Below are 57671 nucleotides of genomic sequence, written 5' to 3'. Positions count from 1 at the left end.
CATCCTCGACGAGGCCCACCACGTCGCTCCCTCGGCGCCCAAGCAGCTGTACCCCGTCGACTCACAGCAGACCAAGCTGATCCGGCGTCTCGCCCCGTACTTCGAGCACCGGCTCTTCCTCTCCGCCACCCCGCACAACGGCTACCAGGAGTCGTACACCGCCCTCCTGGAGATCATCGACAGCCAGCGCTTCGCCCGCGGCGTCGAACCCGACCCCGAGGCCGTCAAGGACACGGTCGTCCGGCGTCTCAAGACCGACATCCGCGACCCGGAGACCGGCGAGCGCCGCTTCCTGGAACGCCGGACCCGGGCCCTGCCCGTCGAGTACACGGAGGACGAGCGGCGCATCCACCAGCTCCTGAAGGAGTACGCGGCGCTCCGCCGCGAGAAGCTGGGCACCCGCTACAAGGGCGGCCGCAAGGCCGCCGACCTCGTCACCCTGCTCCTCAAGAAGCGTCTCTTCTCCTCCCCGGACGCCTTCGCCCGCACCATCGAGGTCTACCTGGAGACCCTGCGCACCAAGAAGCAGGAGGCGGCCGAGGAGATCCAGGACTGGCAGGAGACCTTCTTCGAGGACTACGCCGACTACGACGACGAGCCGCTGGCGGAGGCCGAGGACGACGCCCTCGCCCGTGCGACCACCCTCCAGCCCGGCACCGACAGCGACGAGGCCGGTCTCCTGGAGCAGATGCGCGCGTGGGCCATCCGCCATCAGGCCCAGGCCGACTCCAAGGCCCGCGAACTGATCGACTACCTCAAGGCGGAATGCCTGACCGCCGACGGGGCCCACTGGCTCAACGAGCGCGTCGTCGTCTTCACCGAGTACCGTGACACCCAGATCTGGCTCCAGAACCTGCTCCGCGACCACGGCCTCGGCGGCGATCGCGTCGCCCTCCTCCACGGCGGCATGAACGCGGACGAGCGCGAGCAGCTGCGTCTCGCCTTCCAGGCCGACCCGACCGAGAACGACGTCCGCATCCTGCTGGCCACCGACGCCGCGAGTGAGGGCATCGACCTCCAGCGCCACTGCCACCGCCTGGTCAACTACGACATCCCCTTCAACCCCAACAAGCTGGAGCAGCGGATCGGCCGCGTCGACCGCTACGGCCAGACCACCGCCCCGCAGATCGTCCACTTCGTCGGCAGCGGCTACGACAAGGCCCCCGACACCTACGACGCCGACCTCGAATTCCTCTCCCGCGTCGCCATCAAGGTCGCCCGCATGGAAGAGGACCTCGGCAAGGTCAACGCCGTCCTCGCCGAAGCCGTCCAACGGCGTATGACCGGCGACCTCGGTGCCGACTTCGACGTCGCCCGCGCCGAGATGTACGCCAACAGGAAGGCCCGGCGCGGCGGCAACGTGGCCTCCGAACGCGACGCCCAGACCCAGGCCCAGCGCCTGAAGGAACAGGTCGAGGCCACCGTCAGCACCCTCGGCATCACCCCGGACCGGGTGGCCCGGGTCGTCTCCACCGCCCTCCCACTGGCCCGCCAGCAGGACATCCGCCCCGTCATCGACGAGCGGGAGCTCGCCGAGGGCTTCTACGAGGTCCCCACGCTCACCGGCTCATGGGAGCGCGCCACCCACGGCCTCGCCGACAAGCTCCGCCCCGAGATCCAGCGCCCGATCACCTTCGACGCCGCCTCGGCGAAGGGCCGCGACGACGTCGTCCTCGCCCACCTCGGCCACCCGCTCGTCTCGATGTCCACCCGCCTGCTGCGCGCCGCCGTCTGGAACAAGAACCAGACCGGTCTCGCCCGCGTCGCCGCCGTGGTCAGCGACCACCCGGAGCTGGAGACCACCCTCGTCGGTGCCTTCGCCCGCTTCGTCCTCGTCGGAGCGGACGGCGTCCGCCTCCACGAGGAGGTCCTCCAGGCCGGCGGCTGGCTCCGCGAGGAACCCGGTACCGCGGCCCGTTTCAGCCGCCTGGAGAAGGTCACCACGGTGCGGGAGATCCTCGACGACGCCCTCACCGGCTCCACCCAGGCCTCCCCGCTCCTGCGCGACCGTCTCGTCAGCGCCTGGCCCCAGGTGCGCGAGGGTCTGGTCTCCTCGCTGGAATGGCGCGCCCGCAACCGTCAGATCGCGCTGGAAAGCCGCCTGGAGAACCGCCGCCGCGAGGAGGCGGACCGGATCTCCGCCCAGATCGACCGCTTCCGCGACTCCCTGCGCGCCGCCATCGGCAAGACGGACACCGAGGAAGGCCAGCTGGAGCTGGAGTTCGAGGAGGCCGAGCAGCAGCGCCGCGACCGCGAGAACTGGGAGCGGCGCGAAAAGGCCCTGGAGAGCGAGAAGGAACGCGAACTCGCCTCCATCGCGGCCCGCTACGCCGACCCCAAGCCGCTGCTGTTCCCCGTCGCCGTCGTCTTCGTCGTTCCCCGCCGGGAGGCCGTCAAGTGAGCACCAACCGTACGACCGGCAGCGGGGGCGGCAGCACCGGCGGCCGGGGGCGTGCCCGGAGCGGGGCCTTCCGCCCCGCCGCCCCCGACGGCAAGCAGCAGCACCTCGACTGGCTCAGCCTCGTCGACGTCTCCGGTCCCTTCCTCACCCTGCCCGTCCTGCTCAAGGCGTGGCCGCAGCTCGACGCGGTCGACAAGCCGCTGCGGACGAGGCTGCGGTACGAGCACGGTGTCTGGCTCTCGGACCCGGCGGCCGGACAGCGGGCCTGGACCGACTTCGTCCTGGGCGAGCTCCTGGAGTGGGGCGACGCCTGGCGGGACGACGCCAAGCTGTCCGACGCCCTGGCCGTGGACGTCCCCGAGCACGACGAGCAGGTCGCTCCGAGCTTCGCCCTGCTGGAGCCCGGCAGTGAGGCAGGCCGTGAACCCGGCAGCGAGGCCGCCGACACCGCCGGGCTGGTCGCCGACTGCGCGATCCTCGGCCTGACCGTCCCGCCCGGCCGGCACCCCGCCAAGCGCATGCCCGGCTCGACCTGGTCCGCCACCCCCATCGACCGCATGGCCCACCTCTGCCGCCACCACGGCGTCGAGCTCGGCCTCGTCACCGACGGCCGCTGGTGGGCCCTGGTCTGGGCCCCGCGCGGCGGAGTCACCACCTCCGCCGTCTTCGACACCGTCGACTGGCCCTCTCCGGCCGAACGCGTCGTCGTCCGGGCCTTCCGCTCGCTCCTCAGCCGCCGCCGCTTCTTCGGCGTCGAGGACGACGAGACGCTGCTCCCGCTCCTCCGCGAGTCGCTGGACAGCCAGGAGGACGTGACGGACGCCCTCGGCGTCCAGGTCCGCCAGGCCGTCGAACTCCTCGTCGAGGCCATCGGCCGCGCCGACATCAACGAACGCGCCAAGGGCAACCGCGGCCTCGCCGACGTCCCCGCCCACGACGTCTACCGCGGCGCCGTCGCCATCATGATGCGCGTCGTGTTCCTCCTCTTCGCGGAGGAGCGCGGCCTGCTGCCCAGCGACAACGAGCTGTACGTGCAGGCGTACTCGGCGAGCAGGCTGTGCGCCGAACTGGAGGACCGGGCCACCACGACCTCCGAGGAGGACCTGGAGCTGACCTGGGCCGGCTGGCACCGGCTCATCGCCCTCTTCAACGCGGTGTACGGCGGAGTCGACCACCCGCTGCTGTCCATGCACGCCTACGACGGCTCCATCTTCGACCCCAACGCCTTCCCGTGGCTGGAGGGCCGTGGCACCGGCGAGGACGACCCGACCGACCCGCTCCCGATCGACGACCGGACCGTCCTCCACATGCTCCAGTCCGTCCAGTACGTCTGGATCGGCACCGGCAGGAAGCGCGAGCGACGGCGCCTCACATTCCGCACGCTGGACGTCGAGCAGATCGGTTACGTGTACGAGGGCCTGCTCTCGTACCAGGGCCGGCGCGCCGAGGACACGATCGTCGGCCTGGTCGGCAAGCCCGGCCTGGAGGCGAAAGTCCTCCTCAGCCGCCTGGAGGCGATGGCCCGCACGCACGGGGACGGCCTGGGCGCGGCCCTCGCCGACGAGTACAACAAGACGACGGGCCTCGGCTCGGCGGCCAAGGTGACGAAGGCGCTGGCCCCGCTGGACGAGGCGGCGCGAGGGGACGCCCGGCGGAAGCTGCTGGCGGCGACGGGCGGTGACGCGGAGCTCGCGGAGCGGCTGCTTCCGTTCTACGGCGTCATCCGGTCCGACCTGCGCGGCCTGCCGGTCGTGATCCGCCCGGGCGCCCTGTACGTGACGGAGTCGTCCCTCAGGAAGAACACGGGCACCCACTACACCCCGAAGGCCCTCGCCCAGCAGGTCGCGGACGGCGCCCTGGAGCCGCTGATCTACGAGTACGGCCCGCTCCAGACGGCGGACCGGAGCCAGTGGCGCCCGAAGTCCTCGGAGGAGCTGCTGAAGCTGAAGGTCGCGGACATCGCGATGGGCTCGGCGGCGTTCCTGGTGGCGGCGTGCCGGTACCTGGCACAGGCGTTGGTGGAGGCGTGGAGCAGGGAGGGCAACGAGCGGGCCAGGGCTTACCTGGAGGCGGCGGAGTCGCTGTCGGCGTCGGCGGTGGACGCGGAGGCGGACCCGGTGATGGTGGAGGCCCGCCGGCAGGTCATAGAGCACTGCCTGTACGGCGTCGACATCAACCCGATGGCCGTGGAGATGGCGAAGCTGTCGCTGTGGCTGGTGTCGATGGACCGGGAGCGGCCGTTCACGTTCCTGGACGACCGTTTGGTGGCCGGTGACTCCTTGCTGGGGATCACGTCGGTGGAGCAACTGGAGGCGATGCACCTGGACCCGGTGCGGGGCCGGGACCTGCACAAGGACACGCTCGACTTCACGGGCGGTGTACGACGGATCGTGGCCGAGGTCGCGGAGCAGCGGCGCGAGTTGGCGAAGATCCCGGGCACGGGTCTGGAGCAGCTGGAGCAGAAGCGCGAAATCCTGGCCTCGGTGCGGGAGAAGACGCGCCAGGCGGCTGTCTACGCGGACCTGGTGGTCGGGGCGGCGCTCGCGAGTGCGGGGCGCGGCGATAAGGAGCAGGACCGGCTGTCGTTCGAGGCGGTGACGGCCGCGCACAACGTCGCCGACGCACCGGACGGCGAGTCGGAGGCGGAGGAGCTGCGGGCGGCGGAGCGGCTGGCTCGGGGCTGGCTGGCGACGGGCCAGCCGGAGGGGGCTTTCGACAGGGAGCCGGTGCACCTGCCGTTGGTCTTCCCGGAGGTGTGGGAGGAACGGGGCGGATTTGATGCGGTGGTGGGGAACCCGCCGTTCCTGGGCGGCAAGAAGCTCACCGGAACCTTTGGCCTTGACTACAGGGAATACCTGGTTGGTGAATTGGGGAGGGACGCGCGAGGGAACGCCGACCTGGTGGCTTACTTCCTGTTGCGGGCCCATGAAACGCTGAATGACGGTGGGCAGACCGGACTGATCGCAACGAACACCCTGGCGCAAGGCGACACGCGGGAGGTAGGGCTTGATCAGTTGGTGGCAGACGGGATTGAGATCCGGCAGGCCGTGAAGAGTGCCCCGTGGCCGTCGCGGAGTGCGGTTTTGGAGTACTGCGCGGTCTGGACTACCAAGGCATCCATGGCTGAGGGGAGACTGCGGATCGCCGACGGAGTTCAGGTCGCGGGGATTACCCCCTCTTTGGAGGTGGCATCGCGTGCTACGGGGACACCTGAACGGTTGGTAGAGAACCGGGCTGTCTGCTTCCAAGGGGCTGTGATCCTCGGAGTTGGGTTCACCATGCAACCTCAGTCGGCCAGAGCGCTCATCGCCGAGGATTCGCGATATGAGAGGGTTCTGTTTCCGTACCTCAACGGGCAAGACCTCAACTCAAGACCAGACAGCTCGGCGAGCCGCTGGGTGATCGACTTTCATGATTGGTCGGAAGATGAGGCCAAGCACTTCGCAGTGGCGTATGAACAGGTTCGCCGCTTGGTGAAGCCAGATCGGGACCGTAGCAATCGGAAGGTGTATCGCGACCGCTGGTGGCAGTTTGCTGAGCGTGGCCCCGCGCGCTTGGAAGCCACCAAGGGCCTTAGACGAGTTCTCGCGATCGCTCTTGTGAGCAAGGCTGTTATGCCGGTGATGTTGCCGACAGGGCAGGTGTTCTCTCACATGCTGGGCGTTTTTGCGTCAGAGGATCTGGCCCTGCTTGCACTACTGAGCAGTGCGCCGCACTACTGGTGGACGATAGAGCGTGCCTCAACGCTTGAAACACGCATCCGCTACACCCCGTCCGATGTCTTCGAGACGTTCGCACGTCCGAACCTCACCCCCACCCTCCGCGAGCTCGGCGACCGTCTCGACACCCGCCGCTGCGACATCATGCTCGAGCGCGGCGGCCTCACCGCCACCTACAACCTCGTCCACGACGAGACCTGCACCGACCCCGACATCACCGAACTCCGCGAAATCCACCGCGCCATCGACGAGGAAGTCGCCCGCGCCTACGGCTGGGACGACCTCCTCACCCAGCCCGGCGGCCTCGACCACGGTTTCCACGACACCCGCCAGGGCCCCCGCTACACCGTCGGCCCCGTCGTCCGCCAGGAGATCCTGGACCGGCTCCTCGAAGAGAACCAGCGCCGCTACGCCGCCGAGGTGGCCGCCGGCCTGCACGAGAAGAAGGGCGCCAAGAAGCAGGCGGCCGCACCGGCGAAGCGGAAGCCGAAGCCGCCCGCTGAGGAGCCTCCGAGTCTGTTCTGACGCGGCAGGGGAGCGGCGGTGTCACCGGAACCGGATGCGAACCGGTACCGCCGCTCCCACCTCACCCCGCACACCCCCGCAACACCGACGCCAACTGCCGTGCCACATCCGGCCGGCACCGCCCGAGGTCCACGAGCGGGGTCACGTACGGACTCGCCAAGGACACCGTGTCGAGCCCCAGCGAAGGCAACAGGATGTTGACGTCCAGCAGCGCCGCCCGCAGTTCGTCCCGCGCTGCCTTCGCGTCCCAAATGGCCTCAACCGACGCTTCACGCCTCGCCGCTTCCATGCTTTGCGCACCTCTCCTCGTCGTTGGTGACTTTCACCGATGAGCATGGATGCGTACGGCTACGATCACTAGGGGTAACGGGTTTCGGAGTCACGGAACGAAAACGGGGGTCTCCAGTGCCCGCACCGAAGCAGCTCGACCCGTCGGCCTCACTCCCCGCTCTGTACGGGGCGAAGCTGCGCAAACTCCGCGCCGCTGCGGGGCTCACGCAACGCCAGTTGGGCGCGAAGGTCCCCATCGCCCACAGCCGGATCGCCCAGTTCGAACTGGGGAAGGAGATCCCGCCGGAGGACGTGGACGCGAAGCTGGACAAGTTCCTGGGCGCCGACGGTGATCTGACCGACCTGTGGGGCCACATCCAGCGGACGCCGTTCCCGGACTGGGCCGGCAGGTTCATGGAGTACGAGAGCAAGGCCGTCGCGATGCACAAGTACGTGGCGGCGAGCGTGCCTGGCCTGCTTCAGACGCCTGAGTACGCGCGCGAAGTGCTGCGGCAGGGTCAGCCTTGGTGCACTCCAGAGGAGATCGAGACGAAGGTCGTCGCGCGCATGAAGCGGCAGTCGTTGCTCCGGAGGCGGCGGCCACCGCTGCTGTGGGTCGTCATGGACGAGGCGGTGATCCGGCACTCGGTCGGTGGGTCAGCGGTCATGCGTGAGCAACTGAACTTGGTCGCAGAAGCTGCGAAGGCTCCGTTCATCGAGATTCAGGTGCTGCCGTTCTCGGTGGGAGCGCACCCGGCGATGGGCGGCTCGCTCACCGTGCTTTCCTTCGAGAACCGGGCTGATGTGGCCTATCTGGAGGCCGGGCACTCCGGCGAACTGGTCGAGGACAAGGCCATGGTCGCTCGACACTCCTATCGATACGATCTTGTGCATGCCCAAGCGCTCTCGCCCGAAGCGTCAACGGCCCTGATCCAGCAGGCGATGGAGGAGCTCGGACCATGATTGACACCCGAATCGACCTGGCGGCCGGATCGTGGCGCAAGAGCTCGTTCAGTGACGGGGGCGGCGGCGACTGCGTCGAAATCGCTGACGGCATCCCCCACACCGTCCCCGTCCGCGACAGCAAGAACCCCGCCGGCCCCGCCCTCCTCATCCCCGCCCCCGCCTGGTCCGCCTTTGTCGACCACATCAAGCGCGTCTGACGTCCGACCGACCGACCGCCCACCCGCCCACTCACCGGGGCGCGCATCCACGCGCCCCGGCCACGCACGCCACCCAAAGAAAAGCCCTGGGGAAAGAACCTCCCCAACCGAAACCCGGCCCGCAAGCTCCGCGCTCACACGTTCGGGTGATGAGCCGTCCGAAACCCGGACGCCTGCGGTACGGTCGGCCCCGACAACCCCATAAACGCATTCGGCCCCCGGCAGGACGGCAATCCTGACGAGGGCCTGACCGATCAGGAAGAGAAGACCTTCCCGATGGCTGACCCGCAGTCTAACGCGGCCCTGTCCGCGTACCCCCCGATCCCCGCCGACGCACCACCCGCCGGGGTGATCCACATCCGGCACCGCCACACCGAGCGCTTCACGGTCGTCGGCAACCACCTCGCCCAGCACACCGAGCTCTCCGCCGCGGCGATCGGCATCGCCGTGTACATCCAGTCGCTGCCGGACGGCGTCTCCGTGACCGCGAAGGCCCTCACCCTCCGCTTCCGCGAGGGTGAGACGACCGTCCGCCGGGCCCTCAACGAGCTGGAGCGGGCCGGGTACATCGCCCGCCCCCGCATCCCGCTAGGCGGCGGCAAGTTCGCGACCCGCACCTTCTCGTACGACAAGCCCGGCTGCGTCCCGGCCACGGCACCGGCCCCCGTACCCCCACCCCCACCCGTACCGAAGCCACAGGCGCAGAAGCCCCGGCCCGAGACTCAGCCGCAAGCCGAGGAACACCCCATCGGCCCCGCCGCCGACATCCTCGCCCGCCTCCGCCTCTCCGACCCGCGCCTGGTCCTCTCCCTCGCCGACGTCCAGCGCCTCGCCCCCGCCGTCGAGACCTGGCTCGCCCGCTCAGCGACGCCCGCCCAGATCACCCGCACCCTCACCGCGGGCCTGCCGCCCGAGCCCGTCCCCATCCACCACCCGGCCCGGTTCGTGGAGTACCGGCTCACGCACCTCCTGCCACCCCCGCTCCCAGCGAAGGCGCAAGCACCCGCCCCCGCGCCCCTCGTCACCTGCGACGGCTGCGAGCGCGCGTTCCGCAGTCACGCACCGGACGCGCGCTGCGCCGACTGCAGAGCCGACGCCGACGCCCAGGCGGACGCCGCCTGACTCAGGCCCCGCTCACCACGGACAGGTGGTGTCGGAGCTCCTCCGCCACCCGCTCCACCCCACCGTCGGCAGGCAGCCGCCAGTCCGTCTCGATGCCGCGTTCCACGGCCGGCTCGCTGCTGAAGCGGATGAGATCAGGGGCGGGCAGGTAGCGGTCCCGCAGCCAGACCAGGAATGAGGCCGCCGCGCCCGCCGTGACGTCGGCCAGCATCACGCAGTCACGTCCGTGGACCGTGGCCGTGCCTTCGTACTCGGTGCCGTCCTCCATGGCGGCCCAGAAGGAGAGGTACGGCTCGCCCTGATGCGTACGGTCCTGGCGGACCCGGTAGCGGACCTCGGGGAACGCCTCCCTCAGGGCCTCTCCGAGACCGGCCAGGTCCAGCCCCCAGGCGTGGGGCTGCCGCTCCGGTGCGTAGAACAGGAAGGTGGTCGGGTCGTCTTCATCGTGCGTCATGCTGATGCTTTCCTCCTCGGCGCGCGGGGTCACTTCACGTACCGGGCGGAGCCGGAAACACCCTGGAGCGCCATCAGCGTCTGCCAGTACGCCGCGGCCTCTTTGTCGTTGGTGACGATCTCCAGGCCCCGGATCTCCTTGTGTTCGATCATCGCCTGCCGGTATTTCTCGAGTTCGGCCTCGTCCCGACCGATCAGGATGTCCTTCTTGTTCCACTTCTTGGTGCCGTCCGGCTTGAACTCGTCCTCGATCTCGAACGTGGACGGCCGGCGCCACGTGGTTTTCCTGCAGTCGTCATCCGCGTCCGCGACGTACTTGGCGTCCACCATCATCCCGTCCGCCGGACGCATGCCGTCGGCACCTATCGCGGGCTTCTCGAAGTCCTTGGGCAACGGGATGACCCGCTCCGGGTAGCCGGCGATCCGCAGCTGGTAGATGTTCTCGGGATGGCTCGCGGGCTTGAGGTTGCCGAAATTGGACGGCTGCAGCGTATTCACCCACGTCACGAACTCCCTGCGCTCTGCCGGCGTCAGGAGGCGCGGAGGAGGAACCGCGGCCGGAGGGATGGGGTCGCGGTAGGCGATGCCGGGATCGGGGTCCGTATAGGCCGTCGGCAGGACCCCCGGCATCCCGCCGGTGTACGAGGCGAGGACGAGCGGTACGGGCGCCGGCACCGGCACCGGAACCGGGATCAGCGGAGGAAGGAACGGGAAGCCAGGGGCGCTCGGCCCGCCGCCGCCCTCAGGGAGCCTCACCCGCTTCTCGGCCGAGTCCAGGGCGTGGCCCACCTCTCCGAGGCGGCGGATCCAGGCATCGCCCAGGACCGCGTCCAGGAGGCCGCCGTCGTAGCCGTTGCCGCCGAACAGCGGACTGTCCCAGGGCATGTCCACGGCGAACAGGTCCAGCTTGTGCTGCTGAATGGCTTGCTGGGCGGCCTCGACGTGCTCGGCGTACCGGTCACAGGCCTTCGCGATCTCGTTGCAGGCCGCCACGAGGTTGGCGACGAGGGGTTCGTCCTCCTGGACCTGGCTGGGCGGGCAGGTCATGCCCACCGAGGTCCTGAAGTACGTACGGAACGCGTCGGCCGCCTCCCCGGAGTGCGCCTTGTCCGCCGTCATGGCGGACGCCTGGGCGTCTTCCAGGAAACGCAGCATCAGCTTGCCGCCACGCCGCCAGCAGTTCGCCACCTCGCGCAGCTTCTCGGGCGCCCCGCGGAAGCGATCGGTGCCACCCGGCGCGTACTGCTCGTACCAGGCGGTCTCCCCGATCACCTCGGGGAGTTCCCTGCCCAGGCCGAGGTAGTTCTCGGGGCAGCCCGCCCCCGGGTCGCCCATGCCGGCGGTCAGGTCCGCCTGCTTGCCGAGGAGCGCGGCGATCGCATTGTCCTGGGCCATGAACTCGCGCGCGTTCCGCATGAGTCCCCGGCTGGTCTCCCCTAGCACGTACGCGCTGAAGCCGATCTTGTCCAGCGTGGCGGCCGCGGCCGACCGGTACACCTTCGCGAACGCTCGCCCCGCCTCGTCGTCCCCGGCCATCCCACGCTGCCGGTCCAGCTCGTGGTAGAGGGCGATGGCGGTGTCTCGAGCCCCCCGCATCGTTTCGGTCAGGCCCATCGCGCCTTGGATCATTCCTTGCGCGATGAACTTGAGGTGTGGTGCCAGTCCGCTCATTGCGTCGCCCCTCCCGTACCCCGCATCGCGGGTGCGAACAATGGATCGTACGACGACTGTTCTACCTCGCGACGCCGACAAGCGGGGCCGATCGCGGGGCGCTGGGGTAACTTGGCCGATGTGACTGCCCTGGCCATCGAAGAGGTCCGCCTCACCGCGTTCAAGAGCTTCCGCGACGAGCGGTTTCCCTTGGCGCCGCTCACCGTGCTCATCGGGCGCAACAGCAGTGGCAAGTCCAATGCCCTGGACGGCCTGGAGGTCCTGTCGAGGCTGGCGCGGGGCGAGGACATCATCGAGGCCCTGGAGAGCCGGCGCAGTTCCTCCGGGCCGGTGCGTGGCGGCCTGACGGGATGTGTGCCGCACGGTTCCGACCGCTTCTCGCTCGGCTGCACCGTACGGACGGAGGACGGGCCCATCGACCTGGACGTGACGATCCAGGTGGAACCCGAGGTGCAGATCATCGAGGAACGGCTGACCGGACCCACGGCGAACGGGCAGCGGAAGATCCTCGTCAGCGGCGAGCCGAGCCCGCACTACGGTGACATCCAGGCGTCCTGGCACAACGGCAAGCCCGGAAAGAACCCCAGCGGTCCGTTCCGGAGCTCCCGTCTGCTCACCTCGCAGCTCCCGGGGCGCGTGTCGGGCAAGACCGAAGGGGAGTGGGAGAGCGTCTGGTGCGCCGAGGCGATGCTGACCGCGCTCGTCGGCGTCTTCCACCTCGATCCCGTACCGCATCTGATGCGGCAGTACGTCCAGTCCCGCGACAGCAGTCTCCGCCGCACCGCCGAGAACCTCTCGGCCGCGGTCGGAGGCATTCAGCGCACCCAGCCCGAACTGTTCGAGTCGCTGGTGCACCGGCTGCGGGACCTCGCCGACCACGACATCGAACGGCTCGCGGTGACCCGCTCCGAGCTCGGGGACGTCATGCTGGCCCTCGACGAAGGGCCGCTCGGGCTGACGCCGGCCCGTGAGATGAGCGACGGCATGCTCCGCTTCCTCGCGGTGACCACCGCCCTGCTCACCGGTGGCGGCGGGCTCGACCTCGGCTCCTCGTCGTCGACCAGCTTCAAGGAAGGGCCGTTCCTCATGCTGGTCGTGGAGGAGCTGGAGAACGGACTGCACCCGACGCAGGCATCCCAGGTGCTTCAGCTCGTACGCGACGCCAGCGCCGAGAACGGCACGCAGGTGCTCATCACCACCCACAGCCCAGCCCTCCTCACCGCCCTGGACAACACCGATCACGAGGGGGTCGTGGTCTGCTCGCGCGATCCCGGGACGGGCACGAGCCGGCTCACCCGGCTCACGGAACTGGACGGGTATCCGACGGCCATGGCTGCCGGGTCCCTGGGCGAGGCCGTCACGCAGGGGAAGATCGATACCCGGGACCGGGGCGAGCGTGACTACACCGAGTTCGACCGTCTTCTCGGGATCGGGTGACGCGTGGCCCGTCGAGTGGAATTCGTGGACACGTCCGTCCTGTGCAACCTCCTGGGCGTGCCCGGCAAGAGCCAGGACCGCGAGAAGGTGCTGGCCGAGCTGAAGCAGAAGCGGCAGGCCCGTGACTGCGACCTCCTGCTGCCCGTCACCGCTGTCATCGAGACGGGCAATCACATCGCCCAGTTGGCGGACGGCTATCACCGGCGTGTCTACGCGGAGAAGTTCGCGGACACGCTGCGCATGGTGGTCGACGGCAAGGCGCCCTGGGCCCTCAACGAGGTCGAATGGAACGCCGCCCACCTCAACGCCCTCGTGGAGGGAGGGAGCACGGGAGCGAGCCTGGTCGACCACGCGGCCAACAAGGTGGGGTGCGGGGACCTGAACATCCTTATCGAGCGCGACCGTTATCTCGCCCGTACGTCCGGGATCGAGGCCACGGTGTGGACCCTCGACCACGGGCTGGCCGCCCACACCTGACGAACAGGGGTTCCGGCCCTGGTCGGAGGTGCCCGCGGCAGGGGATCATGAGGTGTTGTCAGTGGGGGCATCTAGGGTCGTCGACGGCAGGTCATCCCTTCGTACGACCATCGTCCGCGGCTCGGCGCCGACCTGCTCGTCAGGTCGCTCGCGTCATGGGCCCGCGCCGGCCCCGCACGAAGGACGAAAGAGGGTAGACCGCGGATGCCGTCCACGAAGCACGCCGGCCCGACGCCGGGGACGCTGGAGCAGGATCTGCTCCAGCGGGTCCACGAGGTGTCGCAGTCCTTCACACCCGCCTCGTCCTACGCGATCAGGGACAACCTGGGCGCGCTCATCAGCCGTGACCTCCTCGGGCCGTGGGACGGGGACGACGAGGAGTTCGACCACCGCGCGGCCGGCCCACGGGACCGCTATCTGGTGGGCCTGATCGGCCCCAAGCGGGCGTTGTCCTCCTCGGCCACGGGCGCCGACGTGCAGACACTCGACGACTCCGACGGCGAGGGGGACGGCACGGACCAGGGCCTCCCCGAGCGTCTGACCACCCAGAACGCCGGCCGTATGTGGGCCTCCTCGATGGGGCTGATGTTCGCCGTGCCGGCGGACGAAGGATTGGACGCCGTTGCGGTCAGGGCCCGTTGGGGCCGGTACCACCGCTCGCAGGTACTGAACGACGAGGGCGTCCCCCGCTCCACCTGGACCCGGGAACAGGTGGAGAAGATCCGCGAGGTCCGGCTCGACGGGCCCGCCCGCCAGGTCCTGCCCCTCACGGCGGACGGGCCGGAGGCCCCCGGTGTGCGTCTGGTCGCCGAAGTGCGCCACCGTTCCGGGCCTGCCGGCCCCACGCGTGTCGTGGAGCTGTCCCTCGTCAACGCCCAGGAGGAGCCCTCCCAGGCGAAGGACACCGCCTGGCTGTTCCAGACCGAACTGCGGGTCACCGCTCCCGACGGATCCGCGGCCGTCTTCCTCCCCATCTCCGATCCGCTCGACGAGGCCACGGAAGCCGAGGGCGCGTGGGCCCTGGACGACCCGGAGGAGCAGCATCTCACCCTGCTCTACCGGAACGAGCTCAAGCACGCGGCCGGCCGTAACGTCGCCGTGAAGGTGGGGATCGAGAAGGGCGTTCGCCGAGCCCACGAGCTCACCACGACCTGGCTCCCGACCCATGACGTACCGGCCACGGTCGCTCCCTCGGGCGAGCAGGCACCGCACCTGGCCGGTCTCGAACTCTCCATGGACGAACTGGCGCAGCTGCCGCCCGCCGCACTGCGAGAGGCGCTCGCACCACTCGCGGACGGCTACAGCGCCTGGCTCGACGAGCGCGAGGCCCAGGCCGAGGCCCTGCCCGGACATCTGCGGGACAGCGCCCTGCGGGCGGTGGGACAGGCACGGGACGCGGTCGTCCGCATCACGCTCGGCGTGGACCTCCTCTCGCACGCCGACCGCCCCGACGTCCTGGAAGCCTTCCGCTTCGCCAACCGTGCCATGGCCCTGCAGCGGCGGCACACAGCCATCGCCGCACTGCGCGAGCGCGAGGGGATCGGCTTCGAGGCGGCCCGCGAGAAGATCTACGCGAAGGGAGCCGAAGGCGCTTCCTGGCGCCCCTTCCAGCTGGCGTTCGTCCTGCTCAACCTGCGGGCGCTCGCCAACCCCGCCGCACCGGACCGGCAAGCCGGCCCCGATGCCACGGTGGACCTGCTGTTCTTCCCGACCGGCGGCGGAAAGACCGAGGCATATCTGGGGCTCGCGGCCTTCACCTTCGCCATCCGCCGGCTCCAGGGCACCATCGGCACGGGCGAGGACGCCCGGAGCGGCGAGGCGGGCGTGGCCGTCCTCATGCGGTACACCCTGCGTCTGCTCACCGCGCAGCAGTTCCAGCGGGCGGCGGCCCTCGTCTGCGCGGCGGAGGTGCTGCGCCGTGAGGCGTACGACGGCGGAGACTACCGCTGGGGCGACACCCCCTTCCGTATCGGCCTGTGGGTGGGCGGCGCGGTCTCCCCCAACCGGTACGAGGAGGCGGCCCAGCAGATCGCCGAGGCCAAGGACGCCGGGGCCGGGCGGGGCGCCAAGGTCCTCCAGACCCTCGTCTGCCCCTGGTGCGGTACGGCGCTGAGCGCGCAGCGCGACCTCCACCCCCACGACGACCTCCGCCGGATCCTCCTCTACTGCCCCAACGGGGAGGGCAAGAACGCCTGCCCGTTCTCACAGCGCCGCTCGCCCCGCGAAGGACTGCCCATCCTCACCGTCGACGAGGAGATCTACCGCCTGGCGCCCAGCCTGCTGATCGCCACCGTCGACAAGCTCGCCCAGCTCCCCTGGCGCGGCCAGGCCGGCATGCTCTTCGGCCGGGTCACCGACCTCTGTCCCCGGCACGGATACCGGCACGCCGATCTCGACGGACGAACCAAGTGCGGGGAGAAGCACCTGGCCAAGGACAAACTGGAGGCGGTCAAGAGCCGGGCGGTGACCCGGCTGCGCCCTCCGGACCTGATCATCCAGGACGAACTCCACCTGATCTCGGGCGCCCTGGGCACGACCGTCGGGCTCTTCGAGGCCGCTGTCGACGAACTGTGCACGTGGCGAGCGCCGGGTGCCGACGGCTCACCCAGGCTCGTGGGCCCCAAGATCGTCGCGTCGACGGCCACGACGAAGCGGGCGGCGGAGCAGATCATGGGTGTCTTCGCCCGTAAGGCCGCGATCTTCCCGCCTCAGGTCATCGACGTCGGAGACACCTTCTTCTCCCAGCAGGTGGAGCTGTCGGAGGAGGCACCGGGCCGTCGCTACCTCGGCATCTGCGCCCATGGCGTGAGGATGAAGCAGGCGGAGATCAGGGTGGCCGAGATCCTTCTCCTGGCCGGACAGACCCTCTTCGACCGGCACGGCGCACCCGCCGACCCGTACATGACGCTCGTCGGCTACTTCAACGCCACCCGCGAGCTCGCGGGCATGCGACGTTTCCTGGACGACGACATCGCGACCCGCGTCCGCGTCCACGGCACCCGCAAGGGCCTGTCGAACCGGCTGCTCCGCCGCACGGACATGCTGTCCGTGCAGGAGCTCACCTCCCGCGTCTCCTCGGGTGAGATCACCGACGTCCTGGCCCGGCTCGACCTCGGGTTCGACGAGGAGATGGACACCACGATCCGCCGGCAGGCCGTCATCGAGGAGCTGAAGGCCGCGGGCCAGCACAAGCAGCGACTCGATGTCGCCAAACTCGGGCTGCGCAACGAGGCGTCGGGCGCCGTGGACGCGGTGCTCGCCACCTCCATGCTCCAGGTGGGCGTGGACGTCTCCCGATTCGGCCTGATGCTGGTGGTCGGTCAGCCCAAGAACACCGCCGAGTACATCCAGGCTTCCTCCCGGGTCGGCCGTGACCCCGGGCGGCCCGGTCTCGTCGTCACGCTCTACAACTGGACCCGGCCCCGGGACCTGGCCCACTTCGAGAACTTCGGCCACTACCACGCCACCTTCTACCGGCAGGTCGAAGCCCTGTCCGTCACGCCCTTCGCGCGCCGCTCCCTGGACCGTACGACGGCTGCGGCCTGGATCGCCGCCGTACGCAACGCGACCGTCTCCCACTCGCGCAATCAGGACGCCTACGACGTGGACCTCGACGGCCCGGCGGCGCAGAGCGTCACCGAGCGCTTCCTGTCCCGGGCAGAGGTCGTCGGCGGCCCGCGCGCCCGCGGCTACCTCGCCGAGCGGATCGAATTCCTCAAGGACGCCTGGGCCCGCAAGAAGGAAGGCAGTGCCCGCCTCGGCTACGAAGAGGCCAAATGGCAGGGTCAGCAGCTCAGCGGTCTGCTGAACCGGGCCACTGGGGCCGGCTGGGACGAGCTCACGGTCGCCCAGTCCATGCGCGAGACGGAGAACGAGATCAATCTGCTGCTGCCGGGCAACGGCCTGTTCGACGTGGTCGGCGGAGCTCCGGCGTGGCACCACACCGACGCCTCGGCCGGGGACGACGCCCCGAACGAGGAAGCGCCCGAAGGGGACGAGACGGGCGCCGTCCTGGGCGCCAGGGCCGGCGGGGCCGGACACGGAGAGAAGGCGCAGGCATGACCGAGAAGCCCCAGTACCGCCGGCGAGTCGGCACCGTGCGGCCCAGCCACCTGATGTTCACCGCCGGAGTCGGCGCGCTCGTCGATCTGCCCAACTTCGCGGTGCTCGTACGCGGGATCGACGACTGGAACTACGACGCCGTCGACTGGACCGATCTGAAGGAGCCCCGCCTGCTCCGGGCGGTCAACGGCCTCCTGGGCACCCAGCATGGAGCGCAGGTCACCCAGTTGAGGCCAGCTCCCTGGATGGACGGCACCGACTCCGATCCGAACGGCCCGGCTGCCAGGGTCGGCGTGCCGGTGCTGCCCTTCCCACAGTGGCTGCGCTGCACCGCGTGCAACGCGCTGGGCGGGCTCGACTCGAAGATCTTCAAGTTCGAGAACACGAGGCCGCGCCAGCCCGATCAGGCCCGCTTCTTCCACGACAACTGCACGGCCAAGCGCAAGGGGAAGCGTCCGCTGGCCGTTGCCGCACGTTTCATCCTGACCTGCTCCGACGGCCACCTGGACGACTTCCCGTACGCGTGGTTCGTCCACCGGGGAGCCGAGTGCGACAAGGCAAGCCACCCCCGCCTCGAAATGCTCGACCACGGTGGCAACCAGGCAGCCAACGTCAAGGTCCGCTGCGTGAACTGCGACATGGAGCGGAACATCCGCGATGCGATGGGACAGCGCGGGGAGTCCACCCTGCCGCGCTGTCGCGGGCGACACCCGCATCTGGCGACCTTCGCCCCCGGCGGATGCCGCCGCGCGCCCAAGCCGCTGGTCATCGGCGCTTCCAACCAGTGGTTCGCCCAGACCCTCAGCGTGCTGGCCGTCCCGCCCACCAGCGGAAGCGCGCTCCAGGGGAAGATCGAACAGCTATGGGCGGAGCTGCAGGCCGCTACGTCTCCCGAGATCCTGAACGCCTTCTGGGGCCTCCAGCAGTTCCGCCCCCTGCACCAGTGGAGCCAGGCCGAGGTCTGGGAGGCGATCGAGGCACACCGAGGCGGCGTACAGGACGCGCCGGCCACGCAGCCCCTCTCGTATCCCGACCTGCTCACCCCGGAGTGGGAGATCTTCACCAGCCCGACGCTCCCCGACCCGACGGAGGACTTCGCCCTCCGGGACGTCGCGGTCCCACCCGCCCTGAGCGGGGTCTTCTCCCATATCGTCCAGGCCGAGCGGCTCAGGGAGGTCCGCGCTCTGATCGGCTTCACCCGGCTCGACGCGCCCGATCCAGAGGATCCCCACCTGGTCGAGCTGGCTCCGTTGTCCCGCAGCGCCGTTCCCACCTGGGTGCCGGCGAGCGAAGTCCGCGGCGAGGGCATCTTCCTCCGCGTCTCGGACCCCCTGGTCGAGGACTGGGAACAGCGCGTCGCCGGATCCGCTGCGATTGCCGCGCATCGGGACGCCTACGTCGAATTCCGTCGAAACCGGTACTCGGGCCGGGTGCAGGAGGCCGACGACCCGCTGCGCGGCTGGCCCGGAGCCCGATACATCGCCTTGCACACCCTCTCGCACCTGCTGATCCGCGCGATTTCACTGGAGTGCGGCTATTCCTCGGCGAGTCTGTCCGAACGGATCTACGCAGGGCGCGACGACGACCGGCGTACCGGCATCCTCATCTACACCGCCGTCCCGGACGCAGAGGGGACACTGGGCGGCCTGGTGTCGCTCGCCGAACCGGAGAGGCTCGCGCAGATCGTCCAACGCGCGCTCAGGGACGCAGAGCGTTGCTCCTCCGATCCCCTGTGCGCGGACCGGCTGCCACGGCCCCCGCACGAGGACTTCCTGCACGGTGCGGCCTGCCATGTCTGCCTCTTTGTCTCCGAGACGACGTGCGAAAGGGGCAACCGCTTCCTGGACAGACGGTTCGTCGTCCCCGTCGGCGACCCGGACCTCGTTCTCCTTCAGGGCCTCAAGTGACCTCGCCGGTTCTGGAGAAGGCCGCCGCACAGGCATTGCGGTCGATAGGGCCCGACGCACTGCGGGCACTGGCGGACGGGCTGTCCCTCGGCCGCTCCCGCGCCGAACTGCTGACAACCCGGACGTCCCCGGGCTTCGCGGGTTTCGTCGCTCCGGTCCTCGACGCCGTCGCCGCCCACTCCGTCTCCGCGTCCGCGGCCGCCGCCTATCTTCAGGGCCTCGCCTCCGGATACGGGATCAGGGCCGGCGAACAGGATGTCGCCCTCGTGTGGAGCGGGCCATCCTCCCATCGCGTACCCGTCCGATCGACCTCACGCATCCTGCTGCGGCTCGTCACGGAGTCCCGGTCCGAGCTGATCATGATGACCTACTCCGCCAGGCGTTATGCCCCGTTGGCCGCAGCCCTGCAGGAGGCTGCTGCCCGCGGCGTCGTGATCGACGTCGTCGTCGAGACGCTACAAGGCGCGGGGAGCGCCCTTGCCGAGGTCGAACCCGCGTCGGCGTTCTCCGGCGTGCCCGGACTCCGGATCTGGCATTGGCCCCTCGCCAACAGGACGGAGCGGGGGGCCAAGACACACGCCAAATTGGCGGTGGCCGACCGACGTGTGCTGCTGACGACCAGCGCCAATTTCACGCAGTCGGGAGTGGATCGCAATATCGAGGCCGGAGTGCTCGTGACGGGTGGCTCGGCGCCCACCCGGGCCGCCGAGCACATCCAGGAGCTCCAGCGCCAGGGGATCCTCCAGCGCTACCGGTGAACCGTCACAGGCACGCCCTCGCAGCCGTTGCCGAGACGAGTCAGGCGTCGAAGTGCACGACCCCGTGCTCGTCCATCGTCGGGTGCATCTTCATGGGCTCGTACTCGTCGATGTCCGAAGGCCGGGGCGGCTCGGGGCCGTCCGGGCCGAAGCGGACCATGCGCTCGATGCGGCAGATCCGGAACCGGCGTCCGTCGACCTCCAGCTCGTCGGCCCGCCCGGCCGCGCGGAACCTCTCGGCGGCCCGCGCGTACCGCTCCCGCTTCACCTCGTCGAACTTGTACATCAGCGGCCAGAGTTCGATCAGTGACTGGTAGAGGAACAGCCGGGCGTCGTGGGGGGACGGAAGGAGCGAACCCTGCGGCCGCCACGTCGCACCGCGCTGTTCGACGATCCCGAACGTGGTGGGGAGCAGGGCGACGTCCGGATGCCGCGTGACCGCCCGCCGCGAGTCCTCGCGTACGTCGGCGGGATAGCGGTTTCCCGCGTAGTCGAAGGACCGCAGGCTTAGCCGTAGGGCCTCCGACACCACGCTCGTCTCCCGCAGCGGATCCAGCACGAATCCGACATCGGGCGGGTCGGAGGCACGACGTTTTTCCCAGGACCGGTCGAACGGTTCCACATCGGTCGGGCGCGGCGGTTCGAGCCCGTCAGGGCCGGACCGCGCCAGCTCGTCGCCCCGCACCACGCGGTAGCGCTCGTCGAGCACCTCCACCTCGTCGACGGGCTCCCGCTCGAGGAGGGAAACGGCCGCGAGCAACTCCCGTCGCACAGCGGGATCGTCGGTGTCGTCCTTGGCCCTGAACCACAGCAGAGAGTTCAGGCTGTCCCTCGCCCCCTGGGGCATCCCGTCCTGTAGCGGAACCACCATCCGCCACGCCCCCTCCCGGCCTCCACCCGCGTCCCGCTGCTGCACGCACACCCCGAAGAGCGCCCCCCGGACGGCCAGCGACGGGTACCGCAACCAAGCCTCGGCCGCATCGGTCTCACTCACCCATGCGACCGGGTCACCCCCGAGCTCCAGCTCTCGCCGCATCGCGTCGAGTCGTTGCCTCCAGTCATCGTCCATGTGCACATTGTGAGGAGCTCGGGGCGTCGCTGTCTTCCCTGTCAGCCCAACTCCTCACTTTGTGGGATTCGGCCGCAGGGAGCACCGTGAGGAGGAGTGGTGGCTGAGCCGCCGCCACCTAGGACGCCTGGGCCGCTTCCGGGTACCGAAGTGCAAAGGGTGTGCGGCGCCTGATGGCGGTGCATGCCGCCAGACGCCGGGCCCGTGCACCTGACCGTCGATCTCCTCGAGGACGATAGCGACGCGGTCAGGCGGCGGGAACGTCGCGGGCAAGCGGCCTGCGTTCGTTGACGGGGCGGCGTTTCGATCAGCAGCCAGCTAGCCCGTTGCACATCCGGGCGACGGGACGGCCACGCCTATCCGCCTGGAGGCTGACGCCTATGTCGCTCGTTTTGTCGGCCGGGGCCGGCGAGGCTCGCTATCAGGCTCCTGCTCGCCGACCGGGAGGGCAGCAGTGAACCCGTCGGCTCGGTGGACAAGTCCATGGTGGAGCGAAACTGCCGAATCGTCGGCGAGGCCGGTCCGCCGTGCCCTAGAGTGCGAGCGCGGCCGAGACCTAAGCGTGAGCTGGAGGCCGAGCGTCGTACGAACCTCGGGGCGCGGGTCTTCGGAAGTGGGGGAGAAAGAGCCGATGGACGAGGAGCAGAAGAAAGACGCCGAGCCGCCCCCCTTGCTCTCCCGGTTTGTGGACGCCGCGGAGTGGGTCAGGGCGAATAGTGACCTTGTCTGGGAAAGACAAGCCGATGGAAGGTTCCGCGCGGGGCTGGTTCTCAAGTTCTCCGCGTCCCATTCGGTCATGCTGAAGATCGAGAAGAATCCTGGCAGCCGTCTCGACTGGCAGTTCGGTCCCGCCAAACCCCTCCCGAAGCTGCGCAAGAAGCCTCTACGCTGATACGCAAGCCCGCCTCCGTCCCGGGTTGGGTGGCCTACCGCGCACCATCGTCGACGCCCGATGTGCTGTAACTCACCTCGGACGGTAGCCAGGTCGTCCCTCCTGTCGGCAGTCGGTGCCGATTCCATGCGGGGACGGCCCGCACGGCGGACGCGGCGGTGCACGCAGCCGCCGGTGCGACACCGATCATGTCGCCGGTGACGTGCGCGTGCTGACGGTTCGGCGCCGGCATGCCGGTACGTACGCCGACGGCACCCCTCCCGTCCACGCCTCGTCTGCGGGCCTCGACATACGGCTGCGCATACGACAAGACCCCGTCCTCAGCGTTTCCGCTGATCACGGGGTCTTTTGGCACTTCCTGCGAAGTGCCCCCGGCAGGATTCGAACCTGCGCACACGGCTCCGGAGGCCGTTGCTCTATCCCCTGAGCTACGGGGGCGTTGCCGCGTTCGGCGGCGACGGGTAGAACACTACCAGCTCCCGGAGGGTGCCTGTGAACAGGTATTTCCGTCGCGTGACGGGAGGGGCGTTCCCTCGCACGGGTCAGAAGTGGGCAAAAGCCGGACGCGGTCCCTCCTCGCGACCTACTCTCGACGTGTGTCAGGGGTGTCCGGGCGGGTGTTGGTTGTGGATGACAACCGGGTGATCCGCCAGTTGATCAGGGTCAATCTCGAGCTCGAGGGGTTCGAGGTGGTGACCGCGGCCGATGGTGCCGAGTGTCTGGATGTCGTACATGAGGTGCGTCCTGATGTCGTCACCCTCGATGTCGTCATGCCCCGGCTGGACGGGCTGAAGACCGCCGCCCGGTTGCGGGAGGACCCGCGGACGAGTCATCTGCCCGTGGCGATCATCAGCGCCTGCACCGAGTACGCGGCGGACGGCGGGGGAGCGCACGGGATCGACGCGTTCCTTGCCAAGCCCTTCGAGCCGACCGAGCTCGTGCGGGTCGTGCGGCAGCTCATGCACCGGGAGCGGCGGGGGGATCACGGGGATCACGGCGGCGGGGGTGACGCCGGGCAGGAGGCCGGTGAGGAGCCGCCCGCAGTGCCGCCGCCCGCAGTGCCGTCGCCCGGAGTGCCTCCCGCAGTGTCGCCTCCCGCAGTGCCCGTCGCGGAGGAGGCGGCAGGGAGCCGCCCGGAGCGCCAAGGGTAGAGGTCCGTGCACCGGCCACTAGGGGGAATCCCGTAGCGGGACGGCTTCCCGCCCCTCCCTCCCTCTCTCCCACCCCCACCGCCCACATGCCGAAACCGGTTCGCGTTCCGACCCCCCTCCTCGCCTAGGCTGGTCCCGTGACCCCCGCGGACCTCTCCCTCACCGTGCTGCAGGCCGTGCGCCGTGCGGTCGACGAGGGTGCGTTGCGGGTGGACGTGCCCGCGCGGGTGAAGGTCGAGCGGCCGCGGGCCGGTGGGGTCGGTGACTACGCCAGCAGCGTCGCCCTCGGGCTCGCGCGGCCCGCCGGGATCGATGCGCGTGATGTCGCCGCCGTCCTCAAGGAGCGGCTCGACGACCGGCCCGGGATCGCCCGGGTCGACATCACCGGACCCGGCTTCCTCAACTTCACCCTGGAACGCGACGCCGACGGCGAGCTCATCCGCCGGATCCGCGCCGCGGGACCGTCCTACGGGCACTCCGACGCCCTCGCCGGCACCCGCGTCCGGTTCCGTACCGCCACCGAACCCCGCGCCGCCCTCCTCACCGACACCGTCGTCCGGCTGCTGCACGCACAAGGCGCCGACGCCGGGACGGCAGAGGACGGGGAGCCGATTCACGTCCTGCCCGGCGCCTACGAGCCCCTCGCCCTCGGCACCGACGCCGCCCGCTGGGCCCTCCTCCGGCCCGCCGCCCACGACCAGGCCCTGCCCGGCGCGCCCCTCCTCGTCCAGCACGAGCGCAACCCCCTCTTCCGCGTGCGCTACGCCCACGCCCGGGCCACGACCCTGAGCCGTAACGCCGGCCAGTTGGGCTTCGGCCCCGCGTACGACCACCCCGACCACCCCGTCGACGAATCCCGGCTGCTCACCCTCCTCGGGGATCACCCCGCCGTCCTCCTCTCCGCCGCCCGCCACCGCGCCCCCGACCGGGTCGCACGGCATCTCGAGGCCGTCGCCGACGCGCTCCTCGCGTTCCAGCACACCGTTCTGCCCCTCGGCGACGAGAAACCCTCGGCCGCCCACCGTTCCCGGCTCGCGCTCGCCGAAGCCGCCGGGACGGTGCTCGCCGGTGGCCTCTCCCTGCTCGGCATCAGCGCACCCGACCAGATCTGAAAGACGCAGACCATGAGCCGTTCCGCACACCCCGCCGGGCCCCGCCACGCCGACGTCCTGCCCGAGGGGCACTACACCGCGCCGCCGGCCGACCTCAACCGCCTCGACCCCAAGGTGTGGTCGCGGACCGTACGGCGCAACGAACAGGGGCAGGTCACCGTCGGCGGCCTGAGCGTCACCGAGCTCGCCGAGGAGTTCGGGACGCCCGCCTATTTCCTCGACGAGGACGACTTCCGCACCCGCTGCCGCGCCTGGGCCGACGCCTTCGGCCAGGACGCGGACGTGTTCTACGCCGGCAAGGCGTTCCTCTCCCGCGCCGTCGTGCGCTGGCTCACGGAGGAGGGGCTCAACCTCGACGTCTGCTCCGGGGGCGAGCTCACCACCGCCCTGTCCGCCGGCATGCCGGCCGAGCGGATCGCCTTCCACGGGAACAACAAGTCCACGGAGGAGATCCACAAGGCCGTGAGCGCCGGAGTCGGGCGGATCGTGCTCGACTCCTTCCAGGAGATCGTCCGCGTCGCCCACATCGCCCAGTCCCTCGGCAAGCGGCAGCGCGTACAGATCCGCGTCACCGTCGGCGTCGAGGCGCACACGCACGAGTTCATCGCCACCGCGCACGAGGACCAGAAGTTCGGCATCGCCCTGGCCGGCGGGCAGGCCGCGGAGGCCGTCCGCCGGGCGCTCTCCCTCGACGGGCTCGAGCTCATCGGGATCCACTCCCACATCGGTTCGCAGATCTTCGACATGGCCGGCTTCGAGGTGTCCGCGCGGCGCGTCGTCCAACTGCTCGCCGAGGTCCGCGACGAGCACGGCGTCGAGCTGCCCGAGATCGACCTCGGCGGCGGTCTCGGCATCGCGTACACCTCCGAGGACGATCCGCGCGAGCCGCACCACATCGCCAAGGCGCTGACCGAGATCGTGACGCGGGAGTGCGAGGCCGCCGGGCTGCGCACGCCGCGCATCTCCGTCGAGCCCGGGCGCGCCATCGTCGGCCCGACCGCCTTCACGCTCTACGAGGTGGGCACGGTCAAGCCGCTGGAGGGGCTGCGGACGTACGTCTCGGTCGACGGCGGAATGTCGGACAATATCCGTACCGCCCTGTACGACGCCGAGTACAGCGTCGCCCTGGTCTCCCGGACCAGCGACGCCGAACCGATGCTCTCGCGGGTGGTCGGCAAGCACTGCGAGAGCGGTGACATCGTCGTACGGGACGCCTTCCTGCCCGCCGACGTGGCGCCGGGCGACCTGATCGCGGTGCCGGCCACCGGGGCGTACTGCCGCTCCATGGCCAGCAACTACAACCACGCGCTGCGGCCGCCGGTCGTCGCCGTCCGGGACGGCGAGGCGCGGGTCATCGTGCGACGCGAGACGGAGGAGGATCTCCTGCGTCTGGACGTCGGATGACGAAATAGTCCGGCGGGGGGAGAGCCCCCCGCCGGAATAGTCGAGTAATGGAATTCATGTCTCATCATCCGGACTGAGGCCGGAAACGGCCGTCCGGTGAGTGAGACTGGTTCCACCGTAAGGAAACGACCGTAGAGATACGGATCAGAAGGTCATGAGAAACGAGGTCGGATGATGCGTACGCGTCCGCTGAAGGTGGCGCTGCTGGGCTGTGGAGTGGTCGGCTCAGAGGTGGCGCGCATCATGACGACGCACGCCGACGACCTCGCCGCGCGCATCGGCGCCCCGGTCGAGCTCGCCGGCGTGGCCGTCCGCCGGCCCGACAAGGTCCGCGGGGGAGTCCCCGCCGAGCTGATCACCACCGACGCCACCGCCCTCGTCAAACGCGGGGACATCGACGTCGTCGTCGAGGTCATCGGCGGCATCGAGCCGGCCCGCACCCTCATCACCACCGCCTTCGAGCACGGCGCCTCCGTCGTCTCCGCCAACAAGGCGCTGCTCGCCCAGGACGGCGCGACCCTCTACGCCGCCGCCGAGCAGCACGGCCAGGACCTCTACTACGAGGCCGCGGTCGCGGGCGCCATCCCGCTCATCCGGCCGCTGCGCGAGTCCCTCGCCGGCGACAAGATCAACCGGGTGATGGGCATCGTCAACGGCACGACGAACTTCATCCTCGACAAGATGGACACCTCCGGGGCGGGCTACAGCGAGGCCCTGGACGAGGCCACCGCCCTCGGATACGCGGAGGCCGACCCGACCGCCGACGTCGAGGGCTTCGACGCCGCCGCCAAGGCCGCCATCCTGGCCGGGATCGCCTTCCACACGCGCGTGCGTCTCGACGACGTCTACCGCGAGGGCATGACCGAGGTCACCGCGGCCGACTTCGCCTCCGCCAAGCAGATGGGCTGCACCATCAAGCTGCTCGCGATCTGCGAGCGGGCCGCCGACGGCGAGTCCGTCACCGCGCGCGTGCACCCCGCGATGATCCCGCTCAGCCACCCGCTCGCCTCCGTCCGCGCGGCGTACAACGCCGTCTTCGTCGAGGCCGAGGCGGCCGGGCGGCTCATGTTCTACGGACCGGGCGCCGGCGGCTCGCCGACCGCGTCCGCCGTACTCGGCGACCTCGTCGCCGTCTGCCGCAACCGTCTCAACGAGGCGACGGGCCCCGGCGAGTCCGCGTACACCCGACTGCCCGTGAGCCCCATGGGCGAGGTCGTCACGCGGTACCACATCAGCCTCGACGTGGCCGACAAGCCGGGCGTCCTCGCCCAGGTCGCGACGGTCTTCGCCGAGCACGGCGTGTCGATCGACACCGTCCGTCAGACGGGCAAGGACGGCGAGGCATCCCTCGTCGTCGTCACCCACCGCGCGCCCGACGCCGCCCTCTCCGGGACCGTCGAAGCGCTGCGCAAGCTCGACACCGTGCGCGGTGTCGCCAGCATCATGCGTGTTGAAGGGGAGTAAGGACCCATGACCTACCAGGGCACCCACCAGTGGCGCGGCATCATCGAGGAGTACCGGGACCGCCTTCCGGTCACCGATACGACGCCGGTCGTCACGCTCCGCGAGGGCGGCACGCCGCTCGTCCCCGCCCAGGTCCTCTCCGAGCGCACGGGCTGCGAGGTGCACCTCAAGGTCGAGGGCGCCAACCCCACCGGCTCCTTCAAGGACCGGGGCATGACCATGGCCATCTCCAAGGCCAAGGAGGAGGGCGCGCAGGCCGTCATCTGCGCCTCCACCGGCAACACCTCCGCCTCCGCCGCCGCCTACGCGGTGCGCGCCGGGATGGTCTCCGCCGTCCTCGTGCCGCAGGGCAAGATCGCCCTCGGCAAGATGGGCCAGGCCCTCGTGCACGGCGCGAAGATCCTCCAGGTCGACGGCAACTTCGACGACTGCCTCACCCTGGCCCGCGGCCTCTCCGAGAACTACCCGGTGGCGCTGGTCAATTCGGTCAACCCGGTCCGCATCGAGGGCCAGAAGACCGCCGCGTTCGAGATCGTCGACATGCTCGGCGACGCCCCCGACATCCACGTCCTGCCGGTCGGCAACGCCGGCAACATCACGGCGTACTGGAAGGGGTACGGCGAGTACGCCGCGGACGGCGTCTCCTCGAGGAAGCCGCGCATGTGGGGCTTCCAGGCATCCGGCTCCGCGCCGCTCGTGCGCGGCGAGGTGGTCAAGGACCCGTCGACCATCGCCACCGCGATCCGGATCGGCAACCCGGCCTCCTGGCAGTACGCGCTCGCCGCGCGCGACGAGTCGGGCGGCTTCATCGACGAGGTGACGGACCGTGAGATCCTGCAGGCGTACCGCCTGTTGGCCGCTCAGGAGGGCGTCTTCGTCGAGCCGGCCTCGGCCGCGTCCGTGGCGGGTCTGCTGAAGGCCGCCGCGCAGGGCAAGGTCGACCCGGGCCAGACCATCGTCTGCACGGTCACCGGCAACGGCCTCAAGGACCCCGACTGGGCCGTCGCCGGCGCCCCGCAGCCGGTCACCGTCCCGGTCGACGCCGCCGCTGCCGCCGAGCGCCTCGGCCTCGCCTGAGAATGGCCTGAAGTAGCCGTTCGTCGCTTTCTGACCTGGTGTCATACCCGATCAGGAACCGACATAGGCGCACAGGTTGGCGCGCGACACGCATCGTGCGCCTCCTGTGCGCCCTATGTCGCCGCAGAACCTTCCTTCGATAGGCTGTACCGAACCCACCCCGTCGCATATGCGCGGTGGTGTTGCCGTTGTCGCGCCACAGGCGCGACCGGCCCCCGGGTTCCCGCGTACGTCCCCTGTCCCTCCGCAGAATCCCCGCAAGTCAAGGAGAGTCATCGAGCGATGGCCGGTCCCGCGTTCCGCGCCGCCGCCGTACGGGTGCGCGTTCCCGCCACCAGCGCCAACCTCGGCCCGGGCTTCGACGCCTTCGGCCTGTCGCTGGGGCTCTACGACGACGTCGTCGTCCGGGTCGCCGACTCCGGGCTGCACATCGACATCGCCGGAGAGGGCGCCGACACCCTGCCGCGCGACGAGAGCCACCTGCTCGTCCGCTCGATGCGCACGGCCTTCGACCTGCTCGGCGGGCAGCCGCGCGGCCTCGAGGTCGTCTGCGCCAACCGCATCCCGCACGGCCGCGGCCTCGGCTCCTCCTCCGCCGCCATCTGCGCCGGCATCGTCGCCGCCCGCGCCGTGACCATAGGCGGCGACGCCCGGCTCGACGAGACGGCCCTGCTCGAGCTGGCCACCGAGATCGAGGGCCACCCCGACAACGTCGCCGCCTGTCTGCTCGGCGGCTTCACGCTCGCCTGGACCGAGGGCGGCGCCGCCCGGGCGATCAGGATGGACCCCTCGGATTCCATCGTTCCGGTGGTTTTCGTCCCCGGAAAGCCCGTGCTCACCGAGACCGCCCGCGGACTGCTCCCGCGCACCGTCCCGCACGTGGACGCCGCCGCCAACGCCGGCCGCGCCGCCCTCCTCGTCGAGGCCCTGACCCGCCGCCCCGAGCTGCTGCTCGCGGCCACCGAGGACCGGCTGCACCAGGAGTACCGGGCGCCCGCGATGCCCGAGAGCATCGCTCTTGTGAACCGGCTGCGGGCGGACGGAGTGCCCGCGGTCATCTCCGGCGCGGGCCCCACGGTCCTCGCGCTGGCGGACCACGCGACCGCCGACAAGGTCGCACTGCTCGCGGGCGAGGGGTGGGCCGCGAACCGGCTCGACCTCGACGGCCCCGGCGCGAGCGTGCTGCCGCTCGCGCCCTGACGGGCGGCCGCGCGGTCCCCGGGCAGGGACCGCGCGGACACGAGATTGCCGGTGACGGAGAGGGGGAATGTTTGTTGGAGCCGGTAGTGTTAACCTCAAGTCTGCACCCGACGTCTTTGTGGCGCGGTGCTGAGTGTCCCCATCAGGGACCACCCATTCTTCCGGGAGCCTCCTCCACTGCCTGAGCAGCCTGCCTGAGCAGTTTCGAGCACGCTCCGGAACCGGCACGACACCCCTCGCTCCTCTCCAGGTGAGGGCCGAGCAGGGGGCGCTCGGGCCGGACCCACAGCACGTTTTCTCTCTTCCGCCGTACCCGGCGGGACCACCGCCCCGACACGGTCCACCAAAGACAGGACCGCTGCCGGACAGCACAACCGGTCGCCGAGCCAGATGGCCGACGTCCGCTCCAGGGAAGGACCCTTCGTGAGCGACACCACCGATCTGATGGGCGTGACTGCCGACAACAGCGTCGACACCGCCGCGCCCGCCGCAGGTGCTGCCACTGGCACCACCGCACGGCGCCGCCGCTCCGGCACCGGCCTCGAGGGCATGGTCCTGGCCGAGCTGCAGCAGGTCGCGTCCGGCCTCGGCATCAGGGGCACCGCGCGCATGCGCAAGAGCCAACTGATCGAGGTCATCAAGGAGGCGCAGGCCGGCGGAGGATCCGCCGCGCCCGCCCCGTCGGCCGACGCCGCCGAGACCAAGCCGAAGCGTCGCGCCACCTCCAAGGCCCGTACGGGCGAGACCGCCGCCGAGGCAGCGCCGAAGGCCGAGAAGGCCGAGAAGGCCGAGCCGGTCGCCCAGCAGCAGATCGAGATCCCGGGTCAGCCGGCCTCCGACGACGCCCCGGCCGGCGAGCGCCGCCGCCGTCGCGCCACCGCCCCCGCCGGTTCGCCGGAGGGCGAGGCCAAGGCCGAGGCCGCCACGGTCGTCAAGACCGAGGCCCGCCCCGAGACCCGTACCGAGACCAGGACCGACACGCAGGCCGACGCCAGGGCCGAGGCCGCCGCCGACACCGCCGAGGGCCGTGGCCGTCGCGACCGCGGTGAGCGGGGCGAGCGCGGTGACCGCGGCGAGCGCCGCGACCGCCGGGACCGCCAGCGCGACCGCGGCAAGGGCGACGACCAGCAGGGCGGTGGCCAGGGCGGCCAGCGCAAGGAGCGCCAGGGCCAGGGCCAGGGTCAGGGTCAGCCGCAGGGCCAGCAGGCCGGTCCGCAGGACGACTACGACGACGAGGCGGGCGGCCGTCGCGGCCGGCGCGGGCGCTACCGCGACCGCCGTGGCCGTCGCGGCCGTGACGACTTCGCCGCCGGCGAGCCGCAGGTCTCCGAGGACGACGTCCTGATCCCGGTCGCGGGCATCCTCGACATCCTCGACAACTACGCGTTCATCCGGACCTCCGGCTACCTGCCCGGCCCGAACGACGTGTACGTCTCCCTCGCCCAGGTCCGCAAGAGCGGCCTGCGCAAGGGCGACCACGTCACCGGTGCCGTGCGCCAGCCGAAGGACGGCGAGCGCCGCGAGAAGTTCAACGCGCTGGTGCGCCTCGACTCGGTCAACGGCATGGCGCCGGAGTCCGGCCGCGGCCGCCCCGAGTTCAACAAGCTCACCCCGCTCTACCCGCAGGACCGGCTCCGTCTGGAGACCGACCCGGGCGTGCTGACCACGCGGATCATCGACCTCGTGTCGCCGATCGGCAAGGGCCAGCGCGGTCTGATCGTGGCCCCGCCGAAGACCGGCAAGACCATGATCATGCAGGCGATCGCCAACGCGATCACCCACAACAACCCCGAGTGCCACCTGATGGTCGTCCTGGTCGACGAGCGTCCGGAAGAGGTCACCGACATGCAGCGGTCGGTCAAGGGCGAGGTCATCTCCTCGACCTTCGACCGCCCGGCCGAGGACCACACCACCGTCGCCGAGCTGGCCATCGAGCGCGCCAAGCGCCTCGTGGAGCTGGGTCACGACGTGGTCGTCCTGCTCGACTCCATCACCCGTCTGGGCCGCGCGTACAACCTCGCGGCGCCCGCCTCCGGCCGCATCCTGTCCGGTGGTGTCGACTCGACCGCGCTCTACCCGCCGAAGCGCTTCTTCGGTGCCGCGCGCAACATCGAGGACGGCGGCTCGCTGACCATCCTGGCCACCGCGCTGGTCGACACCGGCTCGCGCATGGACGAGGTGATCTTCGAGGAGTTCAAGGGCACCGGCAACATGGAGCTCAAGCTCGACCGGAAGCTCGCCGACAAGCGCATCTTCCCGGCCGTCGACGTCGACGCCTCGGGTACGCGCAAGGAGGAGATCCTGCTCGGCAGCGACGAGCTCTCCATCACCTGGAAGCTGCGCCGTGTGCTGCACGCGCTCGACCAGCAGCAGGCGATCGAGCTGCTCCTCGACAAGATGAAGCAGACGAAGTCGAACGCCGAGTTCCTGCTCCAGATCCAGAAGACGACGCCCGGCGCCAACAACGACTGACGTCGACGTCGCCGCGTAGGAGCACCCCGCGCCCACCGTGTCCGCACGGTGGGCGCGGTCTTTTTATGAGTCGTTGCTCACCGAAACCTCACAGGCTCATATGCAACCCTTTCGGGTGGTTCGCCGTCACACAAGGTGAACCACAGGCCCGAGGGGAAGACGATGAGCGAGCAGAACAAGAGCGGCCGCATAGCCGGTCCCGGCCCCGGCCGCCGGCGCAAGGCGCCCGCCAGGGGCCGCCGCGCGGCGACCGTCACCGCCTGGGGCGCCGCCGTGCTCGTCCTCGCCGGAGGCTCCGCACTCGGCTACGTCTACCACCGCCTCGACGGCAACCTCCAGGGCGTCGACATCAACGGCCAGCTCGGCAAGGACCGCCCCGCGGACACCGACAACGGCTCCATGGACATCCTCGTCCTCGGCTCCGACTCCCGCTCCGGCGCCAACGGCGCCTACGGCAGGGACGAGGGCACCGCCCGCTCCGACACCGCGATGGTGGTCCACGTCCACGAGGGCCACAAGAAGGCATCCGTGGTCTCCATACCGCGCGACACCCTCGTCGAACGCCCGCGGTGCACCGACGGCAAGGGCGCCACCGTGCCCGCCGCGCACCGGGCCATGTTCAACACGGCGTACGAGGTCGGCGGCCCCGCCTGCGCCGTGAAGACCGTCGAGGCCATGTCCGGCATCCGCATGGACCACTACATCGAGGTCGACTTCACCGGCTTCACCAAGCTCGTCGACGAGCTCGGCGGCGTCCGCATCACCACCACCCGGGCCATCGAGGACTCCAAGAGCCACCTCGACCTCGCCCCGGGCACCCACACCCTCGACGGCGAGCAGGCCCTCGGCCTGGTCCGCACCCGCAAGGGCGTCGGCGACGGCAGCGACCTCGGCCGCATCCAGCTCCAGCAGGCATTCATGAGGGCCTTCATCGACCAGGTGAAGAGCGTCGGCGTCCTCTCGAACCCCAAGACCCTGCTCGACCTCGCCGACACCGCCACCAAGGCCATCACGCCCGACTCCGAGCTGGACGGCGTCAAGGAGCTCATGGGCTTCGCCAAGGGCCTGTCCGCACTCGGCGCCGACGACGTCCACATGATCACGCTGCCGGTCGAGTACGACCCCCTCGACCCCAACCGGGTCGTGCCCCTCCAGGCCCAGGGCCGGCAGGTCTGGAAGGCCCTCAAGGCCGACAAGCCGATCCCGGCGACGGCCACCAAGGACGCGGCCACCGGCAAGGCCGACGGCGTCGTCCGGTAGCCCCGGACCGCCTGACAGCGGTCAGGAATAGTTCCGGCCCGACCCCGGTTTTGGGAGATGCGGCCGGTCCTGGCAGACTGGTACGTCGGCCCCGGTTCACGCAGGTGCATCCCGCACGGGCGACCCGGAGCCCTCCCGAAACTAGGAGACACCTTGAAGCGCGAGATCCACCCCGAGTACGTCGAGACCCAGGTGAGCTGCACCTGCGGCGCGTCGTTCACCACCCGTAGCACCCTGACCGAGGGCACCATCCGTGCCGAGGTCTGCTCCGAGTGCCACCCGTTCTACACGGGCAAGCAGAAGATCCTCGACACCGGTGGCCGCGTGGCCCGCTTCGAGGCCCGCTTCGGCAAGGCTGCCGGCTCCGCCCAGAAGTAGCGAGCCACTGCGCCGGTCTTCGGCTGCCCCTGCGCGGGGCGGCCGGGACCGGCGCTTTGCCGTCCCGTAGCAACTTACGAAACACCAGGAGCCCCCGATGTTCGAGGCGGTCGAGGAACTGGTCGGCGAACACGCCGACCTCGAGAAGAAGCTCGCCGATCCTTCGGTTCACGCCGACCAGGCCAACGCGCGCAAGCTGAACAAGCGGTACGCCGAGCTGACCCCGATCGTCGCCACCTACCGCTCCTGGAAGCAGACCGGTGACGACATCGAGACCGCCCGCGAGCTGGCGCACGACGACCCGGACTTCGCCGCCGAGGTGAAGGAGCTGGAGAAGCAGCGCGAGGAGCTGACCGACAAGCTGCGGCTGCTGCTCGTCCCGCGCGACCCCAGCGACGACAAGGACGTCATCCTGGAGATCAAGGCCGGCGCCGGCGGCGACGAGTCCGCCCTCTTCGCCGGCGACCTGCTGCGGATGTATCTCCGCTACGCCGAGCGCGTCGGCTGGAAGACCGAGATCATCGACGCCACCGAGTCCGAGCTCGGCGGCTACAAGGACGTCCAGGTCGCCGTCAAGACCAAGGGCGGCAACGGGGCCACCGAGCCCGGCCAGGGCGTCTGGGCGCGACTGAAGTACGAGGGCGGCGTGCACCGCGTGCAGCGCGTGCCCGCCACCGAGTCGCAGGGCCGCATCCACACCTCCGCGGCCGGCGTGCTCGTCACGCCGGAGGCCGAGGAGGTCGAGGTCGAGATCCACGCCAACGACCTGCGCATCGACGTCTACCGCTCGTCCGGCCCCGGCGGCCAGTCCGTCAACACGACCGACTCCGCCGTCCGCATCACCCACCTGCCGACCGGCATCGTCGCCTCCTGCCAGAACGAGAAGAGCCAGCTCCAGAACAAGGAGCAGGCCATGCGCATCCTGCGCTCCCGGCTGCTCGCCGCCGCGCAGGAGAAGGCCGAGGCCGAGGCCGCCGACGCCCGCCGCAGCCAGGTCCGCACCGTCGACCGCTCCGAGAAGATCCGGACGTACAACTACCCGGAGAACCGCATCTCGGACCACCGCGTCGGCTTCAAGGCGTACAACCTGGACCAGGTGCTCGACGGCGAGCTCGACGCGGTCATCCAGGCATGCGTCGACGCCGACGCGGCGGCCAAGCTGGCCGGCGCGTAGGGCGAGCCCGTCCGGCCGGCCCCGTCCGTCGGCCCCGGCGCGGCCCGCCCGCCGCGCCGGGCCGCCGCCCCAAGCCCCACCCCGCACCCCGCACCACGGAGGACCAGCGTGAACCTGCTGCTTGCCGAGGTGGCCCAGGCCACCCAGCGGCTGGCCGACGCCGGCGTTCCCTCACCGCGTTTCGACGCCGAGGAGCTCGCCGCGTTCGTGCACGGCGTCAAGCGGGGGGAGCTGCACAACGTCAAGGACGCGGACTTCGACGCCCGCTACTGGGAGGCCATCGCCCGCCGCGAGGCGCGCGAGCCGCTCCAGCACATCACCGGCCGGGCGTTCTTCCGCTACCTGGAGCTCCAGGTCGGTCCCGGCGTCTTCGTGCCGCGCCCCGAGACCGAGTCGGTCGTCGGCTGGGCCATAGACGCCGTACGGGCCATGGACGTCGTCGAGCCGCTCATCGTCGACCTGTGCACCGGATCCGGCGCCATCGCGCTCGCCATGGCGCAGGAGGTGCCGCGCTCGCGCGTGCACGCCGTGGAGCTCTCCGACGACGCGCTCGTGTGGACCCGCAGGAACGCCGAGGGCTCGCGCGTCACCGTCCACCAGGGCGACGCCCTGACCGCGCTGCCGGAGCTCGACGGCCAGGTCGACCTGGTGATCTCCAACCCGCCGTACATCCCGCTCACCGAGTGGGAGTACGTGGCGCCCGAGGCCCGCGACCACGACCCGGAGATGGCCCTGTTCTCCGGCGAGGACGGCCTGGACACGATCCGGGGCATCGAGCGCACCGCCCACCGGCTGCTGCGGCCCGGCGGGCTCGTCGTCGTCGAGCACGCGGACACGCAGGGGGGCCAGGTGCCGTGGATCTTCAACGAGGAGGCCGGCTGGACGGACGCCGCCGACCACCCGGACCTCAACAACCGGCCGCGCTTCGCGACCGCCCGCAAGGCGACCCCATGACCAGGCACGACGCGTACGAGGAGGCAGGCGAGTAATGGCTCGGCGATACGACTGCAACGAGACGACGGACCGTGCCACGGGTCTGCGCGAGGCCGCGTCCGCCGTCCGCCGCGGCGAGCTGGTCGTGCTTCCCACCGACACGGTGTACGGGATCGGGGCGGACGCGTTCAGCGGGGAGGCCGTCGCGGACCTGCTCGCGGCCAAGGGCCGCGGCCGGAACATGCCGACGCCCGTCCTGATCGGCTCCCCGAACACCCTGCACGGGCTCGTCACCGACTTCTCCGAGCACGCCTGGGAGCTCGTCGACGCCTACTGGCCGGGGGCCCTGACCCTGGTCGCCCGGCACCAGCCGTCGCTCCAGTGGAACCTGGGCGACACCCGCGGCACGGTCGCGATCCGCATGCCGCTGCACCCGGTCGCCATCGAGCTGCTCACCGAGGTCGGCCCGATGGCGGTCTCCTCGGCGAACTCGGCCGGGCACCCGGCGCCCGAGGACTGCGACGCGGCGCAGGGCATGCTCGGCGACTCGGTCTCCGTCTACCTCGACGGCGGCCCGACGCCCGGCAACGTGCCCTCGTCCATCGTCGACGTGACGGGCAAGGTGCCGGTGCTGCTGCGCGAGGGCGCGCTGACGGCGGAAGAGCTCCGGCGGGTGGTACCCGACCTCGAGGTGGCCAGTTGACCGCCCCTGAGGGGCGTGGCATAGCGGGGCACGAGCACGACGGCAGTACCTTCCGCATCCTCCACGTCAGCACCGGCAACGTCTGCCGCTCGCCGATCACCGAGCGGCTGACCCGCCATGCCCTGATCGACCGCCTCGGCGACCCCCTGGGCGGCGGCCTGATCGTGGAGAGCGCGGGCACGTGGGGCCACGAGGGCGCGCCGATGGAGGCCAACGCGGAGCTGGTCCTCGCCGACTTCGGCGCGGACGCCAGCGGCTTCGTGGGCCGCGAGCTCCTCGACGAGCACGTCATCCGCGCGGACCTGGTCCTCACCGCGACCCGCGACCACCGCGCGCAGGTCATCTCGATGGGCCACTCGGCGGGCCTGCGCACCTTCACCCTGAAGGAGTTCACCCGCCTCGTCCGCGCCATAGACCCCGCGACCCTCCCCGACCCCATGGGCGCCAACGGCACGGTCGACCGCGCCCGCGCCTTGGTCCGCGCGGCCGCGGCTCTACGCGGGTGGCTCCTCGCCCCGTCGGCGGAGGCGGACGAGGTCAACGACCCGTACGGCGCCCCCATCACCTTCTTCCGCTCCATCGGCGACGAAATCCAGCAGGCTCTCGACCCGGTGGTGACGGCGCTGACGGGGGTGCCGGCGCGGCGCTGACGGGGGTGCCGGCCAAGCGGTAGGGGCCACCTGGCGCAGTGGGGGAGCGGGGGCGGGGTGGTGTGCCTACAGTGGTTTTCTGGCCATGCTCCTCACCGCACGGAGTGCCCCATGCCGGTCACCGCACCTCCCGAAGACGAACTCGACGTGCTGCGCCGTCAGGACCCCGAAGTGGCCGACGTGCTGCTGGGGGAGGCGCGGCGGCAGGGGGACAGTCTGCAACTGATCGCCGCGGAGAACTTCACCTCCCCGGCCGTGCTGGCCGCGCTCGGATCGCGGCTCGCCAACAAGTACGCCGAGGGCTATCCGGGCGCCCGGCACCACGGCGGGTGCGAGTACGCGGACGCCGCCGAGCGGATCGCCGTCGAACGGGCCAAGGCGCTCTTCGGCGCCGAGCACGCGAACGTACAGGCGCACTCGGGGTCCTCCGCCGTGCTCGCCGCGTACGCCGCGCTGCTGCGGCCCGGTGACACCGTGCTGGCCATGGGGCTCGCGTACGGCGGGCACCTCACCCACGGCTCGCCCGCGAACTTCTCGGGCCGCTGGTTCGACTTCGTCCCGTACGGCGTCGACGCCGAGACCGGACTCATCGACTACGAGCAGGTCGCGGCCCTCGCCCGGCACCACCGGCCCAAGGCGATCGTCTGCGGCTCCATCTCCTATCCGCGCCATCCGGACTACGCGATTTTCCGCCACATCGCCGACGAGGTGGGCGCCTATCTCATCGTCGACGCCGCCCACCCCCTGGGCCTGGTCGCCGGCGGCGCCGCCCCGAACCCCGTCCCGTACGCCGACATCGTCTGCGGCACCACGCACAAGGTGCTGCGCGGTCCCCGCGGCGGTCTGGTGCTGTGCGGGGCCGAGCTCGCCCACCAGGTGGACCGGGCCGTGTTCCCGTTCACGCAGGGCGGCGCGCAGATGCACACGATCGCGGCCAAGGCGGTGGCCTTCGGCGAGGCGGAGACACCGGCCTTCTCGGCGTACGCCCATCGGGTGGTCGACAACGCGCGCCTCCTCGCCGCCGCACTCGCCGCCGAGGGCTTCGCGCCGACCACCGGCGGCACGGACACCCATCTCATCACCGCCGACACCGCCCCGCTCGGCGTCGACGGCCGCACCGCCCGCTCCCGGCTCGCCGCCGCCGGCATCGTGCTCGACACCTGCGCGCTGCCGTACGGGGACGGGCGCGGCATCCGGCTCGGCACCGCCGCCGTCACCACGCAGGGGATGGGGGCGCCCGAGATGGCGAGGATCGCCGCGCTGTTCACCGCCGCGCTGCGGGACGACGCGGAGGAGACGGCCGGGGTACGGGCGGAGGTACGCGAGCTTGCCGGGCGATTTCCTCCGTATGGACCCCCGTATGGGCGGTGAAGGGGCCGCTTCCGGAGCCCGGGGGAACCGTTCCGGCCGTCCGCGTGTCCTCGACCATGGGGACGGCCCGGCTAGGGTGTGGGGCTGAGATGGCCAGCGATTCCTGTGGGGCAGCCCGTGCGTGATTACCTGCTGACGCTCTGTGTCACGGCTGCGGTGACCTATCTGCTCACCGGTCCGGTGCGGAAGTTCGCCATCGCGACCGGGGCGATGCCGGAGATCCGCGCCCGCGACGTACACCGAGAACCGACTCCGCGGCTCGGTGGCATCGCCATGTTCTTCGGGCTGTGCGCGGGACTTCTCGTCGCCGACCACCTGCAGAACCTCAACAGCGTCTTCGAGCTCTCCAACGAGCCCCGCGCGCTGCTCTCCGGTGCCGCCCTGATCTGGCTGATCGGCGTCCTCGACGACAAGTTCGAGCTGGACGCGCTGATCAAGCTGGGCGCGCAGATGATCTCCGCCGGCGTGATGGTGATCCAGGGTCTGACGATCCTGTGGCTGCCGATCCCCGGCGTCGGCACGGTCGCCCTCACCCAGTGGCAGGGCACGCTGCTCACCGTCGCCCTGGTCGTCCTCACCATCAACGCGGTCAACTTCGTCGACGGTCTGGACGGTCTGGCCGCCGGCATGGTCTGCATCGCCGCCGCCGCCTTCTTCCTCTACGCGTACCGGATCTGGTTCGGCTACACGATCGAGGCGGCCGCCCCCGCGACCCTCTTCGCCGCCATCCTCATGGGCATGTGCCTGGGCTTCCTGCCGCACAACATGCACCCGGCGCGGATCTTCATGGGCGACTCCGGCTCGATGCTGATCGGTCTGATCCTGGCCGCCTCGGCCATCTCCATCACGGGCCAGGTCGACCCGGACGCGCTGAAGATCTTCGAGGGCTCGACGAAGGCGGCCACCCACGCCGCCCTGCCGGTCTTCATCCCGCTGGTGCTGCCGCTGACCATCATCGCGATCCCGATGGCCGACCTGGTGCTCGCGATCGTGCGCCGTACGTGGAAGGGCCAGTCGCCGTTCGCCGCGGACCGGGGGCACCTGCACCACCGGCTCCTGGAGATCGGGCACTCGCACAGCCGCGCGGTGCTGATCATGTACTTCTGGTCGGCGCTGATCGCCTTCGGGACGCTGGCCTACTCCGTGCACTCCACGTCGATGTGGATCGTCCTCGCCGTGGTCTTCCTGAGCGCGGTCGGTCTGGTGCTGCTCCTGCTGCCGCGCTTCTCGCCGCGCGCCCCGCGCTGGGCGGAGGCGGTCGTCCCGCCGCGCTACCGGCGCCGCAAGGCCGAGCCGGCTCCCGAGGAGGCCGTGGAGCCCTCGGAGCCCTCGGAGGACCGGGTGCCCGTCCCCGCCGGGGTCAACGGGGCGACCGCCATCGGTCACCGTTCGCGGTTCTCCGACCGGAGTAAGGCCGGGGCGCGAGGTTGACGAAAGCCCCATCCGGCGCCAATACCAGACAAGACGCCTCTCTGTCCTGCACACACGCGCGCAGTAGCTCTCACGTGTGACAGTTGGCACACCCTCTGGGTAAAGACCTATTCAAATAGTTTGTGATACGGTTCACGAGACCCGGCGACAGAGCCGAAGGACCGTAGTGCGACGGTCCGTCGGCCCCGAGACCCACCTCGGACCGGGCTTACGCTCGTCCATGACGACACCATCGCCCCCTCCAGCAAGCGGAGACACCGCCATGCCGTCCAACGACGCACGCACCCTGCTGCACACCGCCGTGCCCACCGCAGCCGTCGGCGCCATCGCCACGGTCGTCAGCGGTGTGGTCGCCGGTGGCAAGGGCGCGCTCGGCGCCGCCATCGGCACCGCGGTCGTGATCCTCTTCATGGGCATCGGGCTGGTGGTTCTGCAGCGGACGGCGAAGAAGCTTCCGCAGCTCTTCCAGGCCATGGGGCTGATGCTGTACACGGCCCAGCTCCTGGTCCTCTTCATCTTCCTGGCCTTGCTGAAGGACACCTCGGCGTTCGACTTCAAGGCCTTCGCCTTCACGCTGCTCGCCACGACCATCGTGTGGGTCGCCGCCCAGGCCCGGGCCTATATGAAGGCCAAGATCATGTACGTCGAGCCCGAGAACACGGGGCCGAAGTCGTGAAGGGTAGGGCCGGGATAAAGACGCGTTCGGCTTCCTGCTATCGTCCGGTGCCAACTGCGGCACTGCGGGCGCGGGCATCCGAAGCGGCGCCTGTCCCAGCGCGAGGCTCGATGCCGAACCGCCGCCCCCTTATCCGTAAGACCAGTCCAGTGCCGACCCGCGGCTGCGTGCCGCGCCGACACAACGAGGTTGCCGTACCTATGCGCCACGCTGAAGGAGCCCGCGGTGAGTGCTGACCAGACGCTTGCCTTCGACCCGGATTGCCACATCTTCACTCCTTGTGGCTTCCCGGCGCCGGGCCTGCACACGTTCATGTACGAGCCCATCTTCTCCGTGGGTGGCTTCGACTTCTCCAAGCCGATGCTGCTCGCCATCCTGGGTTCGATCGTGGTCGTCGGCTTCTTCTGGGCCGCTTTCAACAAGCCCAAGCTGATTCCCGGCAAGATGCAGATGGTCGGCGAGGCCGGTTACGACTTCGTGCGCCGCGGCATCGTCTACGAGATCATCGGCAAGAAGGACGGCGAGAAGTACGTCCCGCTGATGGTGTCGCTGTTCTTCTTCGTGTGGATCATGAACCTCTGGTCCATCATCCCGCTCGCGCAGTTCCCGGTCACCTCGCTGATCGCCTTCCCGGCGGCCCTCGCGCTGATCGTCTACGTGCTCTGGATCTCGCTGACCTTCAAGAAGCACGGCTTCGTGGGCGGCTGGAAGAACATCACCGGTTACGACAAGTCGCTCGGCCCGATCCTTCCTCTGGTCGTCGTCCTCGAGTTCTTCTCGAACCTGCTCATCCGGCCCTTCACGCACGCGGTCCGACTGTTCGCGAACATGTTCGCCGGTCACCTGCTGATCGTGATGTTCTCGCTGGCGACCTACTACCTCATGAACGGGCTGGGCTTCGTCTACGCCGGCGCCTCGTTCGTGATGGTCATCATCATGACCGCCTTCGAGCTCTTCATCCAGGCCGTCCAGGCGTACGTCTTCGTCCTCCTGGCCTGCAGCTACGTCCAGGGCGCGCTCTCCGAGCACCACTGAGCCGGCCCGGCAGCAGCACCACCCCCCTTACCAACAGTCGTCCGGTGGCCAACCCCCACCGGGTCCTTGAAAGAGAAGGAAGAACCGGCATGTCCGCTCTCGAGACTCTCGCCGCCGTCAACGGAAACGTCGCCTCGATCGGCTACGGCCTCGCGGCCATCGGCCCCGGCGTCGGCGTCGGCATCATCTTCGGTAACGGCACCCAGGCCCTCGCCCGTCAGCCCGAGGCGGCCGGCCTGATCCGTACCAACCAGATCATGGGTTTCGCGTTCTGTGAGGCGCTCGCCCTCATCGGCATCGTCATGGGCTTCGTCTACAAGTAAGCCGGACCGACAGCCCATACCTTTTTACGGAAGGCACTGATGTGAACGCTCTGCTTCTTGCGGCAGCGGCGGAGGAGCAGCCTCCGCTCATCCCGCATCTCGACGAGCTCGTCATCGGCCTGATCGCCTTCGTCATCGTCTTCGGCTTCCTCGCCAAGAAGCTCCTCCCGAACATCAACAAGGTTCTGGACGAGCGCCGCGAGGCCATCGAGGGTGGCATCGAGAAGGCCGAGTCGGCCCAGATCGAGGCTCAGAGTGTGCTGGAGCAGTACAAGGCTCAGCTCGCCGAGGCCCGCCACGAGGCCGCGCGTCTCCGCCAGGAGGCGACGGAGCAGGGCACCGCGATCATCCAGGAGATGAAGGCGGAAGGCCAGCGCCAGCGCGAGGAGATCATCGCGGCCGGTCACGCCCAGATCGAGGCCGACCGCAAGGCCGCGTCCGCCGCGCTGCGTCAGGACGTGGGCAAGCTCGCCACCGACCTGGCCGCGAAGCTGGTCGGCGAGGCCCTCGAGGACCACGCCCGCCAGAGCCGCACCATCGACCGCTTCCTCGACGAGCTCGAGGAGAAGGCCGAGGCCGTCCGATGAACGGAGCGAGCCGCGAGGCACTGGGCGCCGCACGCGAGGCCCTCGACGCGCTGACGGACAACACGTCGGTCGACGCGGGCAAGCTCGCGGGCGAGCTGGCTGCCGTCACCGCGCTGCTCGACCGCGAGGTGTCGCTGCGTCGGGTCCTGACCGACCCGGCGCAGTCGGGCGAGGCCAAGGCCGCGCTCGCGCAGCGACTCCTCTCCGGTCAGGTGGGCGGCGAGACCGTCGACCTGGTCTCCGGAATGGTCCGCTCCCGCTGGTCGCGCTCGCGCGACCTGGTCGACGCGGTCGAGGAGCTGGCGAACACCGCCGACCTCACCGCCGCCCAGAAGGCGGGACGCCTCGACGACGTCGAGGACGAGCTGTTCCGTTTCGGCCGGATCGTCTCCTCCAGCACCGAGCTCCGCTCGGCGCTGACGGACAAGGCCGCGAAGGCCACCGCCAAGGGCGAGCTGCTGCGCAGCCTGCTCGGCGGCAAGGCCAACCCCGTCACCGAGCGCCTGATCGTCCGTCTCGTGACGCAGCCCCGGGGACGTAGCCTGGAAGCGGGACTCGAGTCCCTGTCCAAGCTCGCCGCGGCGCGCCGGGACCGGATGGTCGCCGTCGTCACCTCGGCGGTGCCGCTCAGCGACCAGCAGAAGCAGCGCCTCGGCGTCGTGCTGGCCAAGCTGTACGGCCGCCAGATGCACCTGAACCTGGATGTGGACCCCACGGTCCTCGGCGGGATCTCGGTGCGGGTGGGCGACGAGGTCATCAACGGCACCATCGCCGACCGCCTCGACGAGGCGACCCGGCGACTCGCCGGCTGATCTCGGCCACAACTCAAGAAGCATCACCAGCGGCCCGGTTGGGCCGTGCAGAGATTGCAGAAGATTCCTGGGGGTCGGCCCCCAGACCCCTTAAGAAACTTCGGGCCCAACAAGGAGAGCAGGGAACCCAGATGGCGGAGCTCACGATCCGGCCGGAGGAGATCCGGGACGCGCTGGAGAACTTCGTCCAGTCGTACCAGCCGGACGCGGCCTCGCGCGAGGAGGTCGGCACGGTCAGCCTGGCCGGCGACGGTATCGCGAAGGTCGAGGGTCTTCCCTCGGCCATGGCGAACGAGCTGCTGAAGTTCGAGGACGGAACCCTCGGCCTCGCGCTGAACCTGGAAGAGCGCGAGATCGGTGCGATCGTCCTCGGCGAGTTCAGCGGCATCGAGGAGGGACAGTCGGTGCAGCGCACCGGCGAGGTCCTCTCCGTCGGTGTCGGTGAGGGATACCTGGGTCGCGTCGTCGACCCGCTCGGCAACCCGATCGACGGTCTCGGCGAGATCGCGACCGAGGGCCGCCGTGCCCTCGAGCTGCAGGCGCCCGGCGTCATGCAGCGCAAGTCGGTCCACGAGCCGATGGAGACCGGCTACAAGGCCGTCGACGCCATGACCCCGGTCGGCCGTGGTCAGCGTCAGCTCATCATCGGCGACCGCCAGACCGGCAAGACCGCCCTGGCCGTCGACACGATCATCAACCAGCGCGACAACTGGCGCTCGGGCGACGTGAACAAGCAGGTTCGCTGCATCTACGTCGCCATCGGCCAGAAGGGCTCCACCATCGCGTCCGTGCGCGCGGCCCTCGAAGAGGCCGGCGCGCTCGAGTACACGACGATCGTCGCCGCCCCGGCGTCCGACCCGGCCGGCTTCAAGTACCTCGCCCCGTACACCGGCTCGGCCATCGGCCAGCACTGGATGTACCAGGGCAAGCACGTCCTGATCGTCTTCGACGACCTGTCGAAGCAGGCCGACGCCTACCGCGCCGTGTCGCTGCTGCTGCGCCGCCCGCCGGGCCGTGAGGCATACCCGGGTGACGTCTTCTACCTGCACTCCCGCCTGCTCGAGCGCTGCGCCAAGCTCTCGGACGAGCTGGGTGCCGGTTCGATGACCGGTCTGCCGATCGTCGAGACCAAGGCCAACGACGTCTCGGCGTTCATCCCGACCAACGTCATCTCCATCACGGACGGCCAGTGCTTCCTGGAGTCCGACCTGTTCAACGCCGGTCAGCGTCCGGCCCTGAACGTCGGTATCTCCGTCTCGCGTGTCGGTGGCTCGGCCCAGCACAAGGCGATGAAGCAGATCTCCGGCCGCCTCCGCGTGGACCTGGCCCAGTTCCGTGAGCTGGAGGCGTTCGCCGCCTTCGGTTCCGACCTGGACGCCGCGTCGAAGGCGCAGCTCGAGCGCGGTCAGCGGATGGTCGAGCTGCTGAAGCAGCCGCAGTACCAGCCGATGGCCACGGAGAACCAGGTCGTCTCCATCTGGGCCGGCACCACCGGCAAGATGGACGACGTCCCGGTCGCCGACATCCGTCGCTTCGAGGCCGAGATGCTGGCGTACCTGCGCCAGAACCACTCGGGCCTCATGACCTCCATCCGTGAGGGCGGCAAGATGTCGGACGACACGCTGCAGTCCGTCGCCGACGCGATCGCGGAGTTCAAGAAGCAGTTCGAGACCTCTGACGGCAAGCTTCTCGGCGACGACGCCTCCGCCGTCAACGTCTCGAAGTGACGACGGAAGGGACCTGACTCATGGGAGCGCAGCTCCGGGTCTACAAGCGTCGCATCAAATCCGTCACCGCGACGAAGAAGATCACCAAGGCGATGGAGATGATCGCCGCCTCGCGCGTCGTCAAGGCGCAGCGCAAGGTGCAGGCGTCGACCCCGTACGCCACCGAGCTCACCCGCGCGGTGACCGCGGTGGCCACGGGCGCCAACGACAAGCACCCGCTGACCACCGAGGCGGAGAACCCGACCCGCGCCGCGGTCCTGCTCCTCACGAGCGACCGCGGTCTGGCCGGCGCGTTCAACTCCAACGCCATCAAGGCGGCGGAGCAGCTCATCCGGAAGCTGGAGGGCGAGGGCAAGGAGGTCGACATCTACGTGGTCGGCCGCCGCGGCGTCGCGCACTTCAACTTCCGTGAGCGCAAGCTGGCCGACACGTGGACCGGCTTCACGGACGAGCCGACGTACGCGGACGCCAAGAAGATCGGCGAACCGCTGATCGAGGCGATCGAGAAGGAAACGGCCGAGGGCGGCGTGGACGAGCTCCACATCGTCTACACCGAGTTCGTCTCGATGATGACGCAGACGGCGGTCGAGGCCCGGCTGCTGCCCCTCAGCCTCGACGAGGTGGCGAAGGAGGCCGGCGAGACGGACAAGCTCCGTCCGCTGTACGACTTCGAGCCGTCGGCGGAGGACGTCCTGGACGCCCTCCTCCCGCGCTACGTCGAGAGCCGGATCTACAACGCGCTGCTTCAGTCCTCGGCCTCGAAGCACGCCGCCACGCGGCGCGCGATGAAGTCGGCGACCGACAACGCGGGTGAGCTGATCACCAACCTCACCCGACTTGCCAACGCGGCCCGCCAGGCCGACATCACCCAGGAAATCAGCGAGATCGTCGGTGGCACCGCAGCCCTGGCCGACGCGACCGCGGGGAGTGACAAGTAATGACGACCACTGTTGAGACGGCCGCCGCCACGGGCCGCGTCGCCCGGGTCATCGGCCCGGTCGTCGACGTGGAGTTCCCCGTCGACGCGATGCCGGAGATCTACAACGCGCTGAACGTCCAGGTGCCGGACCCGTCGGGTCAGGGCACCAAGACGCTGACCCTCGAGGTCGCGCAGCACCTCGGTGACGGCATGGTCCGCACCATCTCCATGCAGCCCACCGACGGCCTGGTCCGCCAGGCCCCGGTGACCGACACGGGCGACGCGATCACCGTCCCCGTCGGTGACGTCACCAAGGGCAAGGTGTTCAACACCCTGGGCGAGGTCCTCAACGAGGACCCCTCCACGGTCGCGGACGCCGAGCGCTGGGGGATCCACCGCAAGGCCCCGGCCTTCGACCAGCTCGAGTCCAAGACCGAGATGTTCGAGACCGGCCTGAAGGTCGTCGACCTTCTCACCCCGTACGTCAAGGGTGGAAAGATCGGTCTGTTCGGTGGTGCCGGTGTCGGCAAGACCGTTCTGATCCAGGAAATGATCATGCGTGTGGCGAAGCTGCACGAGGGTGTGTCGGTCTTCGCGGGCGTCGGCGAGCGCACCCGTGAGGGCAACGACCTCATGGTCGAGATGGAGGAGGCCGGCGTTCTCGACAAGACCGCGCTGGTCTTCGGCCAGATGGACGAGCCCCCGGGCACCCGTCTGCGCGTGGCCCTCGCCGGTCTGACCATGGCGGAGTACTTCCGCGATGTGCAGAAGCAGGACGTGCTGTTCTTCATCGACAACATCTTCCGCTTCACCCAGGCCGGTTCCGAGGTGTCGACCCTGCTCGGCCGTATGCCCTCCGCGGTGGGCTACCAGCCGAACCTGGCCGACGAGATGGGTCTCCTCCAGGAGCGCATCACCTCGACCCGTGGTCACTCGATCACCTCGATGCAGGCGATCTACGTCCCCGCCGACGACCTCACCGACCCGGCGCCGGCGACCACCTTCGCCCACCTCGACGCGACGACGGTTCTCTCCCGTCCGATCTCCGAGAAGGGCATCTACCCGGCCGTGGACCCGCTGGACTCCACGTCCCGGATCCTGGACCCGCGCTACATCGCGCAGGACCACTACGACACCGCCATGCGGGTCAAGGGCATCCTGCAGAAGTACAAGGACCTCCAGGACATCATCGCGATCCTCGGTATCGACGAGCTGAGCGAGGAGGACAAGCTCGTTGTCCACCGCGCCCGCCGTGTCGAGCGCTTCCTGTCCCAGAACACCCACGCGGCGAAGCAGTTCACCGGTGTGGACGGTTCGGACGTTCCGCTCGACGAGTCGATCTCCGCGTTCAACGCGATCTGCGACGGAGAGTTCGACCACTTCCCGGAGCAGGCATTCTTCATGTGTGGTGGTCTCGAGGACCTCAAGAAGAACGCCAAGGAGCTCGGCGTCTCCTGAGCCCCGTGCTCGCCTGAGGGGGGCGGGATCGGTCCCGCCCCCCTCGTCACGCCCACTAGAATTGATCCCAACACCCGGCAGCACCGCCGGGTGGTGACCCGAGGAGCCAACCTTGGCTGCTGAGCTGCACGTCGAGCTGGTCGCCGCTGACCGGAGTGTCTGGTCCGGCGAGGCCACCCTGGTCATCGCGCGTACCACCTCCGGCGACATCGGCGTCATGCCCGGTCACCAGCCGCTGCTCGGTGTGCTGGAGTCGGGCCCGGTGACCATCCGTACGAGCGAGGGCGGCACGGTCGTGGCCGCCGTCCACGGCGGGTTCATCTCGTTCGCCGACGACAAGCTGTCTCTGCTCGCGGAGATCGCCGAGCTGGCGGACGAGATCGACGCCCAGCGCGCCGAGCGCGCGCTGGAGCGCGCCAAGGGCGAGTCGGACGCCGCCGCCGAGCGGCGCGCCGAGGTCCGGCTGCGCGCGGTAGCGGTCCGCTAGCGGTCCGCGCCGAGAGCCAGCCCTCAGCCGCGGCACGGATGGAATTTTCCAGCCCGTGTCGCGGCTGAGGCGATGCATATGCAGGTTGTATTCGGTCAGGCCGGGTCCACCGGTTACGGGAAGCGGCGAGGAGGTCGGTGAAGATGTTCCTCGCGCTGCTTGTCTGCGGCCTGGTCGTCGCACTGGTGGTGATCGGGCTCTTCGTCTTCGGCTTGCGCCGCAGACTGATCCAGCGGGCCGGCGGCACCTTCGACTGTTCCCTGCGCTGGAACGTGCCGGAGACGCCGGACTCCACCGGCAAGGGCTGGGTGTACGGGGTCGCCCGCTACAGCGGTGACGAGATCGCCTGGTTCCGGGTCTTCTCGTACGCGCCCCGCCCCCGCCGCGTCCTGGAGCGCTCGGCCATCGAGGTCCTGGAGCGCCGGATGCCGGAGGGCGAGGAGGAGCTGGCCCTGCTGTCGGACTCCGTGATCCAGGGCTGTCTGGTGAAGGGCACGCGCCTGGAGCTGGCGATGAGCGAGGACGCGCTGACCGGCTTCCTGGCCTGGCTGGAGGCGGCGCCGCCCGGGCAGAGGGTCAACGTCGCCTGATCATGCCGTCCGATCCCGCCACTGATGTTCTTGTACGGCCCGGTGAGTGCCATGTGTGGACCGCCCGGGCCGTTTCTGTTTCCCCCGCGCAGGTCCGTCTGCTCGACGACCGCGAGCGACGGGTGTACGAGTCGCTGCTGCGGGAGCCCGACCGCGCGCTGTATCTGACCGCGCACGCCCTGCTGCGGCTGGTCCTGGGCGAGGCCCTGGGCCGGGATCCGGCGGGCCTGGTCTTCGCGGCCGGGCCGCACGGCAAGCCGTACCTGGAGGGCGCCGGCGTGGAGTTCTCGCTGTCCCACTCGGGGGAGCGGGTGGCGGTGGCGCTGACCTCGGGCACCCCGGTGGGGGTGGACGTGGAGCGGGTCACCGATCTGGTGGAGCTGCCGCTGCCGGTGCTGTCCGCCGAGGAGCGGGCGGTGTTCGACCGCGTGCCGGGGCCGGAGCGGGCGGCGGCCTTCACCGCGTACTGGGTGCGCAAGGAGGCGGTCCTGAAGGCGACCGGGGAGGGCCTGCGGGTGGATCCGGCGCGGCTCACGGTCTCGGCCCCCGACCGGCCGGCGGAGCTGCTCGGCTGGCGGGGGCGGGAGGGCCCGCGGGGGCGGGACGACGTACAGCCGCACCTGCCGGTGCGGCTGTACGACCTGGACGCGGGGGAGGGGTACCGGGGGGCCGTCGCCCTGCTGGGGGAGGCGGCCCACCGGATCGTGCCGCGGACCGTCTAGCTCAGTCCGCCGTTGAGGGCGCCGACCAGCTCGCCGTTCGAGGTGTCGCCGCTGAACTCCCAGAAGAAGGCGCCGCCCAGGCCCTGGTTCTTGGCCCAGCCCATCTTCGAGGTGACGGTGGCGGGGGTGTCGTAGCTCCACCAGTTGGTGCCGCAGTGGGCGTAGGCGGTGCCGGCGACGGTGCCGTTGGCCGGGCAGGAGTTCTTGAGGACCTTGTAGTCCTCGATGCCCTGCTCGTACGTGCCGGCGGCGGGTCCGGTGGCGGTGCCGCCGGGCTCCTTCTGCGTCACTCCGGTCCAGCCGCGGCCGTAGAAGCCGATGCCGAGCAGCAGCTTCTTCGCCGGGACGCCCTTCGCCTTGAACTTGGCGATCGCCTCGGCGGAGTTGAAGCCCGCCTGCGGGATGCCGGCGTACGAGGTGAGCGGGGAGTGCGGGGCGGTCGGGCCCTTCGCCGCCCAGGCGCCGAAGAAGTCGTACGTCATGACGTTGAACCAGTCCATGTACGGCGCGGCGCCCGCGTAGTCGGTGGCGTCGATCTTGCCGCCGGCGGAGGCGTCGGCCGTGACGGCCGCGGTGACCAGGTTGTTCGCGCCGAACTTGGCGCGCATGGCCTGCATCATGTTCTTGAAGGCGTTCGGGCCGCTGGTGTCACAGGACAGTCCGCAGGCGTTGGGGTACTCCCAGTCGAGGTCGATGCCGTCGAAGACGTCGGCCCAGCGCGGGTCCTCCACCAGGTCGTAGCAGGACTGGGCGAAGGCGGTGGGGTTCTGCACGGCCTGGCCGAAGCCGCCGGACCAGGTCCAGCCGCCGAAGGACCAGAGGACCTTGATGTGCGGGTATGCCTTCTTCAGCTTGCGCAACTGGTTGAAGTTGCCGCGCAGCGGCTGGTCCCAGGTGTCGGCCACGCCGTCGACGGACTGGTCGGCGGTGTATGCCTTGTCGTAGTCGGCGTAGGCGTCGCCGATGGTGCACTTGCCGCCGGTGACGTTGCCGAAGGCGTAGTTGATGTGGGTGATCTTCGGGGCGGAGCCCGAGGTCACGATGTTCTTGACGTGGTAGTTGCGCCCGTAGACGCCCCAGTTGGTGAAGTAGCCCATCTTCACCGTGCTGCCGGGCTGGGGGTTGCCCCCGCCGCCCGTGGTGCGCACGGAGACGGCGCCGCTGGCCGGGCCGGTCTGGTCGGCGGTGTCGCGGGCGACGACGGTGTAGCTGTAGTCGGTGCCCGCGGTCAGTCCGGTGTTGGTGTAGCTGAGGCCGGTGACGGTGGCGATGGTGGTGCCGTCGCGCTTGACGTCGTAGTTCTTGATGCCCTTGTCGTCGGTGGCGGCGGTCCAGGTGAGCTTCACCGAGGTGTCGGTCACGCCGGAGGCCACGGGGGTGCCGGGGGCGGACGGGGCGCTGTCACCGGGCTGGGTGGAGCCGTCGCAGGAGCCGCCGTTGACCTTGCAGCCGCTGGGCGAGCCGGTGCCGGTGCCGTTGAAGCCGAAGGAGACGGTGGCGCCGGGGGCGAGGGTGCCGTTCCAGCCGATGTTCTTGGCGGTCCAGTGGGTGCCGGAGTTGGTGACGGTGGCGTCCCAGGCGGAGGTGACCGCGGTGCCGGAGGGGAAGTCCCACTCGACGGTCCAGGAGGAGAGGGTGGTGGTGCCGGTGTTCTTCACCGTCCACTTGCCCTCGAAGCCGGTTCCCCAGTCGGAGACCTTGGTGTACGTGGCGGTGGCGGAGGTGGCCGCCTCGGCGGGGGCGGCGAGACCGACCATGGCGGCCAGGGGCAGGGCGAGGGCGGTCAGACCGGCGGCGATCCGGTGTCTGAAGCCTGCTCTGCGCGTCGGTGCTTGAGTGCTCAACGGTGCTCCTCAAGTTGCGGACGGACAAAGTGGGGGTGGTCCGTGGAGATGCGCGCGCCCCGCGAGCGTAGGAAGGTCTGGACCAATCGTCAAGAGGTCCAGACCAACGTCGCCGGTCTTGTCTAGAGCCCCAACTCCCTGGCCAACACTGCCGCTTGCACCCTGCTTCGCAGCTCCAGCTTGCCGAGCACCTTCGACACATGGGTCTTCACGGTCGCCTCCGCCATCTCCAGACGCACCGCGATCTCCGCGTTGGACAGCCCCCCGCCGAGCGCCGCGAGCACCTCCCGCTCCCGGGGCGTCAGCGCGTCGAGGACACCGGACGCGGCCGGGGCGGGCCGGCTCGGCGCCGCGAACTCGGCGATCAGCCGCCGCGTCACCGCCGGGGCGATCAGCCCCTCGCCGCGCGCCACCGTCCGCACCGCCTCCACCAGGTCCCTGGCGTCCGTGTTCTTCAGCAGGAAGCCCGCCGCGCCCGCGCGCAGCGCCCCGAACACGTACTCGTCGAGGTCGAAGGTGGTCAGCACCAGGACGTCGGCGAGCCCCTCCGCCACCACCTGCCGGGTCGCCGCCACCCCGTCCAGCTTCGGCATCTGCACATCCATCAGGACCAGGTCGGGGCGCAGGGCGCGGGCCAGCTCCACCGCCCGCTCGCCGTCCTCCGCCTCGCCCACCACCTCGATGTCGGGCGCGCTGCCCAGGATCAGCACGAGTCCGGCCCGTACCGCGCTCTGGTCCTCGGCGACCACGATCCGGATCGTCATCCCTCCGGTGTCCTCTCCTCGGCGGGCAGCACGGCCCGCACCTGCCAGGTCTTCGTCCCGTCCCCGTCCGGCACGGGCCCCGCCTCGAACTCCCCGCCGAGCAGCGCCACCCGCTCGCGCATGCCGACCAGACCGGACCCGGACCCCGGCGCGCGAGGGCCGGGACGGTCCCCGTAGGGGCTGGTCACCCGTACGGTCAGGGTCCGGGCGTCCCGGGCCAGGCGGACGACGACCGGGCCGGCCGGGGCGTGCTTGAGGGCGTTGGTCAGCGACTCCTGCACGATCCGGTACGCGGCGAGCTCGACCGGCGTCGGCAGCGGCTCCCCGTCCGCCTCGCGGCGGTCGTCGAGGGTGAACGTCAGGCCGCTGGACGTCCCGTTCGTCCGGGCCTGCGCGATCAGCGCCTCCAGGCCGGCCAGCGTGGGCGCCGCCGCCGGCTCGGCGTCACCGCTGCTGTCCCGCAGCAGGCCGATCAGCCGCCGCATCTCGTCCAGGCCCGCCACGCTGTTCTCCCGGATGACGCCCAGCGCCCGCCGGGTGGTGTCCGGGTCGTCGAGCGAGAGCGCGGCCGTGGAGTGGATGGCGATCGCCGACAGGTGGTTGGCCACCATGTCGTGCAGCTCGCGGGCCATCCGGGCGCGTTCGGCGACCACCGCCTGGGCGCGGTCCATCTCGGCGAGCAGCGCGGTCTGCTCGGCACGCAGCCGGGCGGCCTCGGCGGCCTGGCGGTGATTGCGCACCACGGCTCCGGTGAGGGCCGGCAGGAAGCAGACGATGCCGCTGGCCACGCCGATCAGCAGCGCGTAGGCGTTCTGCCACCAGACCAGGAAGCCGATCGTGATGCCGACGGTGATCAGTCCGGTCGTGTACGGGATGCGGCGGGCCGAGGCGGGCGTCCCGTACACGACGGCGGCGTAGACCACGTCCGTGAACATCAGGATGGTCAGCACATTGCCGTAGGTGAACTCGTTCGCCACGACGGTGAGGGTGCCGACGATCAGCGCGGTGCGCGGCAGGGACCGGCGCACCGTCTCCATCGCGGTCATCACCAGGAGCGGCACCAGGGGCGCCCACCGCGTCTCGATCAGGGCCTCGGTCCGCACCACCATGCCGAAGCCCCACAGCAGCAGGCCGAAGGCCAGGCCACAGGCGGCGATGAGCAGGTCGACGCGGTGCGGGCGGGGGAGTCTCACACCCCCATCCAACACGCTGCCGGCCGCCCGGACGTCGCCGTCCGGGCCGATCCGCGGCGTGCCGTCCCTCCGCCGAAGGATGTAGACGCGGTTCATCGGTCACGACGACGCAACGCCCTCCCCGGCACGGAAGGCTGAAAGGGAACCGAGAGGGGAGTCCTGCTGTGATCGTCTGGCTGATCGTGATCTGCGAGGTCGGGTTCTGGGTGCTGCTGGCGGCCGGACTCGTGACCCGCTATCTGCTGAAGATGCCGCGGACCGGCATGGCGCTGCTGCTGTGCGAGCCGCTCCTGGAGGTCCTGCTGCTCGTGGTGACGGCGATCGACCTCGAGAACGGGGCCGAGCCGAGCTGGAAGCACGGGCTGGCCGCGCTGTACATCGGCTACACCGTCGGCCACGGCCACCGCACCGTGAAGTGGCTCGACGGCCATGCCGCCCACCGCCTGGGCGGTGGCCCGCGGCCCGCCGGCCCGCCGAAGTACGGCATGGCCCGTGCCCGCCACGAGGGCCGGGTGTGGCTCGGCTCGGTGGTCGCCGGCGCCGTCGCCTCCGCCCTGCTGCTCGGCGCGATGTGGTACGTCGGCTCCGACGGCGACACGTCCTCGCTGAAGAGCTGGATGTACGGGGCCTGGCGGGCCGTCGGCATCCACGGTCTGATCGCGCTCAGCTACGCGCTCTGGCCGAAGAGGGAGCCGGCCGGTAAGGACTCAGCGGTCCCCGCCCGGAACCCACAGGACGTCCCCGACCTCCTGGTTGGCGGTCCGCGCAAGGATGAAGAGCAGGTCTGACAGCCGGTTGAGGTACGTGGCGGTCAGCGGGTTCATCGTCTCCCCGTGCACCTCCATCGCCGCCCACGTCGACCGCTCCGCGCGCCGGACCACCGTGCACGCCTGGTGCAGCAGCGCCGCACCGGGCGTGCCGCCGGGCAGGATGAAGGAGCGCAGCTTCTCCAGCGGCTCCAGGAAGCGGTCGCAGTCCGCCTCCAGCTTGTCGATGTACGACTGCTCCACCCGCAGCGGCGGGTACTTCGGGTCCTCCACCACCGGCGTGGACAGGTCCGCCCCGACGTCGAACAGGTCGTTCTGGACGCGGACGAGGACCTTCACGACCTCCTCGTCGAGCCGCCCGAGCGCGACGGCCGTACCGATCACGGCGTTGGCCTCGTTGGCGTCGGCGTAGGCCGCGATCCGCAGATCGGTCTTGGCGGTCCGGCTCATGTCCCCGAGGGCGGTGGTGCCCTGGTCGCCGGTGCGGGTGTAGATGCGCGTCAGATTGACCATGCCACCCAGCGTAGTTACGCCCCGCCGTTCCGGGAGGCACGTGTGCCGATGGTCACGACCGTGGGGCCGGATGGCCTGTCGCGAGTGTGACGTCCGTCAAACGGGACGTGACGCGTCTTACTTCTCGGTCACAACGCCGCCCGGGCCCGCTAATCTCCGCCGAAGAGCCGGAAGTGAACAGTGGTTGAGGGCATTGAGGGGTGGAAGACGTGGCTGGGAAGCTCGCCGTCATCGGGGCCGGACTCATGGGGTCCGGTATCGCGCAGGTCTCGGCGCAGGCCGGGTGGGACGTCGTCCTGCGTGATGTCACCGACGCCGCACTGACGCGGGGCACCGACGCCATCAAGACCTCCTACGAGCGCTTCGTCGCCAAGGGCAAGCTGGACGCCGCCGACGCCGAGGCCGCGCTCGGGCGGATCACCGCGACCACCGAGCTCGACGCGGTCGCCGACGCCGACATCGTCGTCGAGGCCGTCTTCGAGAAGCTCGAGGTCAAGCACGAGATCTTCCGCTCCCTCGACAAGGTGGCCAAGGACGGCGCCGTCCTCGCCTCCAACACCTCCGCCATCCCGATCACCAAGATCGCCGCGGTGACGGAGCGCCCGGAGGCCGTCGTCGGCACCCACTTCTTCTCGCCGGTCCCGATGATGCAGCTCTGCGAGCTCGTCCGCGGCTACAAGACCAGCGACGAAACCCTCGCCACCGCGCGGGAGTTCGCCGAGTCCGTCGGCAAGACCTGCATTGTCGTCAACCGCGACGTGGCCGGCTTCGTCACCACCCGCCTCATCTCGGCGCTCGTCGTCGAGGCCGCCAAGCTCTACGAGTCGGGCGTGGCCACCGCCGAGGACATCGACATCGCCTGCAAGCTCGGCTTCGGGCACGCCATGGGCCCGCTCGCCACCACCGACCTCACCGGTGTCGACATCCTCGTCAACGCGACGAGCAACATCTACACCGAGACCCAGGACGAGAAGTTCGCGCCCCCGGAGCTGATGCGCCGGATGGTGGACGCGGGTGACATCGGCCGCAAGAGCGGGCAGGGCTTCTACACGTACTGAACCGTCCACCGGTTCCGCACAGGGGTCCGACCGCCCCCGCACCATCGCCCTCAGGGGTGAATTTCGATATCGGTTCGCTTACAAGGCGCAACGCTTCTGCCGATGCGGCAGTCAAGCGTTGCGTAGACGGGCACACGACGGAGCACTCTCGGGGAGCGCATATGCACATCAGGGGCGACCATGCCGAGCTGGTCGTCGGGGGCCGCCTCGACGTCCGGAGCGCGGCGGACGCCCGCACGGTCCTGCACTCGGCCGTCGACGACGGCGTCGGCGACCTCGTGCTCGACCTGACCGGCCTCGACTCCTGGGACGCCACCGGGCTCGGCGTCATCATGGGCGCCCACCGGCGGGCCGGGCGCTGCGGCCGCCGCCTGGTGCTGCGCGGAGTGCCGCCCCAGATGCAGCGCCTGCTCGTGGCGACCCGGCTGCACCGCATCCTCGCCATCGAGGGCGGACTCGCCGCCGAGTCGCTGCCCCGCGTCTGACGTCCGCGCGTCTGACGTCCGGGCGTCCGATCGTCTGAACGGACGTCACGTCACAGCCGCGACACGCGGCTGTGAAGCCACTGTGAGAACCAGGCGTCACGCGCAATCCTCACAAGACCATGACGTCTTGGGCTCGGTGCCACCCCGACTGTTCCCGCAGCTCGGACAACCGTCTAGGGTCGGCTCGCCTGCACATCGCCCGCCGCTTGGGAGCTTGGACCATGGACCCGATCAACCGGGGACCGGAGGAGTACGGTCACGACGCCGAGGGCGAGGACGCCCGCCCCGGACACGCCGTACCCACGCCCGCGTCCACCGCCCCCGCCCGCGTGCGCACCGCCCGGCTCGTCTCCGGCGGCCTCCTGCTCACCGTCAACCCCCTCGACGGCAGCGAGATCGAGGTGTGCCCGCCCGGCGAGCAGCCCCCCGCGCCCCGCCGCCGCACCGCCCGCGAGCGCGCCGACGCCGCCCGCGCCGCCACCCCGCCCGTACCGCCCGGACCCGCCGCCCCCGCCCTCCCGCTGCTGGAACGGCAGGAACAGCGCGACCAGCTCGTCCACCACCTCAGCCGCGGCCGCTCCGCCCGGCTCACCGGCCCCGCCGGCTCCGGCCGCACCACCCTCCTCGACGCCGTCGCCGCCGACTGCGCCGGCATCGCCCCCGACGGCGTCGTCCGGCTCTCCGGGCACCACCGCACCCCCACCGACCTGCTGTACGAGCTCTTCCACGCCGTCCAGCACGCCCCCGGCTTCCGGCCCGACCGCGAGGAACTCCTCATGGAGGTCCGCGGCATCGGCGCCATCGTCGTCGTCGACGACCTGGAGTTCGGCGGCGCCGCCCTCGACGAGCTGCTCGCCGCCACCCCCGACTGCGCCTTCCTCTTCGCCGTCACTCCCGACGTCCCCGCCGCCTCGCCCGAGGCCGCCCTCGAAGAGGTCGACCTCCCCGGACTCGGCCGCGCCGCCGCCGTCGAGCTCCTGGAGAGCGCCGTCGGCCGCGCCCTCACCGAGGACGAGGCCAATTGGGCCGGCGACCTCTGGTTCGAGTCCGAGGGGCTGCCGCTCCGCTTCGTCCAGGCCGGCGCCCTGCTCCGGCAGCGCGACCGGCTCCGGGTCGCCCCCGCCGAGTTCGACGCCTTCGGCGCCCTGGAGGAGGCGTTCGGCCCGTCCGGCGGCTCCACCGGGAACGCCTCCCCGCACGACCCCGCCGACGACCCCGACATCGAGGTCCGCGCCGTACCGCTGCCCAGCCTCGGCGAAGGCGCCGCCCCGGCCGCCCTGCTCGCCTCCCGGCTCAGCCGCGCCGCCCAGGAGACCCTGCGCTTCGCCGTCGCCCTCGGCGGCGAGGTCCCCCACCAGGCGCACCTGCCCGCCCTCGTGGGCGACACCCACGCCGACGCGGCCGTCGGCGAGCTCATGTCCTGCGGACTGCTCTCCCCGGTCGGCACCCGCTACCGGCTCGCCGCCGGCGTCCTCACCCAGCTCCTCGCCCAGGACTACGAGCCCGACGCCGCCGGCCGCGCCCACGCCGTCGCCCAGCACTACGCCTGGTGGGCCGGGCACCCCTCCGTCAGCCCCGAGCGCGCCACCGCCGAGGCCGACTCCCTGCTCGCCGCCCTCGCCGCGCTCGTCCCCGGCGCCGCGCCCGAGCATCCGGTCACCGCCGCCCGGCTCGCCCGCGCGGCCGCGCCCGCCTTCGCCGCCGGACTGCACTGGAGCGCCTGGGAACGCGCCCTGCGCGGCGGCCAGGAGGCCGCCCGGCTGGCCGGCGAGGTCGCCGAAGAAGCCTGGTTCCACCACGAACTGGGCATCCTCGCCCTCTGCCGGGGCAGCCTCCAGCGGGCCCGCGCCGAACTGGAGGCGTCCATCGGCATGCGCGGCGCCCTCGCCGACAAGCGCGGCACCGTCGCGGGCCGCCGGGCCCTCGCGCTCGTCGCCGACCTCGCCGGCGAGACCACCCCCGTCGAACCCGCGCCCGCCGCCACGCCGCCCGCGGGCACGCCGGC

The 57671-nt window shown here is 70.5% G+C and carries 49 protein-coding genes and 1 tRNA gene (1 of these 50 running past the window's edge); 41 read left to right on the top strand and 9 right to left on the bottom strand.

Annotated elements, in window-relative coordinates; genetic code table 11:
* A protein-coding gene (gene drmD / locus ABZ135_RS17995; RefSeq protein WP_356696755.1) for a DISARM system SNF2-like helicase DrmD crosses the window boundary here: on the top strand, window positions 1–2401 show its 3' portion. Its footprint begins 848 nt before the window's first position; only the last 2401 of its 3249 coding nucleotides appear in the window; its start codon lies off the left edge, out of view; it ends in the stop codon at window positions 2399–2401.
* Entirely contained in the window at window positions 2398–6645 is a 4248-nt protein-coding gene (locus ABZ135_RS17990) for a DNA methyltransferase (protein WP_356696753.1), read from the top strand. Before drmD ends, ABZ135_RS17990 begins: the two co-directional genes overlap by 4 nt.
* A 61-nt stretch (window positions 6646–6706) precedes the next feature.
* Here the strand turns inward: ABZ135_RS17990 and ABZ135_RS17985 are convergent, their stop codons facing one another.
* Window positions 6707–6934, bottom strand: a complete 228-nt coding sequence (locus ABZ135_RS17985) for a hypothetical protein (RefSeq protein ID WP_356696751.1) — start codon at window positions 6932–6934, stop codon at window positions 6707–6709.
* A gap of 116 nt (window positions 6935–7050) precedes the next feature.
* Between ABZ135_RS17985 and ABZ135_RS17980 the strand changes: the two genes are divergently transcribed.
* The 3 genes from ABZ135_RS17980 to ABZ135_RS17970 all read left to right on the top strand — a co-directional run bounded on the left by ABZ135_RS17980 (window position 7051) and on the right by ABZ135_RS17970 (window position 9200).
* The gene (locus ABZ135_RS17980; protein WP_356696749.1) at window positions 7051–7878 is read left to right on the top strand and encodes a helix-turn-helix transcriptional regulator; all 828 of its coding nucleotides are present in this window, start codon (window positions 7051–7053) and stop codon (window positions 7876–7878) included.
* Window positions 7875–8078: a DUF397 domain-containing protein gene (locus ABZ135_RS17975; protein ID WP_356696747.1), complete on the top strand. Its 204-nt coding sequence runs from the start codon at window positions 7875–7877 to the stop codon at window positions 8076–8078. Before ABZ135_RS17980 ends, ABZ135_RS17975 begins: the two co-directional genes overlap by 4 nt.
* A 276-nt stretch (window positions 8079–8354) precedes the next feature.
* Window positions 8355–9200: a hypothetical protein gene (locus tag ABZ135_RS17970; RefSeq protein ID WP_356696745.1), complete on the top strand. Its 846-nt coding sequence runs from the start codon at window positions 8355–8357 to the stop codon at window positions 9198–9200.
* A 1-nt stretch (window position 9201) separates the two neighbouring features.
* Here ABZ135_RS17970 and ABZ135_RS17965 read toward each other — a convergent pair whose 3' ends face one another.
* Window positions 9202–9654: a hypothetical protein gene (locus ABZ135_RS17965; RefSeq protein ID WP_356696743.1), complete on the bottom strand. Its 453-nt coding sequence runs from the start codon at window positions 9652–9654 to the stop codon at window positions 9202–9204.
* A 29-nt stretch (window positions 9655–9683) separates the two neighbouring features.
* Window positions 9684–11267, bottom strand: a complete 1584-nt coding sequence (locus tag ABZ135_RS17960) for a restriction endonuclease fold toxin-2 domain-containing protein (protein WP_356696741.1) — start codon at window positions 11265–11267, stop codon at window positions 9684–9686.
* A 177-nt stretch (window positions 11268–11444) separates the two neighbouring features.
* Between ABZ135_RS17960 and ABZ135_RS17955 the strand changes: the two genes are divergently transcribed.
* The 5 genes from ABZ135_RS17955 to drmC all read left to right on the top strand — a co-directional run bounded on the left by ABZ135_RS17955 (window position 11445) and on the right by drmC (window position 19965).
* Window positions 11445–12761 (top strand): ATP-binding protein, encoded by a 1317-nt coding sequence (locus ABZ135_RS17955; RefSeq protein ID WP_356696739.1) that lies wholly within the window; start codon window positions 11445–11447, stop codon window positions 12759–12761.
* Between the two features lie 24 nt (window positions 12762–12785).
* The gene (locus ABZ135_RS17950; RefSeq protein WP_356696737.1) at window positions 12786–13238 is read left to right on the top strand and encodes a hypothetical protein; all 453 of its coding nucleotides are present in this window, start codon (window positions 12786–12788) and stop codon (window positions 13236–13238) included.
* 204 nt (window positions 13239–13442) lie between these two features.
* On the top strand, window positions 13443–17300 hold the full coding sequence (gene drmA, locus ABZ135_RS17945; protein WP_356696735.1) for a DISARM system helicase DrmA: 3858 nt from the start codon (window positions 13443–13445) through the stop codon (window positions 17298–17300).
* Window positions 17297–19207, top strand: a complete 1911-nt coding sequence (locus ABZ135_RS17940) for a DUF1998 domain-containing protein (protein WP_356696733.1) — start codon at window positions 17297–17299, stop codon at window positions 19205–19207. Before drmA ends, ABZ135_RS17940 begins: the two co-directional genes overlap by 4 nt.
* Window positions 19204–19965 carry a DISARM system phospholipase D-like protein DrmC gene (gene drmC, locus ABZ135_RS17935; RefSeq protein WP_356696731.1) on the top strand — a complete coding sequence of 254 codons (762 nt, stop codon included), beginning with the start codon at window positions 19204–19206 and terminating at the stop codon, window positions 19963–19965. Before ABZ135_RS17940 ends, drmC begins: the two co-directional genes overlap by 4 nt.
* Window positions 19966–20005: 40 nt before the next feature.
* Here the strand turns inward: drmC and ABZ135_RS17930 are convergent, their stop codons facing one another.
* Window positions 20006–21034, bottom strand: a complete 1029-nt coding sequence (locus tag ABZ135_RS17930; protein ID WP_356696729.1) for a DUF5954 family protein — start codon at window positions 21032–21034, stop codon at window positions 20006–20008.
* 631 nt (window positions 21035–21665) lie between these two features.
* Between ABZ135_RS17930 and ABZ135_RS17925 the strand changes: the two genes are divergently transcribed.
* Window positions 21666–21926 carry a hypothetical protein gene (locus ABZ135_RS17925; protein WP_356696727.1) on the top strand — a complete coding sequence of 87 codons (261 nt, stop codon included), beginning with the start codon at window positions 21666–21668 and terminating at the stop codon, window positions 21924–21926.
* Window positions 21927–22292: 366 nt separating this feature from the next.
* On the opposite strand, the gene ABZ135_RS17920 is transcribed toward ABZ135_RS17925, so the two are convergent.
* Window positions 22293–22364 (bottom strand) — tRNA-Arg (locus ABZ135_RS17920).
* Window positions 22365–22522: 158 nt separating this feature from the next.
* Between ABZ135_RS17920 and ABZ135_RS17915 the strand changes: the two genes are divergently transcribed.
* The 26 genes from ABZ135_RS17915 to ABZ135_RS17790 all read left to right on the top strand — a co-directional run bounded on the left by ABZ135_RS17915 (window position 22523) and on the right by ABZ135_RS17790 (window position 49042).
* Window positions 22523–23077, top strand: a complete 555-nt coding sequence (locus ABZ135_RS17915; protein WP_356696725.1) for a response regulator — start codon at window positions 22523–22525, stop codon at window positions 23075–23077.
* A 137-nt stretch (window positions 23078–23214) separates the two neighbouring features.
* Complete coding sequence (gene nrtL, locus ABZ135_RS17910) at window positions 23215–24189, top strand: ArgS-related anticodon-binding protein NrtL (RefSeq protein ID WP_356696723.1); 975 nt, start codon at window positions 23215–23217, stop codon at window positions 24187–24189.
* Window positions 24190–24201: 12 nt separating this feature from the next.
* The gene (gene lysA / locus ABZ135_RS17905; protein ID WP_356696721.1) at window positions 24202–25593 is read left to right on the top strand and encodes a diaminopimelate decarboxylase; all 1392 of its coding nucleotides are present in this window, start codon (window positions 24202–24204) and stop codon (window positions 25591–25593) included.
* Window positions 25594–25764: 171 nt separating this feature from the next.
* Window positions 25765–27057, top strand: coding sequence for a homoserine dehydrogenase (locus tag ABZ135_RS17900; RefSeq protein ID WP_356696719.1), 1293 nt, complete (start codon window positions 25765–25767; stop codon window positions 27055–27057).
* Between the two features lie 6 nt (window positions 27058–27063).
* A complete protein-coding gene (thrC, locus tag ABZ135_RS17895) occupies window positions 27064–28134 on the top strand; it encodes a threonine synthase (protein ID WP_356696717.1) in 1071 nt (356 codons plus the stop codon).
* Window positions 28135–28416: 282 nt separating this feature from the next.
* Window positions 28417–29334 carry a homoserine kinase gene (gene thrB / locus ABZ135_RS17890; RefSeq protein WP_356696715.1) on the top strand — a complete coding sequence of 306 codons (918 nt, stop codon included), beginning with the start codon at window positions 28417–28419 and terminating at the stop codon, window positions 29332–29334.
* A gap of 423 nt (window positions 29335–29757) precedes the next feature.
* Window positions 29758–31806 (top strand): transcription termination factor Rho, encoded by a 2049-nt coding sequence (gene rho / locus ABZ135_RS17885; protein ID WP_356696713.1) that lies wholly within the window; start codon window positions 29758–29760, stop codon window positions 31804–31806.
* Window positions 31807–31968: 162 nt separating this feature from the next.
* Window positions 31969–33066 (top strand): LCP family protein, encoded by a 1098-nt coding sequence (locus ABZ135_RS17880; RefSeq protein WP_356696711.1) that lies wholly within the window; start codon window positions 31969–31971, stop codon window positions 33064–33066.
* Between the two features lie 153 nt (window positions 33067–33219).
* Window positions 33220–33444, top strand: coding sequence for a 50S ribosomal protein L31 (rpmE, locus tag ABZ135_RS17875; RefSeq protein WP_150231713.1), 225 nt, complete (start codon window positions 33220–33222; stop codon window positions 33442–33444).
* A gap of 97 nt (window positions 33445–33541) precedes the next feature.
* The gene (gene prfA / locus ABZ135_RS17870; protein ID WP_356696709.1) at window positions 33542–34618 is read left to right on the top strand and encodes a peptide chain release factor 1; all 1077 of its coding nucleotides are present in this window, start codon (window positions 33542–33544) and stop codon (window positions 34616–34618) included.
* A 108-nt stretch (window positions 34619–34726) separates the two neighbouring features.
* On the top strand, window positions 34727–35572 hold the full coding sequence (gene prmC, locus ABZ135_RS17865; protein ID WP_356696707.1) for a peptide chain release factor N(5)-glutamine methyltransferase: 846 nt from the start codon (window positions 34727–34729) through the stop codon (window positions 35570–35572).
* 34 nt (window positions 35573–35606) lie between these two features.
* Window positions 35607–36254: an L-threonylcarbamoyladenylate synthase gene (locus ABZ135_RS17860; protein WP_356696705.1), complete on the top strand. Its 648-nt coding sequence runs from the start codon at window positions 35607–35609 to the stop codon at window positions 36252–36254.
* Window positions 36251–36904 carry a protein-tyrosine-phosphatase gene (locus ABZ135_RS17855; protein ID WP_356696703.1) on the top strand — a complete coding sequence of 218 codons (654 nt, stop codon included), beginning with the start codon at window positions 36251–36253 and terminating at the stop codon, window positions 36902–36904. The genes ABZ135_RS17860 and ABZ135_RS17855 overlap by 4 nt, the downstream gene beginning before the upstream one ends.
* A gap of 111 nt (window positions 36905–37015) precedes the next feature.
* Window positions 37016–38275, top strand: a complete 1260-nt coding sequence (glyA, locus tag ABZ135_RS17850) for a serine hydroxymethyltransferase (RefSeq protein WP_356696701.1) — start codon at window positions 37016–37018, stop codon at window positions 38273–38275.
* Window positions 38276–38392: 117 nt separating this feature from the next.
* Window positions 38393–39706, top strand: coding sequence for an MraY family glycosyltransferase (locus tag ABZ135_RS17845; RefSeq protein ID WP_356696699.1), 1314 nt, complete (start codon window positions 38393–38395; stop codon window positions 39704–39706).
* A gap of 262 nt (window positions 39707–39968) precedes the next feature.
* Entirely contained in the window at window positions 39969–40382 is a 414-nt protein-coding gene (locus tag ABZ135_RS17840) for a hypothetical protein (RefSeq protein ID WP_356696697.1), read from the top strand.
* Between the two features lie 225 nt (window positions 40383–40607).
* Window positions 40608–41417: a F0F1 ATP synthase subunit A gene (gene atpB, locus ABZ135_RS17835; RefSeq protein WP_356696695.1), complete on the top strand. Its 810-nt coding sequence runs from the start codon at window positions 40608–40610 to the stop codon at window positions 41415–41417.
* Window positions 41418–41506: 89 nt separating this feature from the next.
* On the top strand, window positions 41507–41740 hold the full coding sequence (gene atpE, locus ABZ135_RS17830) for an ATP synthase F0 subunit C (protein ID WP_010474382.1): 234 nt from the start codon (window positions 41507–41509) through the stop codon (window positions 41738–41740).
* Window positions 41741–41781: 41 nt separating this feature from the next.
* A complete protein-coding gene (locus tag ABZ135_RS17825) occupies window positions 41782–42327 on the top strand; it encodes a F0F1 ATP synthase subunit B (RefSeq protein WP_356696693.1) in 546 nt (181 codons plus the stop codon).
* Entirely contained in the window at window positions 42324–43139 is an 816-nt protein-coding gene (locus ABZ135_RS17820) for a F0F1 ATP synthase subunit delta (protein WP_356696691.1), read from the top strand. Before ABZ135_RS17825 ends, ABZ135_RS17820 begins: the two co-directional genes overlap by 4 nt.
* Window positions 43140–43270: 131 nt before the next feature.
* The gene (gene atpA, locus ABZ135_RS17815) at window positions 43271–44866 is read left to right on the top strand and encodes a F0F1 ATP synthase subunit alpha (protein WP_356696689.1); all 1596 of its coding nucleotides are present in this window, start codon (window positions 43271–43273) and stop codon (window positions 44864–44866) included.
* 20 nt (window positions 44867–44886) lie between these two features.
* Window positions 44887–45804: a F0F1 ATP synthase subunit gamma gene (locus ABZ135_RS17810; protein WP_345485612.1), complete on the top strand. Its 918-nt coding sequence runs from the start codon at window positions 44887–44889 to the stop codon at window positions 45802–45804.
* Window positions 45804–47243, top strand: a complete 1440-nt coding sequence (gene atpD, locus ABZ135_RS17805) for a F0F1 ATP synthase subunit beta (protein WP_356696687.1) — start codon at window positions 45804–45806, stop codon at window positions 47241–47243. Before ABZ135_RS17810 ends, atpD begins: the two co-directional genes overlap by 1 nt.
* A gap of 112 nt (window positions 47244–47355) precedes the next feature.
* Window positions 47356–47730, top strand: coding sequence for a F0F1 ATP synthase subunit epsilon (locus tag ABZ135_RS17800; protein ID WP_356696685.1), 375 nt, complete (start codon window positions 47356–47358; stop codon window positions 47728–47730).
* Between the two features lie 143 nt (window positions 47731–47873).
* A complete protein-coding gene (locus ABZ135_RS17795; RefSeq protein WP_356696857.1) occupies window positions 47874–48320 on the top strand; it encodes a DUF2550 domain-containing protein in 447 nt (148 codons plus the stop codon).
* A gap of 53 nt (window positions 48321–48373) precedes the next feature.
* Entirely contained in the window at window positions 48374–49042 is a 669-nt protein-coding gene (locus ABZ135_RS17790) for a 4'-phosphopantetheinyl transferase superfamily protein (protein ID WP_356696683.1), read from the top strand.
* Here ABZ135_RS17790 and ABZ135_RS17785 read toward each other — a convergent pair.
* From ABZ135_RS17785 to ABZ135_RS17775, 3 genes are all read right to left on the bottom strand, one after another.
* Window positions 49039–50799, bottom strand: a complete 1761-nt coding sequence (locus ABZ135_RS17785; RefSeq protein WP_356696855.1) for a glycoside hydrolase family 18 chitinase — start codon at window positions 50797–50799, stop codon at window positions 49039–49041. The genes ABZ135_RS17790 and ABZ135_RS17785 overlap by 4 nt on opposite strands.
* 209 nt (window positions 50800–51008) lie before the next feature.
* Entirely contained in the window at window positions 51009–51650 is a 642-nt protein-coding gene (locus tag ABZ135_RS17780) for a response regulator transcription factor (RefSeq protein ID WP_356696681.1), read from the bottom strand.
* A complete protein-coding gene (locus ABZ135_RS17775) occupies window positions 51647–52843 on the bottom strand; it encodes a histidine kinase (RefSeq protein ID WP_356696679.1) in 1197 nt (398 codons plus the stop codon). The genes ABZ135_RS17780 and ABZ135_RS17775 overlap by 4 nt, the downstream gene beginning before the upstream one ends.
* A 164-nt stretch (window positions 52844–53007) precedes the next feature.
* On the opposite strand from ABZ135_RS17775, the gene ABZ135_RS17770 reads away from it, so the two are divergent.
* The gene (locus tag ABZ135_RS17770; protein WP_356696677.1) at window positions 53008–53631 is read left to right on the top strand and encodes a hypothetical protein; all 624 of its coding nucleotides are present in this window, start codon (window positions 53008–53010) and stop codon (window positions 53629–53631) included.
* Here the strand turns inward: ABZ135_RS17770 and ABZ135_RS17765 are convergent.
* A complete protein-coding gene (locus ABZ135_RS17765) occupies window positions 53551–54123 on the bottom strand; it encodes a cob(I)yrinic acid a,c-diamide adenosyltransferase (RefSeq protein ID WP_356696675.1) in 573 nt (190 codons plus the stop codon). The two genes, ABZ135_RS17770 and ABZ135_RS17765, sit on opposite strands and share 81 nt — an antisense overlap.
* A 209-nt stretch (window positions 54124–54332) precedes the next feature.
* Here ABZ135_RS17765 and ABZ135_RS17760 point away from each other — a divergent pair, with 209 nt between their 5' ends.
* From ABZ135_RS17760 to ABZ135_RS17750, 3 genes are all read left to right on the top strand, one after another.
* Entirely contained in the window at window positions 54333–55181 is an 849-nt protein-coding gene (locus tag ABZ135_RS17760) for a 3-hydroxyacyl-CoA dehydrogenase family protein (RefSeq protein WP_356696673.1), read from the top strand.
* Between the two features lie 161 nt (window positions 55182–55342).
* Window positions 55343–55666 (top strand): STAS domain-containing protein, encoded by a 324-nt coding sequence (locus ABZ135_RS17755; protein ID WP_019889522.1) that lies wholly within the window; start codon window positions 55343–55345, stop codon window positions 55664–55666.
* A gap of 221 nt (window positions 55667–55887) precedes the next feature.
* A partial coding sequence (locus tag ABZ135_RS17750) for an ATP-binding protein (protein ID WP_356696671.1) occupies window positions 55888–57671 on the top strand: 1784 nt, incomplete at its 3' end.

This window comes from Streptomyces sp. NPDC006339, assembly GCF_040612775.1.
GTDB lineage: Bacteria > Actinomycetota > Actinomycetes > Streptomycetales > Streptomycetaceae > Streptomyces.
The sequence above is the reverse complement of the archived record's forward strand: the minus strand, read 5'-3'. Positions and strand labels throughout refer to the sequence as shown.

Coding starts and splice junctions, on each gene's coding strand:
- ABZ135_RS17965 (WP_356696743.1), bottom strand. CDS start 9,654: ATGACGCACGATGAAGACGACCCGACCACCTTCCTGTTCTACGCACCG.
- ABZ135_RS17925 (WP_356696727.1), top strand. CDS start 21,666: ATGGACGAGGAGCAGAAGAAAGACGCCGAGCCGCCCCCCTTGCTCTCC.
- ABZ135_RS17785 (WP_356696855.1), bottom strand. CDS start 50,799: ATGGTCGGTCTCGCCGCCCCCGCCGAGGCGGCCACCTCCGCCACCGCC.
- ABZ135_RS17975 (WP_356696747.1), top strand. CDS start 7,875: ATGATTGACACCCGAATCGACCTGGCGGCCGGATCGTGGCGCAAGAGC.
- ABZ135_RS17940 (WP_356696733.1), top strand. CDS start 17,297: ATGACCGAGAAGCCCCAGTACCGCCGGCGAGTCGGCACCGTGCGGCCC.
- drmA (WP_356696735.1), top strand. CDS start 13,443: ATGCCGTCCACGAAGCACGCCGGCCCGACGCCGGGGACGCTGGAGCAG.
- ABZ135_RS17970 (WP_356696745.1), top strand. CDS start 8,355: ATGGCTGACCCGCAGTCTAACGCGGCCCTGTCCGCGTACCCCCCGATC.
- ABZ135_RS17985 (WP_356696751.1), bottom strand. CDS start 6,934: ATGGAAGCGGCGAGGCGTGAAGCGTCGGTTGAGGCCATTTGGGACGCG.
- ABZ135_RS17765 (WP_356696675.1), bottom strand. CDS start 54,123: ATGGTCAATCTGACGCGCATCTACACCCGCACCGGCGACCAGGGCACC.
- prfA (WP_356696709.1), top strand. CDS start 33,542: ATGTTCGAGGCGGTCGAGGAACTGGTCGGCGAACACGCCGACCTCGAG.
- ABZ135_RS17860 (WP_356696705.1), top strand. CDS start 35,607: ATGGCTCGGCGATACGACTGCAACGAGACGACGGACCGTGCCACGGGT.
- ABZ135_RS17795 (WP_356696857.1), top strand. CDS start 47,874: ATGTTCCTCGCGCTGCTTGTCTGCGGCCTGGTCGTCGCACTGGTGGTG.
- atpD (WP_356696687.1), top strand. CDS start 45,804: ATGACGACCACTGTTGAGACGGCCGCCGCCACGGGCCGCGTCGCCCGG.
- glyA (WP_356696701.1), top strand. CDS start 37,016: ATGCCGGTCACCGCACCTCCCGAAGACGAACTCGACGTGCTGCGCCGT.
- ABZ135_RS17755 (WP_019889522.1), top strand. CDS start 55,343: ATGCACATCAGGGGCGACCATGCCGAGCTGGTCGTCGGGGGCCGCCTC.
- ABZ135_RS17820 (WP_356696691.1), top strand. CDS start 42,324: ATGAACGGAGCGAGCCGCGAGGCACTGGGCGCCGCACGCGAGGCCCTC.
- thrC (WP_356696717.1), top strand. CDS start 27,064: ATGACCTACCAGGGCACCCACCAGTGGCGCGGCATCATCGAGGAGTAC.
- ABZ135_RS17930 (WP_356696729.1), bottom strand. CDS start 21,034: ATGGACGATGACTGGAGGCAACGACTCGACGCGATGCGGCGAGAGCTG.
- thrB (WP_356696715.1), top strand. CDS start 28,417: ATGGCCGGTCCCGCGTTCCGCGCCGCCGCCGTACGGGTGCGCGTTCCC.
- ABZ135_RS17810 (WP_345485612.1), top strand. CDS start 44,887: ATGGGAGCGCAGCTCCGGGTCTACAAGCGTCGCATCAAATCCGTCACC.
- ABZ135_RS17900 (WP_356696719.1), top strand. CDS start 25,765: ATGATGCGTACGCGTCCGCTGAAGGTGGCGCTGCTGGGCTGTGGAGTG.
- ABZ135_RS17880 (WP_356696711.1), top strand. CDS start 31,969: ATGAGCGAGCAGAACAAGAGCGGCCGCATAGCCGGTCCCGGCCCCGGC.
- ABZ135_RS17780 (WP_356696681.1), bottom strand. CDS start 51,650: ATGACGATCCGGATCGTGGTCGCCGAGGACCAGAGCGCGGTACGGGCC.
- atpA (WP_356696689.1), top strand. CDS start 43,271: ATGGCGGAGCTCACGATCCGGCCGGAGGAGATCCGGGACGCGCTGGAG.
- ABZ135_RS17960 (WP_356696741.1), bottom strand. CDS start 11,267: ATGGGCCTGACCGAAACGATGCGGGGGGCTCGAGACACCGCCATCGCC.
- atpE (WP_010474382.1), top strand. CDS start 41,507: ATGTCCGCTCTCGAGACTCTCGCCGCCGTCAACGGAAACGTCGCCTCG.
- lysA (WP_356696721.1), top strand. CDS start 24,202: ATGAGCCGTTCCGCACACCCCGCCGGGCCCCGCCACGCCGACGTCCTG.
- ABZ135_RS17840 (WP_356696697.1), top strand. CDS start 39,969: ATGCCGTCCAACGACGCACGCACCCTGCTGCACACCGCCGTGCCCACC.